General features: G+C 58.2%; 56 protein-coding genes, 1 tRNA gene and 1 pseudogene (1 of these 58 only partly in view). 20 read left to right on the top strand and 38 right to left on the bottom strand.

Annotated features, from left to right (window positions below):
* Positions 1 to 88 precede the first annotated feature (88 nt).
* The gene (locus tag V6L79_RS04220) at positions 89 to 253 is read right to left on the bottom strand and encodes a DUF1328 domain-containing protein (protein ID WP_261740511.1); all 165 of its coding nucleotides are present in this window, start codon (positions 251 to 253) and stop codon (positions 89 to 91) included.
* An 86-nt stretch (positions 254 to 339) separates the two neighbouring features.
* Complete coding sequence (locus V6L79_RS04215; RefSeq protein WP_261740510.1) at positions 340 to 624, bottom strand: hypothetical protein; 285 nt, start codon at positions 622 to 624, stop codon at positions 340 to 342.
* A 443-nt stretch (positions 625 to 1,067) separates the two neighbouring features.
* Between V6L79_RS04215 and algB the strand changes: the two genes are divergently transcribed.
* Both algB and V6L79_RS04205 read left to right on the top strand, forming a co-directional pair.
* On the top strand, positions 1,068 to 2,414 hold the full coding sequence (gene algB, locus V6L79_RS04210; protein ID WP_261740509.1) for a sigma-54-dependent response regulator transcription factor AlgB: 1,347 nt from the start codon (positions 1,068 to 1,070) through the stop codon (positions 2,412 to 2,414).
* Between the two features lie 7 nt (positions 2,415 to 2,421).
* Positions 2,422 to 4,212, top strand: a complete 1,791-nt coding sequence (locus V6L79_RS04205; protein ID WP_338579861.1) for an ATP-binding protein — start codon at positions 2,422 to 2,424, stop codon at positions 4,210 to 4,212.
* Positions 4,213 to 4,220: 8 nt separating this feature from the next.
* Here V6L79_RS04205 and V6L79_RS04200 read toward each other — a convergent pair whose 3' ends face one another.
* From V6L79_RS04200 to V6L79_RS04175, 6 genes and pseudogenes are all read right to left on the bottom strand, one after another.
* Complete coding sequence (locus V6L79_RS04200; protein WP_261740507.1) at positions 4,221 to 5,000, bottom strand: N-acetylmuramoyl-L-alanine amidase; 780 nt, start codon at positions 4,998 to 5,000, stop codon at positions 4,221 to 4,223.
* A 208-nt stretch (positions 5,001 to 5,208) separates the two neighbouring features.
* On the bottom strand, positions 5,209 to 7,122 hold the full coding sequence (locus tag V6L79_RS04195) for a diguanylate cyclase (protein WP_338579860.1): 1,914 nt from the start codon (positions 7,120 to 7,122) through the stop codon (positions 5,209 to 5,211).
* Complete coding sequence (locus V6L79_RS04190) at positions 7,119 to 7,997, bottom strand: endonuclease/exonuclease/phosphatase family protein (RefSeq protein ID WP_261740505.1); 879 nt, start codon at positions 7,995 to 7,997, stop codon at positions 7,119 to 7,121. The genes V6L79_RS04195 and V6L79_RS04190 overlap by 4 nt, the downstream gene beginning before the upstream one ends.
* Positions 7,998 to 8,012: 15 nt before the next feature.
* Positions 8,013 to 8,651 (bottom strand): thiol:disulfide interchange protein DsbA/DsbL, encoded by a 639-nt coding sequence (locus V6L79_RS04185; RefSeq protein WP_261740504.1) that lies wholly within the window; start codon positions 8,649 to 8,651, stop codon positions 8,013 to 8,015.
* Between the two features lie 199 nt (positions 8,652 to 8,850).
* On the bottom strand, positions 8,851 to 9,471 hold the full coding sequence (locus tag V6L79_RS04180) for a cytochrome c (RefSeq protein ID WP_261740503.1): 621 nt from the start codon (positions 9,469 to 9,471) through the stop codon (positions 8,851 to 8,853).
* Positions 9,472 to 9,517: 46 nt separating this feature from the next.
* Positions 9,518 to 9,772 (bottom strand): annotated as a pseudogene (locus tag V6L79_RS04175) (c-type cytochrome).
* 190 nt (positions 9,773 to 9,962) lie between these two features.
* On the opposite strand from V6L79_RS04175, the gene yihA reads away from it, so the two are divergent.
* Positions 9,963 to 10,613, top strand: a complete 651-nt coding sequence (gene yihA, locus V6L79_RS04170; RefSeq protein WP_261740502.1) for a ribosome biogenesis GTP-binding protein YihA/YsxC — start codon at positions 9,963 to 9,965, stop codon at positions 10,611 to 10,613.
* 327 nt (positions 10,614 to 10,940) lie between these two features.
* Here yihA and polA read toward each other — a convergent pair whose 3' ends face one another.
* Entirely contained in the window at positions 10,941 to 13,709 is a 2,769-nt protein-coding gene (gene polA, locus V6L79_RS04165) for a DNA polymerase I (RefSeq protein WP_338579859.1), read from the bottom strand.
* A 74-nt stretch (positions 13,710 to 13,783) separates the two neighbouring features.
* Between polA and V6L79_RS04160 the strand changes: the two genes are divergently transcribed.
* Together V6L79_RS04160 and V6L79_RS04155 are read left to right on the top strand one after the other, a co-directional pair.
* Entirely contained in the window at positions 13,784 to 14,074 is a 291-nt protein-coding gene (locus tag V6L79_RS04160) for a DUF2782 domain-containing protein (protein ID WP_019828138.1), read from the top strand.
* A 56-nt stretch (positions 14,075 to 14,130) separates the two neighbouring features.
* A complete protein-coding gene (locus tag V6L79_RS04155; RefSeq protein WP_261740500.1) occupies positions 14,131 to 15,081 on the top strand; it encodes a homoserine kinase in 951 nt (316 codons plus the stop codon).
* Between the two features lie 174 nt (positions 15,082 to 15,255).
* Here V6L79_RS04155 and znuA read toward each other — a convergent pair whose 3' ends face one another.
* Complete coding sequence (znuA, locus tag V6L79_RS04150; RefSeq protein WP_321835325.1) at positions 15,256 to 16,176, bottom strand: zinc ABC transporter substrate-binding protein ZnuA; 921 nt, start codon at positions 16,174 to 16,176, stop codon at positions 15,256 to 15,258.
* 66 nt (positions 16,177 to 16,242) lie between these two features.
* Between znuA and V6L79_RS04145 the strand changes: the two genes are divergently transcribed.
* The 7 genes from V6L79_RS04145 to V6L79_RS04115 all read left to right on the top strand — a co-directional run bounded on the left by V6L79_RS04145 (position 16,243) and on the right by V6L79_RS04115 (position 21,795).
* Complete coding sequence (locus tag V6L79_RS04145) at positions 16,243 to 16,725, top strand: Fur family transcriptional regulator (protein ID WP_261740498.1); 483 nt, start codon at positions 16,243 to 16,245, stop codon at positions 16,723 to 16,725.
* Complete coding sequence (gene znuC, locus V6L79_RS04140) at positions 16,725 to 17,513, top strand: zinc ABC transporter ATP-binding protein ZnuC (protein ID WP_338579858.1); 789 nt, start codon at positions 16,725 to 16,727, stop codon at positions 17,511 to 17,513. The genes V6L79_RS04145 and znuC overlap by 1 nt, the downstream gene beginning before the upstream one ends.
* Positions 17,506 to 18,294, top strand: a complete 789-nt coding sequence (gene znuB, locus V6L79_RS04135) for a zinc ABC transporter permease subunit ZnuB (protein ID WP_261740496.1) — start codon at positions 17,506 to 17,508, stop codon at positions 18,292 to 18,294. The genes znuC and znuB overlap by 8 nt, the downstream gene beginning before the upstream one ends.
* A 37-nt stretch (positions 18,295 to 18,331) precedes the next feature.
* The gene (locus V6L79_RS04130; protein WP_261740495.1) at positions 18,332 to 19,048 is read left to right on the top strand and encodes a PA5502 family lipoprotein; all 717 of its coding nucleotides are present in this window, start codon (positions 18,332 to 18,334) and stop codon (positions 19,046 to 19,048) included.
* Positions 19,049 to 19,261: 213 nt separating this feature from the next.
* Positions 19,262 to 20,269, top strand: coding sequence for a methionine ABC transporter ATP-binding protein (locus V6L79_RS04125; protein WP_261742532.1), 1,008 nt, complete (start codon positions 19,262 to 19,264; stop codon positions 20,267 to 20,269).
* A complete protein-coding gene (locus V6L79_RS04120) occupies positions 20,269 to 20,943 on the top strand; it encodes a methionine ABC transporter permease (protein ID WP_261740494.1) in 675 nt (224 codons plus the stop codon). Before V6L79_RS04125 ends, V6L79_RS04120 begins: the two co-directional genes overlap by 1 nt.
* A gap of 81 nt (positions 20,944 to 21,024) precedes the next feature.
* Entirely contained in the window at positions 21,025 to 21,795 is a 771-nt protein-coding gene (locus tag V6L79_RS04115) for a MetQ/NlpA family ABC transporter substrate-binding protein (RefSeq protein WP_261740493.1), read from the top strand.
* A gap of 169 nt (positions 21,796 to 21,964) precedes the next feature.
* Here V6L79_RS04115 and V6L79_RS04110 read toward each other — a convergent pair whose 3' ends face one another.
* From V6L79_RS04110 to coxB, 9 genes are all read right to left on the bottom strand, one after another.
* On the bottom strand, positions 21,965 to 22,600 hold the full coding sequence (locus V6L79_RS04110; RefSeq protein ID WP_261740492.1) for an SCO family protein: 636 nt from the start codon (positions 22,598 to 22,600) through the stop codon (positions 21,965 to 21,967).
* On the bottom strand, positions 22,597 to 23,496 hold the full coding sequence (gene cyoE / locus V6L79_RS04105) for a heme o synthase (protein WP_261740491.1): 900 nt from the start codon (positions 23,494 to 23,496) through the stop codon (positions 22,597 to 22,599). The genes V6L79_RS04110 and cyoE overlap by 4 nt, the downstream gene beginning before the upstream one ends.
* A complete protein-coding gene (locus V6L79_RS04100) occupies positions 23,484 to 24,533 on the bottom strand; it encodes a COX15/CtaA family protein (protein ID WP_338579855.1) in 1,050 nt (349 codons plus the stop codon). Before V6L79_RS04100 ends, cyoE begins: the two co-directional genes overlap by 13 nt.
* Before the next feature lie 11 nt (positions 24,534 to 24,544).
* The gene (locus V6L79_RS04095; protein WP_261740489.1) at positions 24,545 to 25,138 is read right to left on the bottom strand and encodes a hypothetical protein; all 594 of its coding nucleotides are present in this window, start codon (positions 25,136 to 25,138) and stop codon (positions 24,545 to 24,547) included.
* The gene (locus tag V6L79_RS04090; RefSeq protein ID WP_338579854.1) at positions 25,113 to 25,850 is read right to left on the bottom strand and encodes an SURF1 family protein; all 738 of its coding nucleotides are present in this window, start codon (positions 25,848 to 25,850) and stop codon (positions 25,113 to 25,115) included. Before V6L79_RS04090 ends, V6L79_RS04095 begins: the two co-directional genes overlap by 26 nt.
* Complete coding sequence (locus V6L79_RS04085; RefSeq protein WP_261740487.1) at positions 25,847 to 26,734, bottom strand: cytochrome c oxidase subunit 3; 888 nt, start codon at positions 26,732 to 26,734, stop codon at positions 25,847 to 25,849. The genes V6L79_RS04090 and V6L79_RS04085 overlap by 4 nt, the downstream gene beginning before the upstream one ends.
* A gap of 12 nt (positions 26,735 to 26,746) precedes the next feature.
* Positions 26,747 to 27,319 carry a cytochrome c oxidase assembly protein gene (locus tag V6L79_RS04080; protein ID WP_261740486.1) on the bottom strand — a complete coding sequence of 191 codons (573 nt, stop codon included), beginning with the start codon at positions 27,317 to 27,319 and terminating at the stop codon, positions 26,747 to 26,749.
* A gap of 79 nt (positions 27,320 to 27,398) precedes the next feature.
* Positions 27,399 to 28,988, bottom strand: coding sequence for a cytochrome c oxidase subunit I (ctaD, locus tag V6L79_RS04075; RefSeq protein ID WP_261740485.1), 1,590 nt, complete (start codon positions 28,986 to 28,988; stop codon positions 27,399 to 27,401).
* 82 nt (positions 28,989 to 29,070) lie between these two features.
* Positions 29,071 to 30,195: a cytochrome c oxidase subunit II gene (gene coxB / locus V6L79_RS04070; protein ID WP_321835318.1), complete on the bottom strand. Its 1,125-nt coding sequence runs from the start codon at positions 30,193 to 30,195 to the stop codon at positions 29,071 to 29,073.
* A gap of 347 nt (positions 30,196 to 30,542) precedes the next feature.
* Between coxB and V6L79_RS04065 the strand changes: the two genes are divergently transcribed.
* On the top strand, positions 30,543 to 31,178 hold the full coding sequence (locus tag V6L79_RS04065) for a hypothetical protein (protein WP_261740483.1): 636 nt from the start codon (positions 30,543 to 30,545) through the stop codon (positions 31,176 to 31,178).
* 88 nt (positions 31,179 to 31,266) lie between these two features.
* On the opposite strand, the gene V6L79_RS04060 is transcribed toward V6L79_RS04065, so the two are convergent.
* The 3 genes from V6L79_RS04060 to V6L79_RS04050 all read right to left on the bottom strand — a co-directional run bounded on the left by V6L79_RS04060 (position 31,267) and on the right by V6L79_RS04050 (position 33,233).
* The gene (locus V6L79_RS04060) at positions 31,267 to 31,980 is read right to left on the bottom strand and encodes a carbonic anhydrase (protein ID WP_321838351.1); all 714 of its coding nucleotides are present in this window, start codon (positions 31,978 to 31,980) and stop codon (positions 31,267 to 31,269) included.
* Between the two features lie 117 nt (positions 31,981 to 32,097).
* Positions 32,098 to 32,601 carry a DUF523 domain-containing protein gene (locus V6L79_RS04055; protein WP_261740481.1) on the bottom strand — a complete coding sequence of 168 codons (504 nt, stop codon included), beginning with the start codon at positions 32,599 to 32,601 and terminating at the stop codon, positions 32,098 to 32,100.
* The gene (locus V6L79_RS04050; RefSeq protein WP_261740480.1) at positions 32,598 to 33,233 is read right to left on the bottom strand and encodes a 2OG-Fe(II) oxygenase; all 636 of its coding nucleotides are present in this window, start codon (positions 33,231 to 33,233) and stop codon (positions 32,598 to 32,600) included. Before V6L79_RS04050 ends, V6L79_RS04055 begins: the two co-directional genes overlap by 4 nt.
* A 152-nt stretch (positions 33,234 to 33,385) precedes the next feature.
* On the opposite strand from V6L79_RS04050, the gene V6L79_RS04045 reads away from it, so the two are divergent.
* Positions 33,386 to 34,123, top strand: a complete 738-nt coding sequence (locus V6L79_RS04045) for a DUF2059 domain-containing protein (protein ID WP_261740479.1) — start codon at positions 33,386 to 33,388, stop codon at positions 34,121 to 34,123.
* A 173-nt stretch (positions 34,124 to 34,296) separates the two neighbouring features.
* On the opposite strand, the gene V6L79_RS04040 is transcribed toward V6L79_RS04045, so the two are convergent.
* Positions 34,297 to 35,238: an alpha/beta hydrolase gene (locus V6L79_RS04040; RefSeq protein WP_338579853.1), complete on the bottom strand. Its 942-nt coding sequence runs from the start codon at positions 35,236 to 35,238 to the stop codon at positions 34,297 to 34,299.
* A gap of 108 nt (positions 35,239 to 35,346) precedes the next feature.
* On the opposite strand from V6L79_RS04040, the gene V6L79_RS04035 reads away from it, so the two are divergent.
* Positions 35,347 to 35,922 (top strand): DUF6436 domain-containing protein, encoded by a 576-nt coding sequence (locus V6L79_RS04035; RefSeq protein WP_338579852.1) that lies wholly within the window; start codon positions 35,347 to 35,349, stop codon positions 35,920 to 35,922.
* Between the two features lie 18 nt (positions 35,923 to 35,940).
* On the opposite strand, the gene V6L79_RS04030 is transcribed toward V6L79_RS04035, so the two are convergent.
* The 9 genes from V6L79_RS04030 to V6L79_RS03990 all read right to left on the bottom strand — a co-directional run bounded on the left by V6L79_RS04030 (position 35,941) and on the right by V6L79_RS03990 (position 44,107).
* A tRNA-Ile gene (locus V6L79_RS04030) sits at positions 35,941 to 36,016 on the bottom strand.
* Positions 36,007 to 37,371 carry an MFS transporter gene (locus V6L79_RS04025; protein ID WP_338579851.1) on the bottom strand — a complete coding sequence of 455 codons (1,365 nt, stop codon included), beginning with the start codon at positions 37,369 to 37,371 and terminating at the stop codon, positions 36,007 to 36,009. Before V6L79_RS04025 ends, V6L79_RS04030 begins: the two co-directional genes overlap by 10 nt.
* A gap of 12 nt (positions 37,372 to 37,383) precedes the next feature.
* Positions 37,384 to 38,277: a 2OG-Fe(II) oxygenase family protein gene (locus V6L79_RS04020; protein WP_338579850.1), complete on the bottom strand. Its 894-nt coding sequence runs from the start codon at positions 38,275 to 38,277 to the stop codon at positions 37,384 to 37,386.
* A complete protein-coding gene (locus tag V6L79_RS04015) occupies positions 38,255 to 39,130 on the bottom strand; it encodes a 2OG-Fe(II) oxygenase family protein (protein WP_338579849.1) in 876 nt (291 codons plus the stop codon). The genes V6L79_RS04020 and V6L79_RS04015 overlap by 23 nt, the downstream gene beginning before the upstream one ends.
* Before the next feature lie 43 nt (positions 39,131 to 39,173).
* Positions 39,174 to 40,091: a 2OG-Fe(II) oxygenase family protein gene (locus V6L79_RS04010; protein WP_338579848.1), complete on the bottom strand. Its 918-nt coding sequence runs from the start codon at positions 40,089 to 40,091 to the stop codon at positions 39,174 to 39,176.
* Positions 40,075 to 41,523, bottom strand: a complete 1,449-nt coding sequence (locus V6L79_RS04005; RefSeq protein WP_338579847.1) for a cytochrome P450 — start codon at positions 41,521 to 41,523, stop codon at positions 40,075 to 40,077. Before V6L79_RS04005 ends, V6L79_RS04010 begins: the two co-directional genes overlap by 17 nt.
* Positions 41,516 to 42,409: a 2OG-Fe(II) oxygenase family protein gene (locus V6L79_RS04000; protein WP_261740471.1), complete on the bottom strand. Its 894-nt coding sequence runs from the start codon at positions 42,407 to 42,409 to the stop codon at positions 41,516 to 41,518. The genes V6L79_RS04005 and V6L79_RS04000 overlap by 8 nt, the downstream gene beginning before the upstream one ends.
* On the bottom strand, positions 42,396 to 43,229 hold the full coding sequence (locus V6L79_RS03995; protein WP_338579846.1) for a 2OG-Fe(II) oxygenase family protein: 834 nt from the start codon (positions 43,227 to 43,229) through the stop codon (positions 42,396 to 42,398). Before V6L79_RS03995 ends, V6L79_RS04000 begins: the two co-directional genes overlap by 14 nt.
* A 128-nt stretch (positions 43,230 to 43,357) precedes the next feature.
* Positions 43,358 to 44,107: a tRNA-dependent cyclodipeptide synthase gene (locus tag V6L79_RS03990; RefSeq protein WP_261740469.1), complete on the bottom strand. Its 750-nt coding sequence runs from the start codon at positions 44,105 to 44,107 to the stop codon at positions 43,358 to 43,360.
* 261 nt (positions 44,108 to 44,368) lie between these two features.
* Here V6L79_RS03990 and V6L79_RS03985 point away from each other — a divergent pair, with 261 nt between their 5' ends.
* Complete coding sequence (locus tag V6L79_RS03985; RefSeq protein ID WP_338579845.1) at positions 44,369 to 46,750, top strand: penicillin acylase family protein; 2,382 nt, start codon at positions 44,369 to 44,371, stop codon at positions 46,748 to 46,750.
* A 14-nt stretch (positions 46,751 to 46,764) separates the two neighbouring features.
* Here the strand turns inward: V6L79_RS03985 and ubiA are convergent, their stop codons facing one another.
* Both ubiA and V6L79_RS03975 read right to left on the bottom strand, forming a co-directional pair.
* Positions 46,765 to 47,655 carry a 4-hydroxybenzoate octaprenyltransferase gene (gene ubiA / locus V6L79_RS03980; RefSeq protein ID WP_338579844.1) on the bottom strand — a complete coding sequence of 297 codons (891 nt, stop codon included), beginning with the start codon at positions 47,653 to 47,655 and terminating at the stop codon, positions 46,765 to 46,767.
* Complete coding sequence (locus V6L79_RS03975) at positions 47,655 to 48,218, bottom strand: chorismate--pyruvate lyase family protein (RefSeq protein ID WP_395246951.1); 564 nt, start codon at positions 48,216 to 48,218, stop codon at positions 47,655 to 47,657. Before V6L79_RS03975 ends, ubiA begins: the two co-directional genes overlap by 1 nt.
* 202 nt (positions 48,219 to 48,420) lie before the next feature.
* On the opposite strand from V6L79_RS03975, the gene V6L79_RS03970 reads away from it, so the two are divergent.
* From V6L79_RS03970 to V6L79_RS03955, 4 genes are all read left to right on the top strand, one after another.
* Entirely contained in the window at positions 48,421 to 48,588 is a 168-nt protein-coding gene (locus V6L79_RS03970; RefSeq protein WP_003437744.1) for a rubredoxin, read from the top strand.
* Between the two features lie 41 nt (positions 48,589 to 48,629).
* Entirely contained in the window at positions 48,630 to 49,778 is a 1,149-nt protein-coding gene (locus V6L79_RS03965; RefSeq protein ID WP_338579843.1) for an FAD-dependent oxidoreductase, read from the top strand.
* 188 nt (positions 49,779 to 49,966) lie between these two features.
* Positions 49,967 to 50,242, top strand: a complete 276-nt coding sequence (locus tag V6L79_RS03960) for an HU family DNA-binding protein (protein WP_016782719.1) — start codon at positions 49,967 to 49,969, stop codon at positions 50,240 to 50,242.
* 191 nt (positions 50,243 to 50,433) lie between these two features.
* Positions 50,434 to 50,814: a helicase gene (locus V6L79_RS03955; protein ID WP_261740466.1), complete on the top strand. Its 381-nt coding sequence runs from the start codon at positions 50,434 to 50,436 to the stop codon at positions 50,812 to 50,814.
* A 168-nt stretch (positions 50,815 to 50,982) separates the two neighbouring features.
* On the opposite strand, the gene V6L79_RS03950 is transcribed toward V6L79_RS03955, so the two are convergent.
* The 4 genes from V6L79_RS03950 to V6L79_RS03935 form a co-directional block, all read right to left on the bottom strand.
* On the bottom strand, positions 50,983 to 52,383 hold the full coding sequence (locus V6L79_RS03950) for an HDOD domain-containing protein (RefSeq protein ID WP_338579842.1): 1,401 nt from the start codon (positions 52,381 to 52,383) through the stop codon (positions 50,983 to 50,985).
* Between the two features lie 78 nt (positions 52,384 to 52,461).
* Positions 52,462 to 54,537 carry an ATP-dependent DNA helicase RecG gene (gene recG, locus V6L79_RS03945; protein ID WP_338580296.1) on the bottom strand — a complete coding sequence of 692 codons (2,076 nt, stop codon included), beginning with the start codon at positions 54,535 to 54,537 and terminating at the stop codon, positions 52,462 to 52,464.
* 8 nt (positions 54,538 to 54,545) lie between these two features.
* Positions 54,546 to 55,466: a LysR substrate-binding domain-containing protein gene (locus V6L79_RS03940; protein WP_321835293.1), complete on the bottom strand. Its 921-nt coding sequence runs from the start codon at positions 55,464 to 55,466 to the stop codon at positions 54,546 to 54,548.
* A gap of 162 nt (positions 55,467 to 55,628) precedes the next feature.
* Positions 55,629 to 55,803 carry the final stretch of an energy transducer TonB gene (locus V6L79_RS03935; RefSeq protein WP_261740463.1) on the bottom strand. The gene runs 572 nt beyond the window's last position, so only the last 175 of its 747 coding nucleotides appear in the window; the start codon falls outside the window, past its right edge; it ends in the stop codon at positions 55,629 to 55,631.

The raw sequence follows: 55,803 nt of genomic DNA, 5'->3' as shown, positions 1-55,803 counted from the left end.
GTCAAAGCATGTAACCGGTTTCATGATCCGCTGCCGCCGCCCTTTAACAGGGCAGCGACCATTGCTTTAAATGAAGGGGCGAACATCTCTAGCCTCGACCGCGACGACCAAAGATAAAGGACACCACAAACATCACCAGGAACACCACAAACAGGATCTTGGCGATACCGGTAGCGGTACCCGCAATACCACCGAAGCCCAGAACAGCAGCGATGATGGCGATAATCAGGAAGGTAACTGCCCAACTCAACATGGTGATTCTCCTTATTACTGTGCAAAACAGAATGATGCCAAAGGTGTGTCTCAACGCCCCAACCAGGGCCTCAAGGTTGTGAACGCTTAAAACACCCAACGTTCCGGTGCAGGTTGCGAATGGGCTGTTTGTGTTTCATCGGAGGCCGCCAGTTCATAGTGGCCAATGGATTGAGCCGCAGGACCCAATGCCTTGAAATGCTGCTGGATTGGGACCGAGTGCTGAACTATCGCAACAGGTTGCGGCTCTGACTGCCAACGGCCCCATTGCTGACCACCAATTAATGTCACCGACAACGCGAGGCTGGCGAACAGGCCTTGTTGCAGATGCAATGACGAAATGCGCATGCTGGCGAAATCTTGATGATTCATGCTCCAACTCCTGCCACCCCGTGGTCTTTGTAGTGACGTCGCCAGCTTTGGCGACTTTTATACACAGGAGATTGCAGGTCGCGTGCCAGCTCTTAAACTAAGATAAAATGCTTATAAATCAGCTACTTACTATAATTTCAAAAAGCACTCTGCGCGCATCTTGCACGATATACGCGACTCAGGTCGTGCGTTTTGCACGACCTGGCAGGCACGAAGGCCTATACATACTCTGCTCAAGGTCAAGCCACCTGTAGGAGCGAGCCTGCGGCTCCAAAGGGGAATTTTTTCTTCCTGGAGTTCAACCTAAATAGCTTTGAAATCAGCCAGTTGCTCCATGCAGCACCCAGCCTTCAGTGCTAGCCTCTGCATCAATCCTGAAAAATCATGCAACTTGCCCGATTATTCCGACACTAACCAAGATCACTCATAGAGGAACGTAGGAAATGGAATCAGCCAACGAGCAACAGGGCCGCATTCTGCTGGTCGACGACGAGTCCGCCATCCTGCGTACATTCCGTTATTGCCTCGAAGATGAGGGTTACACCGTGGCCACCGCCAACAGCGCGGCGCAGGCCGAGTCGCTGCTGCAACGCCAGGTGTTCGACCTGTGTTTTCTGGATCTGCGCTTGGGCGAGGACAACGGCCTGGATGTGCTGGCCCAGATGCGCATTCAAGCACCGTGGATGCGTGTGGTGATTGTCACCGCCCACTCGGCCGTCGATACCGCCGTTGATGCGATTCAGGCCGGTGCTGCAGACTATCTGGTCAAACCGTGCAGCCCAGACCAATTACGCCTGGCAACAGCCAAGCAATTGGAAATGCGCCAGTTGTCTGCCCGCCTTGAAGCCCTGGAAGGCGAGGTGCGCAAACCCAAGGACGGTCTGGACTCCCACAGCCCGGCCATGATGGCGGTGCTGGAAACCGCCCGCCAGGTTGCCGGGACGGATGCCAATATTCTGATCCTCGGGGAATCCGGCACCGGTAAAGGCGAGCTGGCCCGGGCGATTCATGGCTGGAGTAAACGGGCCAAGAAGTCCTGCGTCACTATTAACTGTCCGTCATTGACGGCAGAGCTTATGGAAAGCGAACTGTTCGGCCACACCCGCGGAGCATTTACCGGGGCCAGCGAAAGCACGCTAGGCCGGGTTAATCAGGCTGATGGCGGGACATTGTTCCTGGATGAAATCGGCGACTTCCCACTGGCACTTCAGCCAAAACTGCTGCGTTTTATTCAGGACAAGGAATACGAGCGTGTCGGCGACCCCGTGACTCGCCGTGCCGATGTGCGGATTCTGGCCGCCACCAACCTCAACCTTGAAGACATGGTGCGCGATGGCCGTTTTCGTGAGGACTTGCTCTACCGCCTGAACGTAATCACCCTGCACCTGCCACCGCTGCGCGAACGCAGTGAAGACATCCTGACCCTGGCGGATCGTTTTCTCGCCCGCTTCGTCAAGGAATACGCCCGCCCTGCCCGAGGCTTTAGCGAAGAAGCCCGACTGGCGCTGGCCAATTACCGTTGGCCAGGCAATATTCGCGAGCTGCGCAACGTGGTCGAGCGTGCGAGTATTATTTGCCCTCAGGAAGTGGTCGAAGTCAGCCACTTGGGCATGGCCGAGCAAACCACGCCCAATGCCCCGCGTATTGGAGCGGCACTGAGCCTGGATCAGTTGGAAAAAGCCCATATCGGCGCCGTTCTGGCCACCAGCGAAACCCTGGATCAGGCGGCAAAGACCCTGGGCATTGACGCCTCGACGCTGTACCGCAAACGTAAACAGTACAACCTGTGAGCATCCAATGAGACTTGCGATCAAGCTGCGTACACGTCTGTTCCTGAGCATTTCGGCGCTGATTACAGTGGCGCTGCTAGGACTGCTGCTCGGTGTCGTCAGCGTGATGCAAATGGCCAAAAGCCAGGAAGCATTGATCCGCAATAACTTCATCACCCTGGATCTGGGCCTCAAGCTGCGTCAGTCCCTGGGTGACCAACTGGTCCTGATGTTGCACAACCAGCCAGACCAGAAAGCGTTGCAGGCATCGACCCAGGAGTATCTGAAACTGCTCGATGAAGGCATTGAGCACGAGCGCAAAAACCATTTGCAAAGCGGTTTTGCCAAGGCCCGAGTGGACTACGAAAGCTTTTTGCTGGCGCTCAACCAGGCTGACGACGCCCAGCTCAATCTGAGCAGTGACCAGGAGCTTTCGAGCCGATTCAATCAATTGCGCAACGGCCTGATTGCCGAGCATCGCCGTGCACTCGACGATATCTACGCGGCACAGGCTTCGGCCCGTGATCGAGCCGTGATCATTGCCTCTTTGCTGGGCATGGTCGGCATTGCCGTGTTGATCATCGGCTTTATTACCGCCCACGGTATTGCCAGGCGTTTTGGTGCACCTATCGAGGCGCTGGCCAAAGCCGCCGATAACATTGGCAAAGGCAACTTCGAGGTGGTGCTGCCGCTCTCTTCCGCCACCGAAATGAACCTGCTGACACGGCGCTTTGGCATCATGGCCGAAGCTTTACGCCAGCATCAGGCAACCAATGTCGACGAACTGCTGGCGGGTCAACAACGCCTTCAGGCGGTGCTCGACAGCATTGATGACGGGCTGTTGATGATCGATCAGCAGGGTCGGCTTGAGCATTTGAACCCGGTGGCACAACGACAACTGGGCTGGGATGAAAGCCGTCTGGGCCAGCCACTGGGAGAAGCGCTGAAACGCCAGGAGCTCGACCAGCAACTGCAGACCGTGCTGCGCGGTGGCAGCCTCGAGCGGTTGCCAGAAGACTTGAGTGTCGACATCGAGGGCGAAAATCGCCTGCTGACCTACAGCCTGACCCCAGTCAGCCAGCCTAAAGGACCGATTCTCGGTGCTGTAATGGTGCTGCATGACGTGACCGAGCAACGCGCCTTTGAGCGCGTGCGCAGCGAGTTCGTACTGCGCGCCTCCCACGAGTTGCGTACCCCAGTGACCGGCATGCATATGGCGTTCGGCCTGTTTTTGGAGCGCGCGCGGTTCGATCCACAGTCCCGTGAAACCGACTTGCTCAATACCGTCAACGAAGAAATGCAGCGCCTGATGCAGTTGATCAACGACCTGCTGAACTTCTCCCGTTATCAAAACGGCATGCAAAAACTCAAACTCGCTCCCTGTAATATTCAGGAGATGCTCGAACACGCCCGCGCCCGATTGGCAGCGCCTGCAGCCGCCAGAAATATCGAGTTGATCATCGACCTGCAACAGCCTCTGCCTGCCCTCAATGCCGATGAGGCCCAACTGGAACGAGTGCTGGACAACCTGCTGGATAACGCCTTGCGCCATACCGCCAACGGCGGCCAAATCCGGCTGCAGGCCCGCCGTCATGGCGAGCGGGTAATCATGAGCGTCGAAGACAATGGCGAAGGCATCGCCTATAGCCAGCAAGGACGTATTTTCGAGCCCTTTGTGCAAGTGGGGCGTAAAAAGGGCGGTGCTGGCCTTGGGCTGGCGTTGTGCAAAGAGATCGTGCAACTGCACGGTGGACGCATCGGGGTGTACTCGCGCCCCGGCCAGGGCACGCAGTTTTACATGGCGCTCCCGCTGCTATAACAGGAGCGTTATTGTTTTTGCGTGTTCAGGACTTTCAAGATAGCCGCACTTTCAGCATCGGGCGTGCCATCGAAGCGTGAGGGCCTGAAGTGCATCTGGAATGCCGCCAGCACGTGGCGCGTTGCAACATCCAGCTCCCCGGTTTGCGGGGTCTCATAGCCCAACTGCGCCAGTTGCTGCTGGAACCAGGTAATGCTCGGCAACGCGTAGGCGAACAACGCCTGCTCCTGAGCGACTGCCTGAGCGTTAGGCCACATGCCAAAGCCTGCATCGGCCAGACGCTTCCAGGGAAACAGCGGGCCCGGATCGAGCTTGCGCAGTGGCGCTATATCGCTGTGGCCAACGATGTTGTGCGGGGCGATCTTGTAGCGGGTGGTGATGTCTTTAAGTAACGCGATGACAGACTGGATCTGACCTTCGGTGTAGGGATACCAGACGCGTCCTTGTGGCGTATCGCGAAAGCCCTTGTTGACGATTTCAATACCGATGGAGGTGGAGTTGAGCCATGTGCGACCTTTCCACTGGCTTTCGCCCGCGTGCCAGGCGCGCTGGTTTTCATCGACCAGCCGGTAAATCGTCGGTGGTGTATCGCCCACCAGGTAGTGACTGCTGACAGGCCCACTGGTTAGCAACTCCAGCGAGCGCTCCAGGGAGGTTGAGGTGTAATGAAGCACCACGAACTGCACGCGGCTGTCGTGATTGACCGAAGGATGACTGGTATCCATGCGCAAGCCGTTGCTGCAACCAGCCAGCAGGGCAAGGGACAAGAGCAGAGCTGAAAATTTCATGGGCGATGACAACACAACTAAACAATTAATCGACAAGCATACCTCACCGGCCTTGTCCCGCAGCTGTATGGGGCTAAAGGAGAGGTTCCTCACCTCTTTAATGTAGCCGCTGTCGAGCTCCGCGAGGCTGCGATTACCTGGCTATTGATCGCAGCCTCGCGGAGCTCGACAGCGGCTACAGAAATTCGGAATTTCGATGGCTCGGGATTTACAGGAACTCGGTGGCTACGCAATTGCGGCCACGATTCTTGGCCCGATATAACGCTTCATCTGCCCGTTTGAGCACATGATCGCTGCGATCACCCACCCTGAACGCCGATACACCGATAGAGGTGGTAACGGTCACGGGCTCGCCCTTGAAGTGGAACGGACACGCCTCGATCGCCGCGCGCAGTTTTTCAAGCTGCTGCAAGCCCGCCTCAGGCGTTGTACCAGGGATCAACAAGACAAATTCCTCGCCACCAAAACGCGCAACAAAATCAGCTGGACGCAGGTGCTTGCGCAACTGGGCGGCAATGATCTTGAGTACCTTGTCGCCTGCCAGATGACCGTAGCCATCATTGATGCGCTTGAAGTGATCGAGGTCGAGCATGGCAATCAGCAGTGGGTTGCCGTGGGTTTGCCACTGTTCGACTTCATATTGCAGACGTTCTCCCCAGGCCGCCCGGTTAGGCAAGCCGGTGAGGGGGTCGATCAATGCTTTCTGGCGCTGCTCTTCAAGGTGTTCACGATAGCCTTGGGCCTGCTGCTCCATATGCGCGATACGCTCGGCCAACCCTTGCAGATGGGCTGAAACTTCCTGTTCGCGAATAGCGCGCTGCTGCTGGTGATGGTCCATCGTGCCCAGCAACCCTTCGAGGCGGTTTTCCAGGAGGTGCTTGAGACTGTTGAGGTCCACGGCGTCCTGCACACTGTTTTGCAAACCATCGACGTGTTCGCGCAGTTGGGTATGCAAGTCGTCGGCGGCAGAGCGTCCTTCGGCATGCCCCTCACTGGCGGCCTGAAGGTTGTTCTGAAACGACTCAAGACGCCCGTTGAGCTGTTTGAGATACGTCTCGAACTCATGTTGACCACTATCAGTAATCGCCAGCATCAAGACCGCAAGATCGTCGAGGATCGGCAGTAATTCGTACCAGTTAAGCCCTTTTTCAAGACGCTTACTCATCGCCTCGGCTTGGGGGCGGTGGTGCTCGGGCAGCGACAGGCCGCTCAACAGTCCGAGTAATGTCGATTCAATATGCAGCGCGACGCTGCTGTAGGAGGGTTCCGGGCTTTCAGGCAGTGCATGGACGGCATCGACCTCAACCGACTCAGTCTGCGGGCTGTCAGCCGTTTCATCCGGCGGCTGCTCGACCAGCGCCACTAATGATTCAAGCGCGCCGCTGGATGCCTGTTCATCCGGCACCTCAGGAACCAGCTCCTCTGGCTCGTGAAGTACTGAAGCCTGATCCTCGCTTGCAGCCGTTGGCGTCAACAGCGGTTCAGGCTGCGCAATGGGCGCTGCCAGCGGTTTGACGGCAACCGGCGTGGCAGGAGCTTTCGCCGCATGGGGCTCGGCAACCGACACCGTAATTGGCTCGCTCGCCGCCTTGTCGGTTTCTTGCGCCCCGAACAGGCGCTGCAGCAAGCCCGGCTTGGGTGCTTCTGCGCCATTGAGCTGCGGCGCCAGTGCCTGCCCCTGCAAACGGCTGAGTTCGTCCAGTAGCAGCGGTAGCTCACGGGCGTGGGTTACCCGGTGATCGAGCTGTTTGGCAAAGGCCTTGAGCGGCTTGCTGACTTCGCGAGGCAGCGCTAACGCTTGCAGTTGCGTCACCAGGGTATTGAGCGCAACGCTGACCTGCTCAACCCGGGTTTCGCGCCGCTGCTCGGAGTCGAGCACGGCTTTTTCAAGACGTGGCAGCAAAGCGGCCAAGGCAGCGTCCATTTCATTGGTGCGCACCGCTTCACGCATTTCTTTCATGCACTGGTCGACGGTGCGATCGGTGCCTTCAGCCGCCAAGGTGCTGCGCACCAAACCACGGCGCAGCAAGTCGAGACGAGCATTCCAGCGCCGCTCCAGCTTGTCTTGCTGCTCGACGCTTTTCAGGTATTTCTCTTTCCAGCGCGAAGCCTCATCACTCATGCCTGGGGCTCACTGTCAGTCGGGCGCAACGCGAGCTGTGAATCGACCCCGACAGAGCCAGGCAAACGGATATCAACCGCCACGGGCAGATGGTCCGAGATAGGTTGATTCAGCACTTGCACACGCTCAAGGGTCAGGCTGGGACTGAGCAAAATATGATCAAGACAACGTTGCGGACGCCAACTGGGGAAGGTGGCCTCCATTTGCGGCGCCAGCAACCCGAGGTCGCGCAAAGGTGAGGTTTGCAACAGGTCGTTGGCATGGGTGTTCATATCGCCCATCAGCACCTGATGCTGATAGCCACCAATCAGCTCGCGAATGTAAGCCAGCTGTCGGGTACGGGTTTTGGTTCCGAGCGCCAGATGCATTATCACGACCACCAGCGCATCAGGGCCATCACCAAAACGCACCAGAATCGCGCCACGACCCGCAGGGCCGGGCAAGGGGTGATCTTCAATCATGGTTGGACGCAGTCGGCTCAGCAGGCCATTGCTGTGCTGGGCCAGACGACCGAGGTTGCGATTGAGCTGTTGATACCAGTAGGGGAATTCGCCCTGTTGGGCCAGGTACTTGACCTGATTGATGTAGCCGGAGCGGTGGCTGCCACCGTCGGCCTCTTGCAGGGCAACCAGATCGAAGTCGCCCAACAAGTCGCCAATGCGCTCCAGATTCCCGGCCCGCCCTTTGTGTGGCAGTACATGCTGCCAACTGCGGGTCAGGTAATGTCGGTAGCCTTGAGTACTGTTACCGACCTGGATATTGAAACTGAGCAGTCGCAAACGCCGATCATCCGGCATCCCGCAGGCTGCCAGATGATCCTCGTTGACCTGCGGCTCATGCAGACCAACGATTCGTTCGCCTTTCCAGCGGCGCATGGGAGAGGGCGCCGCTTAGTTTTTAGCGTTCGCGGCACGCTCTTTGGCGATCAACTGATCGGCAACATTCAATGCGCCTTCAGGACCACCGGCAGTGCCCAGGTCGAAGCGGTACTTGCCATTGACCACCATGGTCGGTACGCCGGAGATCTGATAGGCCTGAGCCTTCTTCTTGGCGTCTTCAACCTTGCCTTTGACGGCGAACGAGTTGTAGGTGCTCAGGAATTTATCTTTATCGACGCCAACGCCGGCCAGGAACTCACCCATTTCTTCTGGGGTAGCCAGTTTCTTGCCGTCATGAATGGCCTGGAACACAGCTTTGTGGACCTTGTTTTCAACGCCCATGGCTTCAAGGGTGATGAACAGCTGGCCGTGAACATTCCAGATCCCGCCAAACATGGCAGGGATACGCACGAAATTCACATCTGCCGGGAGTTTTTCAGCCCAAGGATTGATGGTCGGTTCGAATGCAAAGCAATGCGGGCAGCCATACCAGAACAGTTCGACAACTTCGATCTTGCCAGGCACGGCAACCGGGACGGCGCTGCTCAGCTCTACATATTGTTTACCCGCTTCAAGCGGTTCGGCAGCTTGAGCGGTCATGCCAAACAGGCTGGCACTGACGAGAGCGGCGCTGAGAATCAGATTACGCATGCTTTACTCCTGGGCAGATAAGGTCGCATCAACGTGACCTGTATTCAGACAGGTCCGCTATGGCTTGAGTTCGATAGTGTAACGGTAGATGCCATGAAAAAGGGCAGCCGAAGCTGCCCTTTGAGGTTCCCATTCAAGGATTAAACGATCGTTAACGTGGCCAGACGTATCAACACCTGGCCCCGCGACCGTTACAGCCTTAGTGCAGACCTTGAATGTAGCTGGCCAGCGCCTTGATGTCCTTGTTGCTCATCTTGGCAGCGATGCCGCGCATGATCATCGAATCACCATCGTTGGTGCGATCGCCTTCGCGGAAATCAGTCAGCTGCTTCTCGATATAGCTTGCATGCTGACCGCCCAAATGCGGGAAGCCGGCTGCTGCGTTGCCTTGACCGTCCGGCGAGTGGCAACCGGTGCAGGCTGGCATGCCTTTCTCAAGGTTACCGCCACGGAACAAGGCTTCACCCTGGGCAACCAGTGCCGGGTCAGCTGCGCCAACCGAGTTTTTTTGGCTTGAGTAGTAAGCAGCGATGTCGGCAAGGTCCTGATCGTTCAGGTTCGCCAGCAGGCCGGTCATTTCCAGCACCTGGCGCTTGCCGTCCTTGATTTCATGCAACTGCTTGAGCAGGTAGCGATCACCCTGCCCGGCAAGTTTTGGAAAGTTTGGGGCCATGCTATTGCCGTCTGGACCGTGACAAGCGCCACATACAGCGGTTTTTGCCTGACCTGCAGCAGCATCGCCTACAAGAGCGGTGCCTGCAGCCTGGGCAATACCGGTGACGCCCAAGGTCAACAGCAGACTCACTAGTAATTTGTTCATCAGCTAATCCAACTACGGCTAAGGGTTAAAGAGTTATGGGCCGGGCTTACTCGTTCATCCACTGTAGGACGGATCGGTAATTCTCGACACTGCAGTCCATGCACAAACCACGCGGCGGCATCGCCTTGAAACCCTGGGTCACGTGTTGCACCAGCGCTTCCATACCGTGCTCAAACCTTGGCCTTAAGCTGACCAGCATGGCAAACAATACAAACGCGGTTGTACACGGCTTCCGGATCCTGTGTAGCCTGAATGCTGTAACGTGGCATCAAGACACCGGCACTAGCAGCCATTTCGTCATAAAACGACCTTTTCAGGGTTGGGAGCCTGCTGCGTTCTAATGCGCAACCTAGGTTTTTCGCTCCCGTGTTCTTCATCCTACGCTGGGACAAAGCGCACACAAAATCTGCGGCATTATATACTGGCGTCACTGAAACGGAAACGACACGCTCGCCGCGTCCATTCCTGACGCCGCTCACATCGGAAATCCCATGCAACTCAAGAACCCCATTCTCGGTCTGTGCCAACAGGCTACCTTCATGCTCAGCGCTGCCAAAGTCGATCAATGCCCCGACGACGAAGGCTACGAAGTCGCGTTTGCCGGGCGCTCCAACGCCGGCAAGTCCAGTGCACTCAACACTTTGACCCACGCCAGCCTGGCGCGTACGTCGAAAACGCCTGGGCGTACGCAACTGCTGAACTTCTTCCAGCTGGACGAAGAACGTCGCCTGGTCGACCTGCCGGGTTACGGCTACGCCAAGGTGCCAATCCCGCTGAAGCTGCACTGGCAGCGTCACCTAGAAGCCTATTTCGGCAGCCGTGAAAGCCTGCGAGGCGTGATTTTGATGATGGATATCCGTCATCCAATGACCGATTTCGACCTGTTGATGCTCGACTGGACCGTGTCGAGCGGCATGCCGATGCACATTTTGCTGACCAAAGCAGACAAACTGACGTACGGCGCTGCAAAAAATACGCTGCTCAAAATCCAGTCGGACATTCGCAAGCAATGGGGTGATGCCGTCACCATCCAATTGTTCTCCACCCCTAAGCGCATGGGCCTGGAAGAAGCGTACACCGTGCTGGCACGCTGGATGGAGCTGCCGAACAAAGGCGAAGAACTGGTTGAGGCCGGCGAGTAAGAAATCGCAGGCAAAAAAAACCCCGGACTTCGCATGGGGGAAGGAAGTTCGGGGTTCAAGTACTGGACCGCTAGGGCGGGGTCCAGATATCTGCCAACACTTAACACAACATTAGGAGCATTGAAGGGCTTCAGCAGCCATTCAATAAATCTGATGGTGATTGGCAGATTTAGTTCCGAAGGCTTAAAAACTCTTTGAATTAAGCCCTCAAATCTTATGTGGGAGCGGGCTTGCTCGCGATGCAAGCGCCGCGGTGTATCTGATAAACCGCGGCGATACCATCGCGAGCAAGCCCGCGCCCACAGAAAGAAACTGCGTGCAGCCCCTTTAGTGCGCCTCATCCCAGTTGTTGCCCACACCCACTTCGACCACCAGCGGCACATCGAGCTTGGCTGCATCACTCATGTGTACACGTACTTCATCGCGCACCTGATCCACCAGGTCTTCGCGTACTTCGAGCACCAATTCATCGTGTACCTGCAGGATGACGCGGGCATCCAGGCCAGACGCACTCAGCCAGTTATCCACAGCCACCATGGCTTTCTTGATGATATCGGCCGCAGTGCCCTGCATCGGGGCGTTGATTGCCGTGCGCTCGGCACCTTTGCGCAGTGCCGGGTTTTTCGCGTTGATTTCCGGCAGGTACAGGCGTCGACCGAAAATGGTCTCGACATAGCCTTGCTCGGCGGCCTGGGTGCGAGTCCGCTCCATGTAGTCCAGCACCCCCGGGTAGCGCGCAAAATAGCGGTCGATATAGGCCTGAGACTGTTTGCGGTCGACACCGATCTGCTTGGCCAGGCCAAAGGCACTCATGCCGTAGATCAGACCGAAGTTGATCGCCTTGGCGCTGCGACGCTGGTCGGTGGTCACATCAGCCAACTCAACCCCGAATACCTCGGCGGCCGTGGCGCTGTGCACGTCCAGATTGTTGCGGAAGGCGTGCAGCAGGCCTTCGTCCTTGGCCAGGTGCGCCATGATCCGCAATTCGATTTGCGAGTAGTCCGCCGCCAGCAGTTTGTAGCCTTTAGGGGCTACAAACGCCTGACGAATCCGCCGACCTTCTGCGGTACGAATCGGAATGTTCTGCAGGTTTGGATCACTAGAGGACAAACGACCGGTGGCCGTGACCGCCTGGTGGTAGGACGTATGAATTCGCCCCGTACGCGGATTGATTTGCTCAGGTAGGCGATCGGTGTAAGTGCTTTTCAGCTTGCTCATCGAGCGGTACTGCATCAGTACCTTGGGCAGCGGAAAGTCCTGCTCGGCCAGTTCGGCCAACACTGCTTCGGCGGTCGAAGGCTGGCCTTTGGCAGTTTTGCTGATAATCGGCAGACCGAGTTTTTCATACAGAATAACACCCAATTGCTTAGGCGAACTCAGATTGAATTCCTCACCCGCGATAGCGAAAGCCTCACGCTCAAGCGCAACCAGTTTGTCACCCAGCTCAACGCTCTGAATGCCCAGCAGATTGGCATCCACCAGTGCACCCTGACGCTCAATACGCGCCAGTACCGGCACCAGCGGCATTTCAATATCAATCAACACGGTGTTCAGGCTTGGAATTGCAGCCAGCTTTTCGTGCAGTACATGGTGCAAATGCAGGGTCACGTCGGCGTCTTCAGCTGCGTACGGCCCGGCCTGTTCCAGCGAAATCTGGTCAAAGGTCAGTTGCTTGGCGCCTTTGCCTGCGATGTCCTGGAAGCTGGTGGTGGTGTGCCCCAGGTACTTGAGGGCCAGGCTGTCCATGTCGTGACGGCTGCCCGTGGAGTCGAGTACATAGGACTCAAGCATGGTGTCAAAGGCAACGCCCTGCACCATGATCCCGCACGCCTGATCGCCACCGATGGCGCAGTTGGCCAGAATATTCATGTCGTACTTGGCGTGTTGTCCGACCTTGGCTTTGCTCGGGTCTTCCAGCAACGGCTTGAGAGCACGCAAAACAGTGTCGCGATCCAGCTGCTCGGGCACGCCCATATAGGAGTGGGTCAACGGAATGTAGGCCGCTTCGCCGGGTTTGACCGCGAACGACAGCCCCACCAGTTGCGCCTTCTGCGCATCAAGGCCAGTGGTTTCGGTATCAAAGGCAATCAACTTGGCGTCGTTGAGCTTTTTCAGCCACACATCGAAACGAACCTGATCAAGGATGGTTTCGTACTGCTGTTGCGCTTCGGCCAGGGCTTCAGGCGCTTCATGAACAATAACCTGGCCGGCACGCTTGGCCTCGCGCTCAACCTCGGCAATCCAGCTTTTGAATTCCAGTTCGGTGTATAGCTCAATCAGTTTTTCGCAGTCGGGGGCCTTGAGGTGCAAGTCTTCCAGGCCGACGTCCAGCGGCACATCGATCTTGATCGTGGCCAACTGGTACGACAAAAATGCCATTTCCCGGTGTTCTTCAAGTTTGGCGGGCAGATTTTTCGCGCCACGGATGGGCAGGGTCGGCACGATATCGAGTTTTTCGTACAGGTCGACCAGCCCCCCGCCTACGCCTACCAGCAAACCAGAAGCGGTTTTTGGACCAATACCCGGCACCCCAGGAATGTTGTCGGACGAATCGCCCATCAGCGCGAGATAGTCGATGATCTGCTCGGGCGAGACGCCAAACTTCTCTTTAACGCCCTCAATGTCCATCACGCTGCCGGTCATGGTGTTGACCAGGGTGATGTGCCCATCGACCAGTTGCGCCATGTCCTTGTCGCCGGTCGAGATGACCACCGGTCGGTCTGCCGCGGCGCTGCTGCGGGCCAGAGTACCGATTACATCGTCCGCCTCAACGCCTTCAACGCACAGTAAAGGGAAACCCAGCGCGATCACGCTGGCGTGCAATGGCTCGATTTGCACCCGCATGTCATCGGGCATGCTCGGGCGATTGGCCTTGTATTCGGCGTACATGTCATCGCGAAATGTCCCGCCCTTGGCATCAAAAACCACCGCAAACGGACTGTCCGGATACTGCTTGCGCAGGCTTTTGAGCATGTTCAACACGCCCTTTACGGCGCCGGTGGGCAGGCCCTTGGACGTAGTCAGCGGCGGCAGCGCGTGAAAAGCGCGGTACAGATATGAAGAACCGTCCACCAGGACGAGGGGAGCTTGGCTCATGAGCAGGATCAACCTTTTCGGCGAGTCCGGCGCTAGAATGTCCGGACCAATGACGACAAAGGGACAAGGTTATCATGCGCACACTCAATCGCCTGTTGCTGACCGGTTTGTTTGCATTCACTCCGCTGGTAACCTTCGCAGCAGATGAAGCAGTCACCGCCGATCCAGATGTAACCATTCGCACGGAAGGCGATAAAACCATTCAGGAATACCGTCAAAACGGTTTTCTGTACGCCATCAAGGTCACCCCAAAAGGGGGCAAACCGTACTTTTTGGTACGCGCTGATGGTACTGATGCCAATTACATCCGTTCCGACCAGCCGGATATGCTGATTCCTTCGTGGAAAATCTTCGAATGGAAGTAGCGTCTTAACTTTAATTGGCGCCGCCTCGCACGGCGCCCGTACTGGCAATTTAAATCATGTCTGTATTCACCCCACTGACTCGCAGCGAGTTGGAAACCTTCCTTGCGCCTTACGAACTCGGCCGCCTGCTCGATTTCCAGGGGATTGCCGCGGGTAGCGAAAATACCAACTACTTCATCAGCCTGGAGCAGGGTGAGTTTGTCCTGACCCTGGTTGAGCGCGGTCCGGTCAAAGAGATGCCGTTCTTTATCGAGTTGCTGGATGTGCTGCATGAGGCCGATTTGCCGGTGCCTTTCGCCCTGCGCACCGTTGACGGGCAAGCCCTGCGTGAACTCAAGGGCAAGCCGGCGCTGCTGCAGCCGCGCCTCGCGGGCAAGCACATTCGTGAAGCCAACGCCCAGCACTGCGCTCAAGTCGGGGAGTTGCTCGGCCACTTGCATACCGCCACCCGCAACAATGTGCTGGAGCGCAAGACTGACCGCGGTCTGGACTGGATGCTGGCTGAAGGGCCAGCGTTGATGGCCGACCTGACGCCTGACTCGGCTGAACTGCTGCAAAAGGCGCTCCAGGAAATCACTGAGCACAAGGCACAGATTCTGGCGCTTCCCCGGGCCAATCTGCACGGCGATTTGTTTCGCGATAACGCGATGTTCGAAGGCACGCATCTGACGGGGCTGATCGACTTTTACAACGCCTGCTCTGGGCCGATGCTGTACGACGTGGCGATTGCCCTGAATGACTGGTGCGCTGACGAAGAAGGTCAAATTGATGGCCCGCGCGCGCGCGCACTGCTTGGCGCCTATGCTGCTCTGCGCCCGTTCACTGCCAGTGAGGCCGAGCTGTGGCCAACCATGCTGCGTATTGCCTGCGTGCGGTTCTGGTTGTCACGCCTGATCGCCGCCCAGACTTTTGCCGGTCAGGACGTGCTGATTCACGATCCGGGCGAATTTGAAACGCGCCTGGCATTGCGTCAGAAAGTAACCCTCCATCTGCCGTTCGCGTTGTAAGTATTTTCGTAGCAGCTGCCGAAGGAACGAGGCTGCGTCCGGCGGCGTAGCCGTCGTAAAATCAGCACAAGCGATCATTCAATTGAAACGCGCATCCTGATTTTACGATTGCTTCGCAATCGAACGCAGCCTCGTTCCTACGGCAGCTGCTACGCGTTTAGCGTCAACTCAGCCTTACAAACTCTCCAGGCACCCCGCCAGGTCATTGCCCAGCTTTTCCAGCAACTGCTCATAACCCTGCGCTGTCGCCGGGGTGTAGCCACCCAACGCATCCAGTTCCGCCAACTTGACCGGCAAGCCCGCAGTCAGAGTATCCGCCAGGCGCGGACGCAGCGGCGGGTCACTGAACACACAGGTCTTGCCCACTTCCTGCAAGCGCTTGCGCATGGCCGCTACGTGCTGAGCACCCGGCTGCACTTCCGAAGCCACACTGAACGTACCCGCGTGTTTAAGGCCGTAGGCGCTTTCAAAGTAGTCGTAGCCTTCATGGAAGACGAAGAACGGTTTGTCGGCAATGCCCGCCAAGCGCGCTTTAAGGCGCGCATTCAATGCATCCAGACGCTCATTGAAAGCCTTGAGGTTGCTCTGATATTTCGCCGCATTGGCCGGATCTTTTTCGCTCAGGTCCGCCGCCATTTTGGCAGCGATCACCCGCGCGTTGTCCGGGGCCAGCCACAGGTGAGCATCCAGCGTACCGGGACGATGATCGTGATCGTGTTCAGCCGCATCTTCTTCGTGCGAGTGGCTATCTTCGGTGAAATGACGCAACTTCAATCCCGGCAGGGCTTGTACCGTTACCGATGGCAGGGTGCGGGTCTTGATCACCCGGGGCAAAAAGCCTTCCATGTCCGGGCCGATCCAGTACAAAAGATCAGCCGACTGCACACGCCGTACGTCGGATGGGCGCAACGCATAGTTATGCGGCGAGGCGTTAGGCGGCAAAAGCACCTCCGGGTGCCCGACGCCGTCCTGTACGGCAGCAGCAATCAGCTGTAGCGGTTTGATGCTGGTCAGCACATTGACCTCGGCCTGAGCCGGGTTAATCACAAGCAAACTGGCACTTAGAGCAAGAAATAAGGAAAAAAGACGGGGCACGATGAGCACTCATGGTGGCTGAAACAGGTAACATAATAACGTCTCTCTCAAAAATCGTCGCCGCCCATGCCTATAACACCGCTTGCCAGTCGTCCACATGACCATTCTCATTGTGTCCACAGTGCGCTTACTGAGGCAGATGTCCTGTGCGCACAAAAGGGCCTGCGCCTGACCGCATTGCGTCGACGAGTGCTGGAGCTGGTGTGGCAGAGCCACAAGCCGCTGGGCGCCTACGACATCCTGGCGGTACTCAGCGAGCAGGATGGGCGCCGCGCTGCGCCGCCGACCGTTTATCGGGCATTGGACTTCCTGTTAGATAACGGCCTTGTACACCGCATTTCGTCGCTTAATGCCTTTGTCGGCTGCAGCCACCCCGAACATCCGCATCAAGGCCAATTCCTGATTTGCCGCAGCTGCCATGCGGCCATTGAACTTGAACAAAAAACCATCAGTGACGCGATTATCCAGAGCGCGCGCGATGTCGGCTTTACTGTCGAAGGCCAGACCGTCGAAGTGGTTGGTTTGTGTTCGGGTTGCCGGGAGGCCTGATGAGCGCTGCACTGATTCGCCTGCAACACGTGACCGTGACCTATGCCGGGCAAAACGTACTCGACAACATTGAGCTGAGCGTTGAGCCGGGCCAGATCGTGACCCTGATCGGCCCCAACGGCGCGGGTAAAACCACGCTGGTCAAGGCCGTGCTCGGCCTGCTCAAACCCACCAGCGGCAGTGTTTGGCGCAAACCAAAGCTGCGCGTCGGGTATATGCCGCAAAAACTGCACGTCGATCCTACATTGCCACTGTCCGTACTGCGTTTTTTGCGCCTGGTGCCGGGGGTGGATCGCGCTCAGGCACTGGCCGCACTCAAAGAGGTTGGGGCCGAAAAGGTCATCGACAGTCCGGTACAGAGCGTTTCAGGCGGTGAAATTCAACGCGTGCTGCTGGCCCGTGCCCTGTTGCGCAAGCCCGAACTGCTGGTGCTCGACGAACCGGTACAAGGCGTGGACGTAGCGGGCCAATCAGAGTTGTACGCCCTGATCACCCGCCTGCGCGACCGTCACGGCTGCGGCGTGCTGATGGTCTCGCACGATCTGCATCTGGTCATGAGTACCACCGATCAGGTGGTGTGCCTCAACCGCCACGTCTGCTGCTCGGGTCATCCGGAGCAGGTAAGCGGCGACCCGGCCTTTGTTGAGCTGTTTGGCAAAAACGCGCAAAGCCTGGCGATTTATCACCACCATCACGACCACGCCCATGATTTACATGGCTCGGTGGTCAGCGAAGGCACCCCGGCGGCATCCGCCCACGTTCATGGAGAAGGCTGCAAGCATGGCTGATTTTCTGCTTTACGCCCTGCTGGCAGGCCTGGCTTTGGCACTTGTTGCAGGCCCTCTGGGTTCATTCGTGGTGTGGCGGCGCATGGCTTATTTCGGCGACACGCTGTCGCACGCGGCCCTGCTGGGCGTGGCAATGGGTTTCTTGCTGGATATCAGCCCGACCATTGCCGTGACCGTGGGATGCCTATTGCTAGCGGTGCTGCTAGTCACGCTTCAACAGCGCCAATCGCTTGCTTCCGACACACTGCTCGGAATTCTCGCACCCAGCACCTTGTCCCTCGGGCTGGTCGTACTAAGCTTCATGCATGAAGTTAGGATCGATCTGATGGCATATCTGTTTGGTGACCTACTGGCCATCAGCCCAACCGATCTGATGTGGATTCTGGGCGGCAGCGCTGCCGTGCTGACCTTGCTGGTTGCGCTGTGGCGCCCGTTACTGGCAATCACTGTGCATGAAGAATTGGCGATGGTTGAAGGCTTGCCCGTCGCAGCATTACGCTTGACCCTGATGCTGCTTATTGCAGTGGTGATTGCCGTGGCGATGAAAATCGTCGGCGTACTGCTGATCACTTCCTTGCTGATTATTCCGGCAGCAGCAGCTCAACGTCATGCCCGTTCTCCGGAGCAAATGGCACTGGGTGCCAGCGCTCTTGGAGTACTGGCGGTATGTGGTGGCCTTGCACTGTCATGGTTCAAGGACACGCCAGCGGGACCATCGATTGTGGTGTGTGCCGCCGCACTGTTTTTGCTGAGTTTTGTTCTGCCCCGTCGAGGGGTGTAGACTTGCTTGTTTTTTGCGCACTTAGAGAGCCGCAGGAATGAAGCTGTTCAACTCCCGTTACTTGCTCCTGGCCGCATTTTCCTTGCTGCTGGGCGCCTGCCAAAGCACGCCGTCGGCCGACACTACTGCCGCCGACGCACGCGCTGTGGCCATCGCACAGCTGGAGAAAAACCTGGCCAGCAGCGAACTTGCGACTGCTGAGGACCAACTGAGCGCCTTGCAGGCCCAAACGCCGGACGATCCACAACTGGTGCAGTACCAGCGCCAGCTGGCCGAAGCCTACTTGCAGCGCAGCCAGATCGTTCTGCAAAAAGGTGATGTCAACGCCGCAGCCACTGCCCTGAGCCGTGCTCGAGCCCTGATGCCCAAGGCACCTGCACTGACTGGCGGCGTCAACAGCGCCATCACCCAGGCCCGTAAAGCCGAACTGGACAAGGCCGAAGCCGCGCTCAAGGCTGCAGAAGCCCGACCTGCGGCCAAGGTCATCGACCCGGCAGCCGAAAGTACTACCGTAGCGCTGAACATCGACGATATTGAAAAACTTCGCCATCAACTGGATTTGATCGCGCAAGATATCGTCAATTACCAGTGTGCCGTCAGCTTGCAGGTTCCGCGTACGGCTGATTACCCCTGGCTGGCAACGCTGATCAGCAAGCGGGTTAAAAAGCTCGACCCCGGGTTTGACCTGAGCCTTGAGCGTCAGATCATTCGCCATGTGCCTGCGCAATTGGTGCTGACACCGCGCAAGCCTTGAAACAAAAAATCGCCGCCTGTGCCAACCCAGAGTTTTGTGCCCTTGCACAACACTGGCACACGCGGCGATTGGCATTTTCTGACCTCTGATTTCTTATTCCAAAATCAGAGGTTTGGCCATTAATAAATGCTAAGTCAAGCATATGCCGACACGATAAGATGCGTGCCCGGCTTACCGCTGAACTTCTATTTACGCGCCCACAAGGTTCGCTACGTGATTGAGTTTCATAACGTTCATAAAACTTACCGGGTTGCCGGTAAGGACATCCCCGCGTTGCACTCCACCAGCTTGCGTATCGAGAGCGGCCAGGTGTTCGGCCTGATCGGCCACTCCGGCGCGGGTAAAAGTACATTGCTGCGCCTGATCAACCGCCTCGAAACCCCGAGCGGCGGCCAGATCATCGTCGACAACGAAGACGTGACCGCGATGGATTCCAACGGCCTGCGCCGTTTCCGTCAGCAAGTCGGCATGATTTTCCAGCATTTCAACCTGCTGGCCTCCAAAACCGTGGCCGATAACGTAGCGATGCCGCTGACACTGGCCGGTGAATTGTCCCGCAGTGCCATCGACCAGCGCGTTGCCGAACTGCTTGAACGCGTAGGTTTGTCCGATCACGCCAAGAAATACCCGGCGCAACTCTCGGGCGGCCAAAAACAACGTGTGGGCATTGCCCGTGCCCTGGCCACCAAACCCAAGGTGTTGCTGTGCGACGAGGCCACCAGTGCCCTCGACCCACAAACCACCGCCTCGGTTTTGCAGTTGCTGGCAGAGATCAACCGCGAACTGAAACTGACCATTGTGCTGATCACCCACGAGATGGATGTGATCCGTCGCGTGTGTGACGTAGTGGCGGTGATGGATGCTGGCGTTATCGTCGAGCAAGGCCCGGTGGCCGAGGTGTTCCTGCACCCCAAGCACCCGACCACCCGGCGTTTTGTGCAAGAAGACGAGCAAATCGACGAGAGCGAGCAGCGCGACGATTTCGCCCACGTCCCTGGCCGCATCGTACGCCTGACCTTCCAGGGCGAAGCTACCTACGCACCCTTGCTGGGCACAATTGCCCGCGAAACGGGTGTGGACTACAGCATCCTGGCCGGTCGCATTGACCGCATCAAAGACACCCCTTATGGGCAACTGACCCTCGCCATCACCGGTGGCGACATGGAAGCGGCGTTTGCCCGCTTCATTGCCGCTGACGTTCATATGGAGGTGCTGCGCTAATGGAAACTTTCTTGGGCTTTTTCGCCAATATCGACTGGTACGAAATCTGGCTGGCCACCGGCGACACCATGGTCATGCTCAGCGGTTCGCTGCTGTTCACCGTGTTGCTTGGCCTGCCGCTGGGCATCCTGCTGTTTCTGTGCAGCCCACGCCAGTTGCTTGAACAAAAAAATCTGTATGCCGCGCTGTCGTTTGTGGTGAACATTCTGCGTTCGCTGCCGTTCATCATCCTGTTGGTCGTCATGATCCCCTTCACCGTGATGATTACCGGCACATCATTGGGTGTTGCAGGGGCTATCCCGCCACTGGTGGTGGGCGCCACGCCATTCTTTGCACGCCTTGTTGAAACCGCCTTTCGTGAAGTGGATCGCGGCATCATCGAAGCCACCCAGGCAATGGGCGCCAATACGCGTCAAATTATTACCAACGCCTTGTTGCCAGAAGCGCGCCCCGGCATATTTGCAGCGATTACGGTGACCGCGATTACGCTGGTGGGCTACACCGCAATGGCGGGCGTGGTCGGCGCTGGCGGCCTGGGCGATTTGGCCATCCGGTTCGGCTACCAGCGTTTCCAACCGGACGTGATGATCGTCACAGTGGTGCTGTTGCTGATTCTGGTGCAAATTCTGCAGACCGTTGGCGACAGGCTGGTGGTGCACTTTTCCCGCAAGTAAGTGCGACCCGAGTTTATAAACGTAACCGCCAGCCCGCGGCTGGCAGATACCTGACCTCAGGTATTCACAAGGAGTTGCTGAATGAAGAAGTTATTTGCTGCTGTCGCAGCTGTTGCTGCGTTCTCGGCCCACGCTGGCGATCTGTCGGTAGCCGCATCCCCGGTGCCGCATGCCGAAATCCTGGAGTTCGTGAAACCTGCACTGGCCAAAGAGGGCGTCAACCTCAAGGTCAAGGTCTTCACCGACTACATCCAGCCCAACGTACAAGTCGCCGAAAAGCGTCTGGACGCCAACTTCTTCCAGCACCAGCCGTACCTGGATGAGTTCAACAAGGCCAAGGGCACCCACCTGGTCAGCGTTGCCGCTGTTCACCTGGAGCCGCTGGGCGCTTATTCGAGCAAGTACAAAAAGCTTGATGAGATCAAGGACGGCAGCACCGTCGTGATCCCCAATGACGCCACCAACGGCGGCCGCGCGTTGCTGCTGCTGGACAAGGCAGGCCTGATCAAGCTCAAGGACTCGAGCAACATCCTGTCCACGATCAAGGACATCACTGCCAACCCGAAAAACCTGAAGTTCCGCGAGCTGGAAGCAGCCACTATTCCGCGCGTGCTGACCCAGGTTGATCTGGCGCTGATCAACACCAACTATGCGCTGGAAGCCAAGCTGAACCCGGAAAAAGACGCACTGGTCATCGAAGGCAGCGACTCGCCTTACGTGAACATTCTGGTAGCTCGCCCGGACGATAAAGATTCGGCTGACATGCAAAAGCTGGTTGCAGCGCTGCACACCCCGGAAGTAAAAGCGTTCATTCTTGAGAAGTACAAAGGCGCCATCGTTCCGGCGTTCTAAGCCTGTTCTGTAGCAGCTGCCGAAGGAACGAGGCTGCGTTCGATTGCGAAGCGATCGTAAAATCAGAGTGCGTGGTTCAATTGAATGATCGCGTGTACTGATTTTACGACGGCTGCGCCGCCGGACGCAGCCTCGTTCCTTCGGCAACTGCTACAAAATCCAGCCCCCCTTACTTCCTCTCAACCAACCCCGGCAACTGGGCAACCATCTTCGGTGTGCTAAACGGTGCGCGAATAAAACCTCGCTGAGTACCGTCCGGCCCGATCAACGCCAGGTTGCCGCTGTGATCCACCGTGTAATTCGGTTTACTGGTATCCGCCGGGATAAACGGGATGCTCACCGCGTTCGCCAACGTTTGCAGCTCATCGATAGAACCCGGCGTCAGACCCACAAACTGCGGATCGAAGTAGCCCAGGTATTGCTTGAGCTGTTGCGGGGTGTCGCGATTGGGGTCGACGCTGACCAGTACGATTTGCAGTTTGTCCTGCACCTCTTTAGGCAGCTCGCTTTTGATCTGGCGCAGTTGCGCCAGGGTGGTCGGGCAGATGTCCGGGCAGAAGGTGTAGCCAAAAAACAGCATGCTCCATTTGTCTTTCAGCTCGTTCATCACCACCGGCTGACCGTCCTGATTGGTCATCTTCAGGTCCGGCAACTGACGGCTTTGCGGCAGCAAAATAATTCCTGCATCAATCAGCGACGTGTTATCGCCCTGGCCTTTGCCCGACATCATTTTGTTAAACGTCAGGCCCATGACCAAAGCCACCAGCGCAACGAGGATATAGACGGTTTTTTGAGTTCTAGTCATAGGTTCAACATTAGATAGTGGTCGACAAGCAGCGCGATAAACAGCAAGAACAAGTAATAGATAGAGTACTTGAACGTGTTGATCGCCGCGTGCGGCTGGGTGCCACGGTACAGCACCCACGCCCAATGCAGAAAGCGTGCGCCCAACCCTAGCGCACAGGCCAGATAGAGCAAGCCGCTCATGTGAATCACAAACGGCAGCAGGCTGACCGCCAGCAATACCAAGGTGTACAGCAGGATATGCACCTTGGTGTAGTGCTCACCATGGGTTACCGGCAACATTGGAATATCCGCCTTGGCGTATTCCTCCTTGCGATGTATGGCCAGCGCCCAAAAATGCGGCGGGGTCCAGGCGAAGATAATCAACACCAGCAGCAAAGGCTCGGCAGTCACCTGCCCCGTCACCGCCACCCAGCCCAACAATGGCGGCGCCGCCCCGGCCAACCCGCCGATAACGATGTTTTGCGGCGTGGCCCGCTTCAGGAAACCGGTGTAAATCACCGCATAGCCGAGCAGCGATGCCAGTGTCAGCCAGGCCGTCAGCGGGTTGGTAAACGCCAGTAACAAGCCCATGCCCGCCAATGCCAGCAACAAGGCAAATGCCAGCGCCGCAAGCGGCGACACTCGCCCCTGCGCCAGCGGCCGCTTCTGGGTGCGCGCCATGACCGCGTCAATACGCCGGTCCACCACATGGTTGACCGCCGCCGCGCCCCCCGCACACAGGCCGATGCCCAGATTGCCGAAGATCAGCACGGTCCAGGGCACTCCGGCGCGTGTTGCCAAAAACATGCCCACCAGTGAGGTAATCAGCATCAGTACCAGCACTTTGGGTTTGGTCAGCTCCAGATAATCGCGCCACAACGCCTGCTGCGGGCGTTCGCCAATCACGGTCGCCACGGCTGCTCTCCTTTAAGGCTGTAGGTCCAGCGGGCAAAGCGCGGGGCCCTGACCCTGACCAGCGCCGTTCGTGCGTGGTAATTGACCAGCACCAGCGTCAGCAACAGCGCAGCGCCCCCGGCGTTGTGTGCCACCGCCACCTCCAGCGGCAAGCCAAACAGTACGTTGCTAAGCCCTAGGCTGATTTGGGCCGCCAAGGCCACCAGCAGCAACCCGGCCAAGCGGGTCATGCCGACCTTGCGCAGCTGCCAGGCCAGGCCCAGCAATACCAGGGTCAGCAGCATCGCGCCGAGGCGGTGGGTGAGGTGAATTGCGGTGCGGGCCTCACTGTCCAGTTGCCCGCCCAGGTAGTTGGGACCAATGTGCTGAGTCAGATGAAAGCCATTGGCAAAATCAGCCTCGGGCCACCATTGCCCGTGACAGGTCGGCACATCGACACACGCCACCGCGGCATAGTTGGAGCTGACCCAGCCACCTAGCGCAATTTGCATGATCGCCAGCACCAGCCCAGCCGTAGCCCAACGCTGCAAGCGCCGCGGCACGGCCAGCGCAGGCAATACGCCGGACAGGCGCAGGGTCAGCAAAAACAGCAGGCTCAAGGTCGCAAAACCGCCGAGCAAATGCCCGGTAACCACTTGCGGCCACAGTTTGAGCGTCACCGTCCACATGCCAAAAGCCGCCTGGGCCAGCACCACCAGCAAGATAAACAGCGGCAGCTTGAGCGGCTGATCCGGCAGATGCCGTTGCGACCAGGCCCGTGCCGCCAGCAACACAATCAACAGGCCCAGGGTGCCGGCGAAATAGCGATGGGTCATTTCACTCCAACCCTTGTCGGCCTCTACCGGAGTATCCGGAAAGTGCAGTTCGGCATGGGCCAGTTGCGCCTCGGTCTGCGGCACGCTGATAAAACCATAGCAGCCAGGCCAATCCGGGCAGCCTAGCCCCGCGTGGGTCAGGCGGGTGTAGGCGCCGAGCAGCACCACCACCAACGCCAGCAAAGTGGCAAGCAACGCGAGGCGAAATCCAGCTTTGGCCATGACCGTGCCCTCTATCCGATATTGGACAGCTTCAGCAGATGGCGCAGGTCGTTGAGCACGTCCTTGCCAATAACCCCTGGGCCGTAGCGCAGCACCAGATTGCCGTGGGGGTCGACGATCCACAGTTGCGCCGCACCGTTGCCTTCTGCGCCCTGTGTATAAGTCGGCAAGTCCAGGCTGTAGCGCTGTAACTGCGGGTATTCGAGTTGCAGTTTGGCTCCATAGGCCGCGTCCACCGGCTGCGCGACCGCCAACCCGTGGGTCGCACGTGAGGCATCGCGGCCCAGGCCGATTTGCAGTTGGCGCGCCAGATACACCAACTGCTGGCAATCCGCAGCGCAACCTTGGGGCGCCGTCACCAGCAGTTGCCAGCGCTGCTCGTCGGACGCCACCCCAAGGGCGGCTAGGCTTTGCCCATTGCCTATGAGTTCGCCGTGATAGCTGCGACTCTCGGGCACCCAGAACTTGAGTTTGTACATGCCCGTGGCCAGCACCATCGGGCCGACAGTGAGTAGCAAGATAAGGATCAACTGCAACCGCCCGCGCCGTCGTGTAGCCGGGGACGGGGTGCGCGCGGTATCAGGCGGATTGATGGCCGTTCCCATGGCGTTTCTCCTGAGCAGTGTGCCAACCGAGGTACAGATAAAGACCGAGCAACGCCAGCGCCATGGCGAACCATTGCACGGCATAGGCGGTGTGTTTTTCCGGGCCCATGCCCGTGGAAATCAGCGGCCAGTCGGCCTGATAGGCAGCGGGACCGGGAGCAATACGTACCTCATCGGCAAAGCCTTCGCGGCCCAGCTCGACCCACAACTTTGCAGGCATGACTGCCGTCACCAGCCGTGGCCAAGGCGCATCCAATGGATCAGCGCTCAGTTGAAAGGGCGCGCCCGGCGACTCGTAGACCCAGGCCTGAACATCCAGAATCTGTTCGGGGGTGCTGAACTGCGGCGGCGTGCGGCGGCTCGGCCACGGCAGCCAGCCGCGATTGAGCAACAGCCACTGGCCGCTGGCCTGATCCTGAAACGGCTGCAGCAATTCGACGCCGACCTGGCCGTCACGTACCCGGTTATCCAGCAGCAGGCTGTGCTGCCCATCGAAATGCCCGCGCAGTTGCACCCGGCGAAAGGCCAGTTCGTCAAGGTTGAGGAGTTGGCCAACTGTCACCGGCGCTGCCACCTGCCGTTCGGCGTAGCTCTGGAGCAGTACACGTTTTTGCTCGCCGCGGCCAAGCTGCCAGAAACCCAAAAACACTAATAACGGCAGCAACGCCAACACCACCAGGGTAGGCGCCATGCCGGGGCGAAAGCGCGTCATAGCACGTAAACAAACAAAAACAGGCCGAGCCACACCACGTCTACAAAGTGCCAATACCAGGTCGCGGCCTGAAACCCGAACTGGTGCTCAGCCGTAAAATGCCCGCGCACGATACGAATCAGCATGATCAGCAAAATCAGCGCGCCAATGGTCACGTGGGCACCGTGAAAACCGGTGAGCATAAAGAACGTAGCGCCGTAGATCCCGGAGCCCAGAGTCAGCCCCAGCTCCGTGTACGCATGGATATATTCCTCGGCCTGAAACCCTAAAAAGCCTGCACCCAGCAACACCGTCAGCCCCAACCAGAACTTCAGGGCCCCGCGATGGCCTTTGTTCAGTGCGTGGTGGGCGATGGTGAGGGTGACGCTGGAACTGACCAGTAACACCGTATTGAGCAACGGCAAACCCCACGGGCTGATGGTGCCCTTGGGCGGTGGATACAGGGCGGGGTCGGGGGTGTGCAGCAAGGGCCAGGCAAACTGAAAGTCGGGCCACAGCATGTGCGCCACCGCCTTGCTGCCTTCGCCGCCCAGCCACGGGCCAGCAAAGTGGCGGACATAAAACAACGCACCAAAAAACGCGAGAAAGAACATCACCTCGGAAAAAATAAACCAGGTCATGCCCCAGCGAAACGAGCGATCCAGTTGCGTGCTGTAGAGCCCGGCACGGCTCTCCTTGATCACCGCGCCAAACCAGCCAAACATCATGTACGCCACGATCAGGGCGCCGATAAAAAAGATCAGCGGACCATGGGATTCAGGCCGCGCGGCCTTCAGATCGTTGAACCATGTCCCCAGGCCATACACCGTGACCAGCAGGCCCACCGAGGCAATGATCGGCCACTTGCTTTGCGCCGGGACGTAGTACTGATCATGAGTTGCCATGGGGCTTTCTCCTTATCGGGAAGGCTGGTCAGCGTCCTTGCCGGTAATAGCGGCAACGGGAGGATGGCGAGCAGTGATATCAAACAACGTGTAAGCCAGGGTCAGGTGTTTCACATCCTTGGGCATGGCCCGGTCGACGATAAAGCGCATCGGCATTTCGATCCGCTCACCCGGTTGCAGCACCTGTTGGGTAAAGCAAAAGCATTCGGTCTTGTGGAAATACTGCGCCGCCTCAGCGGGTGAAATGCTCGGCACCGCTTGCGCCGACATCGGGTGATCGGTGGGGTTGTAGGCCACAAAGATCATCTCGTTGACCGAGCCTGGATTGACCACCAATTGATCGCCCTTGGGGTAAAACTCCCAAACCATGTCTATGGCATTGGTGGACAAGAACTGCACCCGAACCTGACGACTCGGGTCGACCACCTGTTCTCCTTCGTACTGCCCGGCGGTCTTGCCGTTGATGCCAAAGGCTCTGCACATCACGTCGTAAATCGGCACCAGGGCAAAGCCAAAGGCAAACATCACCACCACCATCAGCAACAGGCGCAGGACCAGGCGTTTGATGGGTGTTGAGCTGCTCATAAGCGCCCTCCATACCTGTAGCCGCTGCCGCAGGCTGCGATCGACCGCGAAGCGGGCACAGACGCTTTGTGTGAGCTGTTCACTTGATTTCCGGCGGTGTGGTGAAGGTGTGATACGGCGCGGGCGAGGGCACGCTCCATTCCAGACCTTCGGCACCGTCCCACGGTTTTGCCGGTGCTTTCGGACCGCCGCGAATGCATTTGATAACGATAAACAGGAACAAAAACTGCGTAGCGCCAAACATGAATCCACCAATCGACGACACCATGTTGAAGTCGGCAAATTGCAGGTTGTAGTCCGGAATCCGCCGCGGCATGCCCGCAAGACCCACAAAGTGCATCGGGAAAAAAGTCAGGTTCATGCCCACAAACGACAGCCAGAAATGCAGCTTGCCCAAGGTTTCGTCGTACATGTGGCCGGTCCATTTCGGCAGCCAGTAGTAGGTAGACGCGAAGATCCCGAAAATCGCCCCCGGCACCAGTACATAATGGAAATGCGCCACCACAAAATAGGTGTCGTGGTACTGGAAGTCCGCCGGGGCAATGGCCAGCATCAACCCGGAGAACCCGCCAATGGTGAACAGAATCACAAAGGCCACGGCGAACAGCATCGGCGTCTCAAAGGTCAGCGAGCCTTGCCACATGGTGCTGGCCCAGTTGAACACCTTGACCCCGGTCGGCACTGCAATCAGCAGCGTGGCGTACATAAAGAACAACTCGCCGACCAAGGGAATCCCGACCACAAACATATGGTGCGCCCACACGATAAACGACAGGAACGCGATACTGGCCGTGGCGTAGACCATCGAGGTGTAACCGAACAATGGCTTGCGCGAGAAGGTCGGAATGATCGCGCTGACGGCACCGAAGGCCGGCAGGATCATGATGTACACCTCGGGGTGGCCGAAGAACCAGAACACATGCTGGAACAGCACCGGGTCACCGCCCCCCGCCGCACTGAAAAAACTGGTGCCGAAGTGAATATCCATCAACATCATGGTCACCACCCCGGCCAGCACCGGCATCACCGCGATCAGCAGAAACGCCGTGATCAGCCAGGTCCAGACAAACAGCGGCATTTTCATCAGGGTCATGCCGGGGGCACGCAAATTGAGAATGGTAGCGATCACGTTGATCGCCCCCATGATCGAACTGATACCCATCAAATGAATGGCAAAAATAAAGTAAGTCACGCTTTCGGGTGCATATGTCGTAGAAAGCGGCGCGTAGAAAGTCCAGCCGAAGTTCGGTCCGCCACCTGCGGTGAACAAGGTCGACACCAGCAGCAAGAATGCTCCGGGTAGCAGCCAAAAACTGAAGTTGTTCATCCTCGGCAAGGCCATGTCCGGCGCGCCGATCATCAGCGGGATCATCCAGTTGGCCAGGCCGACAAACGCCGGCATCACCGCGCCGAAGACCATGATCAGTCCATGCATGGTGGTCATCTGGTTGAAAAACGCCGGGGCCACGATCTGCAAGCCGGGCTGGAACAGTTCGGCGCGAATCACCATGGCGAACGAACCGCCGAGCAGGAACATGCAGAAGCTGAACCACAGGTACAAGGTGCCGATGTCTTTGTGGTTGGTGGTCAATACCCAGCGCATCAGGCCTTTGGCCGGGCCATGTGCCTGACCGTCTGCATGCCCGTGGTCATCGATAACAGCACTCATGTCCTGACTCCTGCAAACAGCTGGACCAAGAAGCCAGCGGCACGTTGCCCCCGACCGTTGTGCGCGCACATTCCTGAGCGGCTCATTTGCCTTGCGCCTGTTTGAGCGCCAGTACGTCTTTTGGCGTCACCATGTCGCCCTTGTTATTGCCCCAGGCATTGCGCTCGTAAGTGACAACGGCGGCGATATCGACTTCCGACAATTGCTTGCCGAAAGCAGCCATGGCAGTCCCCGGTTTACCGAAGAACACACGGTGCAGGTGATCAGCGACAGGGCCGGTGGCAATCGGCGACCCCTTGAGGGCCGGGAACATCGGCGGCAGGCCCTGGCCTTCGGCCTGGTGACAGGCCACGCAGGCTGTGTGGTAGACCTTATCGCCACGGGCCACCAGTTCGTCGAGGGTCCAGTCCTTGCTGGTCAATTCCTTGAGCTGCGCGGCCTGGGCCTTGCGCTCGGTCAGCCAGGCGTCGTAATCGGCGCGGGTTTTGACATCGACCACAATCGGCATAAACCCGTGGTCCTTGCCGCACAGCTCAGCGCACTGGCCACGATAAATGCCGGGCTTCTCGACGCGGGTCCAGGCCTCGTTGATAAAGCCCGGAATGGCGTCACGCTTTACTGCAAAGGCCGGCACCCACCAGGAGTGGATAACATCGGCCGAGGTCACCAAAAACCGCACTTTGGCGCCAATCGGCAATACCAGCGGCTCATCGACTTCAAGCAGGTAATGCTCGCCCTTGGGGGCCTGGTTATGAATTTGCTCGGCGGGAGTGGCCAGGTTGCTGAAGAACTCGACGTCCTGGCCCAGGTATTTGTAATGCCATTTCCACTGATAGCCGGTGACCTGGATATCCACATCCGATTCACTGCTGTCGTAGATATTGATCAGGGTTCTGGTCGCAGGCACGGCCATCGCGATCAGGATAATCAGGGGGATAACGGTCCAGAGAATTTCGACCGTGGTGCTCTCGTGGAACTTGGCCGCTTGCTGACCGGTTGAGCGCCGATGAACGATCATCGACCAGAACATGGCACCGAAGACGATGATGCCGATTACCACACAGATCCAGAAGATGGTCATGTGCAGATCGAATACCGCATGGCTGACTTCAGTCGCACCCGGCGTCATGTTCACGGTCCAGGCCGCTTGTGCCTGGCTGAACACTGACCACAACAGCAGGCCCATCCATAGGTGTGGATGTCGCATCGCGGTGTTCCCCTTTATTTTTCTTGTTATTGCGCCGGTCTGCATCTGTGTAACGGGCAGCGCTACAAGGGGGCGGTTTTAAAACCTGCGAACTCTTACCGCCGAGCCTCGTCTGCTCAAGCAGTCGGGCGTCATCAAAAAACGGTTACAAAAACGAGTATAGACACCGAGCCCAACCCCGCAATGCGAGGGGGTGAAAACAATGAAATAAGGCCCATCGACAAATGGCACTCACTGCCCGGTCACAAAATGAATAACAATACTCACCCTGAAAAAAACCTCTCCTTGACTTGAGGAGGGCTACTTTTAAAGTACTTTCCTTAGCATCCCCCTCCCCTGGAGTTCCAATGAACACCGCCGCCATCCGCGTGCAGATCTCGCGTGCCCAAGAACATGAGGCCGAAACGGGCCTGCTCGCCAAGCACCTGGCTGCTCAACTGCCACACCTTCACACCGCCATTCAGTTACCTGAAGTCGACCGTAATGTAGTGATGACACGTTTCGTCAGCGCCTATATCGACCAGGTGCCCGATTTGCTCGATGCAGCCCATGAGGTCGCCCTCGAAGCCGGAATCGAGTCGCAAATCAAGCCGATACTGAAAATCGCCGAGCAGTTCTTTGCTCAGCCACTGCCGCTGCTCGCAGGCCACGAAGGGCTGGAAGGGTTGCTGGACGAGGCTTACCTGGCGCACAGGCTGGTTGAAGAGGTTAACGATCTCTACATCAAACACTTCCAGCAGCCGCTGATCCCGCTGGACATGACCGTGGCCAACCTGATTGCCCACCAGTTGATCGGCGAAGCGTTTGCCAACCAACTCGATGCGGCCGTGCATCACGCTGTTGACCAGATGCTCAACGACGAAAGCTTTGCCCTGGAGTCGGTCGAAGCCTATCGCGAGCGCCTGACCAGCCCGCAGACGGGCGCTGCCTGGAAGCGCTGGCCGTGCCTGTCCAAGCAATTGGGCGTGGGCCTGGCGCTGTAACAGTGGTTGCAGGAAGACTTCAGCTGTGGGAGCGAGCCTGCTCGCGAAGGCCATTCGCGAGCAGGCTCGCTCCCACAGTTCATGCTGTTTAAAACCGCGCCTTAGGCGTCGCGCTCGGGATCGGGCTGGTGCCGTCCAGCGGCAGGAAAGCCCCCTTGTCGGCGTCGTAAGCCTTGATCTCGCTGGTTTCGATGTCGTACACCCAGCCATGAATAAACAGATGCCCGTTGGCCATGCGTGACGCCACCGACGGGTGGGTGCGCAAGTGCTGCAATTGGGCAATCACGTTCTCTTCGGTCAGCACGTGCATGCTTTCGGCTTCATTGGCGCAATTGCAGTTGTCCTGCACCATGGTCTTGGCCACTTCTACATGGTGCAGCCAGGCTTTGACCGTCGGCATTTTTTTCAGGCTGGCGGGGTTAAGCACCGCACGCATCGCGCCACAATCGGAATGCCCGCAAATGATGATGTGTTGCACGCCAAGTGCCAGCACCGCGTACTCGATCGCCGTCGAAACGCCACCGTTCATCTGACCGTAAGGCGGTACAACATTGCCGACGTTACGCGTCACGAACAAATCACCCGGTGCACTCTGGGTGATCAACTCCGGCACGATGCGCGAATCGGCACAGGCGATAAACATCGCACGCGGGTTTTGCGCCGTGGCGAGTTTTTTGAAAAAGGCTTCTTGTTCAGGGAAGATTTCGTGATGAAAGTGCAAAAAACCATCAACGATATGGTGCAGTGCCGAGTCGGCACTTTCAGCAGCTACCGAAGGCTGTGGTTTGGGCTTGTCAGTCATCGTTGTATCCCTGGGCAAAGTGGAGACGAATGTTACCTGAACTCATTTCCGGGTGAAAATACACAGCCGTTGTAGCCGCTGCCGAAGGCTGCGAAAAGGGCCGAAGAACCTTCAAAGTTAAGGGTTCGTTGCGCAACTCAGCGCTGCCAGCGCTTTGGCCGCCTCTTCCAACTCCAGCTCACTGAACACCTGAACGCCGGCACGGGTCAGCAACGCCGCAGTCACGCCCTGGCCCTCGACCTTGACGCCGCTAAAGCTGCCGTCATAGGTCAGCCGATTACCACAAGACGGGCTGTTGGCTTTGAGAATAGCAATCCGGATACCGTGCTGCTGCACCAGCTCCAGCGCCTGATGGGCTCCTGACACAAACGCCTCGGTCACGTCCTCACCGGTTGCGGTGATCACTGACGCCATACCGCCGAGCACTTCAACGCCTTGGCCGCCGGGTATCTCCGCCGCTGCACGGGGCGTGGGCAAGCCGCCCGCAACCTCCGGGCACAAGGCTATCACTCGGCCTTCGGCCTGCCATTGCGCCAACTGCGCGTACGGACCGCTGGCGCCGCCGTCGTAGCGCACACGATGGCCCAGCAGGCAGCGGCTGATCAACAGTTTGTGGGTCATACAAAAATCTCGGTAGCGCGACGGCGAAACCAGCCGGTCAGCGACAGACGGTCACGGGTGGCGGGCATCACTTCGTGAGGGATTTCACCCGAAAGAAACACCACCAGACAACCACCGATCGGCAGCACGTCATAGTCGACATTTCCGTCCAGGTACATGCGCAAATGTCCGCCGTGCTCGGGCAACCAGCCCTGATTGAGGTACACCACGGCCGACACCATGCGCCGGTCATCGTCGCGAAAACGGTCCAGGTGCCGCAGGTAAAAAGCCCCGGGCGGGTACAGTGCAAAGTGACTTTCAAAGTCCTCCAGGCCCAAAAAAAGCCTGCGATTCATGGCGATTCGCAGGCTTTCCATTAGCTCCAGATAACTGTCGCAGGCCAGAGCTTCTCCCGGCTCCAGCCATTGGATATGGTCCCCGCGGATACCCTCGCGGACCTCCTGCGTTAGACCGCGCCCAACCGCTGCAGGGGTCAATTCACCCTCAGCAGAACGTTTATGGCACTCAGCCGCCAGTTCGAGGGTCAAAGCCTCGGGCAGAAAAATATTTTGCTGTGACCATCCCTGCGCGTACAGGTCGTCGACGATGCGTAGCAACAGCGGGTGATCAGAGGGTATTTGCATGGCGCGCATAGTATCGAGCCGCCTCAGAATCTGACAGCTCCGTCTGGCTGGCAACGTCGAAATAATTGACCTGCGCATTTTAAGCCGATTAGAGAGATACGAATTCTCGACAAGTCCTACGCCACACCCGGACAATAGCGCCCTGCAGACAGGAGTCCCTCATGCGCCGTTTGTTTTTACTGTTGATGATGTTTTGTACGTTACCCGCATTGGCAGACAACCTTGATGATCTGTTTACGGTCGCTGGCTGGCCGCAACAACGCGCGCATTTCAATGACGCCCTCAGCGCCGCCCAACAACGCTATAGCAGCAATTTGCCGCCTGCCGTGTATCAGGCCCTGGTCAACAACAGCAACCAGCGTTTTGCGCCTGCTGCAATGGATCAGCGAGCCAAAGACCAGATGCGCAAACACCTGCCGGATCCTGATCCTGCGCTGAGTTTTTTTCAGTCGCCATTGGGCCGCAAAATTGTGGCCGCTGAACTGCTCGCCACCCGTCGCGATCAACTGGCCAAGCACGCCCAAGGCTTGCCACGTATGGAGGCCAGCGCCACCCGCCAGTTGCTGATTAATCATTTATCCCGCGCGCTACCCGCCCGTGAAGCAGGTGCGGAAGTCAGCCTGGCGATTGCCGGGGTGGCCGCTGACAGTTTGAGTTCGATGATCCCGGGACTGTTGGGCGGCGGCCAGGCGCAAGGCATGTTGAATGGCCAGCGCCAGCGGTTGATGGACCAGATCGCGGGCGAGCTGGATAACACTTTGCTCTACGTGTATCGCGATTTGTCTGACCCGGAGCTGGAAGAATTCGTCACCTTCGCCCAGTCACCTGAAGGCAAAACCTATTATCAGGCAGCCCTGGCCGCGATCCGCGCCGGGTTGGCGGTAGGCCAAAGCCTGTAGATACTCTGTTCCAGGTCAAGCCCCAGTGGGAGCGAGCCTGCTCGCGAATGATTTTCGCGAGCAGGCTCGCTCCCACGCTTGAAGTATCTCTGTAGCCGCTGCCGCAGGCTGCGACAAGGGCCCAACAGCAGGATCGCTGCCTGCTGCAGCGGCTACACATGCTTGTATCAACCTCAAAAATACTTATCCAAAAACGCGAAGTACTGCCCGCGAATCTCGGCTGTTTCATTGGCCAGATGATGCCGCGCCTCGGGCAATAACAGCACCTGTGGCTGATTGAACCTGGCGTTCAACACTTCAAGGTTATGGTGCCAATCCACCGTTTTGTCGGCCTGCCCCTGAATCACCAACGGCTGACGCGCACTCGGTGACGCACCTTCAATACGCGGAATCCAGCGTGCCAGCGCGCCCACCCACGCCGTCGGCAGACGTACCGGCTGCAGTGGATCTGACTGCAGGAACGGCAAAAAATCCGGGTCGTTAGAGTTCTCGCTAAAGCGGCGGGCGATCCCTTTGACGAAAGGGCGTAGCAGGTAATAGCTGAGTTTGGACCAGCGCCAGCCTAGTGGCCGAACCAGTGGCGAGAGCAAAATCGCCTGGCCCTGAGCCGGGCTTTGCTGCCCGTAGTGCAACAGGTGATCGAGCACAATCGCGCCACCCGTGCTTTGCCCGCACAGATGCCAAGGCTGCGGCAATTGCAGCGATTGCGCCTCGATAAACAATCCTTGCAGCACTGCCTGGTACTGCGCGAAATCATCAATACTGGCCCGCTCCCCACTCGACAGCCCGTGCCCCGGCAGGTCGCAGGCAATCACCACAAACCCCCGGTTCAAGCCCCACTCGATCACGTGCCGATACAACCCCATATGATCGTAAAAACCGTGAATCACAAACAGCGTCGCCACCGGTGCAGACTCAGGCCACCACACCTGGCTGACCAGTTCATAACCGGCCGCACTAAAGCGCCCCAACCGGCGTTTCAGTGGAACCGGGCGGTGAGGAAAGTCCAGCCCATAAAAATGCTGATACGCCAGCCCCTCACTCGATAACGGCTGGCCCGCGACCAACGACTGCAGGCTGGCGCGCAAGGAATCGGGGGCAAACGGGGCAGGCATAAGGGCTTCCAGACAGGGCGCAGCTGCGCAAAACAGGCTTTATAGACCATCGATATTCATCTGTCAGGTCAAGCATGGCAAGCTACGCGGCCTTCAAGGAGCTTTTGCATGCCGGTGCCCACATTGAAAACCCTGCTGGCCTGCCTGCTGACGCTGATCTGCACGGTGGGGTTGTGGCTCGCTTATGACTGGTTTCAAAGCCGTTACATTCGTACCTTCAGCGATCAGACCGCGCTGTTTGCCGGGGACGTCCTGAGCCTGCCTGCCGAACTGTCCGGCCCGGGCGCCATCCGCGTGGTGCACTTCTGGGACCCGGCCTGCCCGTGCAACGTCGGCAACCAGCAACACCTCAGTGAATTGCTGGCTCATTACGTACCGCAAGGCGTCGAGTTCTATTCAGTGCAAAAGCCCGGCACCCACGGTCAGTTGCCTGCCACCCTGGGCGCGCTCAAACCCCTGGCCAGCGTGCCCGGCGCCGAGCACCTGAGCGCCAGCCCGGCGGTGGCCATCTGGGACCGCAGCGGCCAACTGGCCTACTTCGGTCCCTACAGTGAAGGCGCTACCTGCAACGCCAGCAACAGCTTTATCGAGCCGATCCTCCAAGCCCTGAGCGAAGGTCGCCCGGTCAAGGCCACCCACACCATGGCCGTAGGCTGCTACTGCCCGTGGCAACCGCAACCCTGAGCGAAAAACAGCTTTAAATGGTTGGCCGGGAAGGGCTCGAACCTTCCACCTCACCCTTATCAAGGGCGCGCTCTACCCACTGAGCTACCGGCCAGTCAACTTATCCACAGTCTGTTTTCCCGTCCAATAACGCTGCCCCATCAGCAGCGCGAAACAGGCCACAAGGCAGCAGCCTGCGAGGCTGATAAATACACCTTGGACATTTAATAGCGGCCCATTACTGCGCCCCGCGAGTATCACGCCAAATCCAGCTGCCAGGGTGATGATGGTTTTGGTCAGCCCGCTGGCCACCCCCGCGACCTGTTCATCGACAACCGCCTGCGTTGCAATCAAGGTCAGGGCATTGGCAACCCCCAACGAGGCGCCGCACAAGGTCACCAGCAGCAGATAAAGCAGCCAGCCATAGGCAAGGGCCGCACCCGCCAGCAGCATTGCGCTGAAACCCAGGCATATCGCCATTGCCGACACCGCCTCAGAGCTTGGGATACGCCCGGCAATCGGCCCGCCACACGCCAACAACGCCGCAGGCGCCAGAAAGGCCATACCCGCCTGCAAGGGGCTCAGGCTCCATACGTCTTGCAATGACAGTGGCACCACAAACAGATGCACCACCGTAGCGGTATTCACCACGGCACCGGCCAGCGTCAGCATCCAGTACGGCGGATTGCGCAACAGGCTGGTGTCGATCAAAGGCGCGGCAGCGTGCTTTTCACCCCATACAAACAGGCTGACACACAGCACAAACATCCCCAGCGCCAGCCCCGCCCGGGGCATTGCCCGTGCCGGGCTGCCCAGCTCATCCAGCAGCAAGCCCAAGGCCGCCAGCCCCAGACTCACCAACAACAGCGCGGGTCCGTTGACCGCCGCACGCGCGCCACAAACACGCGGCTCAGCGATTCGCCAGCAGCACGCAAGTGCGACCAGCACCACGGGCAGGTTGATCCAGAAGATAAGCCGCCAGCCAAACCACTGCGTCAGCGCCCCGCCAAGAAAAGGGCCGATCACCGTGGCAATTGCCCCCAGCCCCAACGCCAGGCCAATCGCCCGCCCGCGCTGCTCACTCGGATACAGATGGCTCAACAGCGCCAACCCCGAGGGCATGATGCACGCAGCGCCAATGCCTTGAAGCACCCTGGCAGCCACCAGCCAGAGCAGCGACGGGGCCACGGCGCACAACAACGACGCACTGCCAAATAACGCCAGCCCCAAGCGTAACAAGCGCCCGTGACCAAAACCGTCGCTCAGGCGCCCGGCGGCCAGCATAAAAATGCCCACCGACAGCAAATAGCCGCTGACCACCCACTTGAGCCGGCCAACCGGCACGGCATAATCCTGCGCGATCGACAGCAATGCCAGATTCAAGGCAAACGCATCCAACTGAATACAAAAGATCCCGGCAGAAAATGCCAGCAACGCCAACCGGTGAGATCGATCAGAGAAAAAAGTCATAGGCTTCCCCACTCAATACAGCCCTGCCGAATGAGGTTCGTATGTGTGCTCAAGGATACTTTTCAAAAATTGCTCAAAGTCGGCCTCAAGCCTAAGCCCAATCTGCGGCCGGCAGCTGTAGAGGCCCTCGCAGAAACGCTTGTCGAGGCTGCTGTCGAGAAATAGCGCGTACGAAAAGCGATCCGCCTTGCCAGGCTCGTGAGGCTGTTGCACCACGCGGTGGGCGACCGCAGCCACCGGTGTGGCCGTGTGCCGGGTCAATATCTCCATCGCACAGCCGAAGTTGACGATAAAACTGCCGGGGCGGGGATCAATCGGGTACCAAAAACCATCGCGCAGCACCTCAAGCCCTGGTTCCAGCGACCGCAGCACAGTGACCCAACCCGAGTCCTTGTGAATATTCAAACCACGGGCATTCACCTGCGGGCGAAAGTGGTTGAAGGTCAAGGTATGCGTGCCCTGGCTGGCCATGCAATGCCCGGTGGCCTTGCGCCAAAGTGCCGGGGGAATATCCAGAGATGCCAGCACCGCCAGCAGCACCTCGATGGCCAGGGTTTTCATGCGTTGCGCCTGAATGCGCACTGCTTCGGGGAATAACCTGTGCCAGTCGCTACTGCGCAGAAAGAACTGCTCGGTCTGGTCCGCGTCCCGGCAAAAATAGCCCTGATGTTTGCCCAGTTCCGTTTCGGTTTGCGTGCAAAAACCTCGGTAAGTGCCGTGACCCGACAAATAAAACTGGCGGGCAAAGCGATCACCCGGTGCCAGGTCGAATGCCTGTGCGGGCTCCACAAAGAAAAATCCGTCGCGCAGCGCCTGTTGCAGCCCCTCAGCCTGGTCAAAATGCAGTCGACGCGCAGACAGCACGGCCCGCTGCCACTGGTACTTACACTCGGTCATGGAAGCCATAACCCATTCCTTGCGCCTTAAGCACCGAAAATGCCCGAAACGACTGATACACCTCAAGCGCGCCCGAGCCGCTGTACTGATAAAGACTCATGTCAAAATTGGGGCCCATATACACCGTAAATGACGAGCGATCCGGTGTGTCACGGACTGGCACGGTTTCGATGACGCGATGCAGCACGGCATGCCCCGGCAGACGCAGGTGTGCCGTCAATATCTGATAGGCATCGCCCAGGTTGACGATAAAGCAACCCGGTTCAAGGGGAACCGCTTGCCACATACCTTGGTGATAGATTTCAAAGCCCGGCTGGTCAGCCGCAATCACCGTAATAAAACCACTGTCGGTATGCTCGACAATCCCCAGGGTGCCCCTGACCCCGGAGCGATAGTGATTGAGGGTGGTGTAACACAGGCTGGTTTCATCCAACGTGCCTCCGGTAATGGTTGCCCAGTGGTCCTGATGCACACCGCTGGCTTCAAACAGATGACGCAAGGCCTGCAAGGTCACAATCTTGATGGCCCCAAGCAACCGGGTAATCGGCAGCGGGAAATACTCGCACCACAAGTGACTCTCGATTTGCAGCTGCTCGACCTGATTGGGTCGGTCTTCATAGCCCAGCTTTGAGCGCTCGTGGGGGGCATCGCGATGACCGCGCAGCACATCCTGCGCATCACGCCTGGGTCGGTAAAAATTGCGGCAGATCTCAAACCCCGGGTTTACATCCAGTGAAGGCGGGATTTGCAGCAAAAACGCACCCAATGCCAGCGCCTGTCCAAGGCTGCTGTCACTGAACTCAAGCCCGTGCCCGGTGAGCTGCGCACGGGGCAAAGACAACGAAACCGATTGATTGCTCATGCCATCTGCACCTCAATCTTCCTGTGGATAACTTTGCCCGGTACTACAACCTGGCGGTTTGATCGTAAGTACGTGCCACTTCCTGCTCGGCAAACTGCGCAACGCTCTGCACAACCACAGCGCGACCGTTGCGGTACTGATAGAGATTGCCGTCGAGGGCCGAGTCCAGAAACAGTGTGTAGGACGTTCGCTCACTCTCCACAGGTCGAGGCTCCAGTTGTGCCACCCCGTGGATATTGGCCCTGACCGGGGTTGCCAGGCACTCGGTCAGCACCTCGAACGAGCTGCCGAAATTGATAATGAAATAGCCGGGCAGAGGGTTGATGGCGCGTACCTGCCCATCAATCCAGGCGTACAGGCCGGGCTCGGTGGAGCGCAGCACCGTGACCCAGCCCGAGTCGCGGTGAAACTTGCAGCCACGGGCATTTTTTGCGCAGCGGAAATGGTTGAACGCGAGCATCTGGTGGCCACAGTTATCGGTCAGGCCTGACGATATACGGGGCCAATCGAACGCAGGTAGCTCCAGATAAGCAAAGGTGTTACGCAGCACATTCAAGCCAAGCGAGGCCAGTTGCGTGCCCAGCATCGCCACCGCTCGCGGCAGCAAGTGCCAGTTGTCGCGCTCAATATAAAAGTTCTCCCACTGATCGTGGGGGCGATCGAAGTAGCCCTGATAAAGCCCCGGCACCTCCATCTCGCGATAACCGTCATCGGGCAGGTAAAACTGCCGGGCAAATTGGTCAGCTGCAGCGCAGACCATGCCCTGAGGAATTTTCAGCAGAAAAAAACCCTGCTCAATGCCCCGGGCAAAGCCATCGGCTGAATCGAATACCAGCCGACTGCCCGAAAACCGCGCACGCTCCAGCGTCAGTGGCGGGTACATGGCTTGCGCGTGGGCCTGATGCAGCGGCGAAGGCAGGGTCAGGCTGTCACGGTAGGTGGAGCTACGGGTGCTGGTCATCGGCATAACCTCCTTCTTTCAGGCGCAGGGTCATTACTCCGGACCGGGCAGGCTTGGGCATGGCGCAATAACGCCTCAGGCTCAGGTCGATACCCGTGCTGCTCACTTCGTAATGCCCATAGAGCTCACGCAACAACAAGCCCTGCATTTGTACCGAGAACAGGCGGCCCGGACATTTGCGTGGGTTGCGCCGGGTATTGAGCATGCTGAACGAGTTGATGTCGTAACGATTGCGCGCCAGCAGCGACGTACAGAAGGCGTGGGGCTGATCGCCACTTTTTTGCAGAACCAAAATATTGCCTGGGTCGAAAACCTCAGGGCGAGGGAACACCTGCGTGTCTCGATTGGCCTGCCAGCGGTCGAGCCACAGCAGGGTGTCTGCAGGAATCACCAGGCGCTGCCCTCCATGTTCGATCTCGCATGCCTTGATGGTGCGCCGCCACAGCGCCGTGGGATTGGAGCCGCCAAGACGCAGCGCTTCCATCACCGCCAGATCAATCACATGCGGGGCGTGATCGCTATCGTTTGTGGCCGCCAAAATGATCTCGCGCTTTACCCGCGGCGAGGTTTCGATATAGGCCATCGACCACAGCAGGCTCAGCGCGGTGGTGTCGTAGGTCGCGATGATGATGGTGCCGATTTCCAGCGCCTGATCCTGGCTTAATTGCGCGATAGCCTGGCGGGTGAAGGCCAGCCCCCACAGCGCGAAGTGGCCAAGGATCAGGTTGGATGAAGGCGCCACGCCAATGGACTCAAAATTGCTGAGAAGCAGGTCTTTGACAAACGGCATCAGCGCCGGTTGCTGCTCTAACCCTTGGGCATCGTCATGGCTGATCACCTTGGAGGCCTGCTCGAAAAACCCGCTGACAACGCCCTTGAACCGATCATCTTCAAGGTACTGGGCCAGGGTTTTTACCCTGCAATCCAGTACCCCCGGCAAGTGGCTGTCTACATGGCTGACCCACTGCATGGCCAATTGCTCCATGCACAACGGCAGATTCTGAAGTGGCCGCAGATAGGCGCCAGCCAATCGAAAAATCTCGGGGTTCAACCCGTCGATAAAACGTTGACTGCCCAACGCCTGCTCTACCACTCGGCGCTTGTGGGCTCGCCGCGGATCACTGATATGCAGCGAGCCCAAAAAGCCGCCAAACAGTTCATGGTTGGCCTCGGTTGAGGCCGCGAGGTACTCGTCATCGAGCAGCGGCCTATTGTTGATCTGGTACAGAGCCAAGCGCCCACCCATCCAGAAACTGCAGAGGCCGCCCGCCTGTTTGGCGCAGCTGCGAATGCCGCTAAATCGAAAGTACTCGGTGGCCGGCAACCCCAGTTCCACCGTGGCGTGATGGAACGCATCGCCATGCCCCTGCACAGGGCACGGCCCCGGGTGATGGGCAATCACACCGACAAAGGGAGCCTTGGGGTTACTCATGGGCCGCGTCCGGAGCCGGAACCGACTCGATGCCGAATGTGGTGTGCCGGTCTTGCCAGGTGAACTGGTTGAACCGGCGAAGAAAGGCTTCAACGCTCATTAACCTCAGCAGTTCTCCCTGGGGCTGCAACTCATACAGATCGCCACAGGCAGGCGGGTTGATAAAAGTTGCAAAGGAAAAACGGTCTTCGCCCTTGGGCACCGCCGGGCACTCGCGCACGCGGTGCTCAATCGCCCGGGCAGGCAACGGCAAACGACCACTGAGCGCTTCAAGGCATGCCCCAAAGTTGACGATAAAACACCCTGGTACAGGTGCGATGGACTGCCACTGACCACCGATAAAGGCTTCGAAGCCCGGTTGGCGGGTATAGAGCAGCGTCACAAAGCCGGTGTCCCTATGTTCGGCACAGCCTGGCAAACGACGCTCGGGGCGATAATGGCTGGCGGCAAACCAATGAGTGCCCTCACCCGTCACGGCGCCACCACTGATCCGATGCCACAGATGCTCCGCTACCCCAAGTTCCCATAGCGCTGCCTGAAAAATTACCTGTCCTACTGCATCCATTACCTGGGCCATCTGCACTACAGCACAGGGCAAACGCCCGGCCCATCGAGACTTGTCGACCAACAGATGCTCGGTTTGAAAGTGCTCACGGTCAAAGTAGATATCCGTTTGCTGGCGGAACCCTCCATAGTTCGTGTGATCTGTAGCGGGCAGATAAAACTCGCGACACAGCTTGATACCCGGTTCAAGATCCAAATACTCAGGCACTTTCAATAAAAACAAACCCTGTGCAATCGCGTCGCGCAAACTTCCATCTTTATCAAATACAAGTTTGTCTTTAATAAGCGAGGCGCAATGCAGGTGAGCGTCAGGATAAATCATCAGGCATATCCCCCGAATAAAAAGTGCCTTGATAGATCTCCCGATCATTGTTATCGATTAGTTCCCGCGCATCACATACGCGCTGCAAACCCCGAATCGGACAATAATTAAAAATGCCCCTGTCACGAGGTAGAAAGTTACTGGAGCTGAAATGGCCGAAGCTGGAGCGATCTTCGGTTTGCCGTGCAACACGGTGCAGAATGGCCGCCACTGGGGAGTTGCAGCGGGCGGTTAACCATTCCATTGACAGGCCAAAGTTAATGACAAATTTATCAGGCGCACAGGGAACCCTTTCCCAACTATCAAACCGGTTAACCTCAAGCCCAGGTTGGGTCGTACGCAAAATCGTCAAAAAACCATCATCTTTATGGGAGCTCAAACCCACTTTGGCCAATTGCGCACGATAATGGTTAAAGGTCAGGTGATAAGCGCCACCACCATGGGAGCAGTTCCCCGTGGCCTGGGTCCAGACCCGTGCAGGTATACCTGCGTAATCGAGTGCTGCGCAAAGAATCTGCCGGGACAATGCGGTCATTTTCTCTCCAGTATCAGCAACCTCGGCCGGGTAATGGCTGGCCCAAAACCTGCGCTCTAGCAAAAACTGTTCAATCTGGTCGACCCGCTCATGAAAACCCAACAAACCGTCGCCAAACTGGCAGGCGGTAATGGACTTGAAATGCCCATATTCACTGGCATCGCCCCGGTAGAACTGATTAGCAAACTGGTCAGCCGCACCAACATCAAGTTCAGTAGGGATCTTGAGCAGAAACACACCGTCGGCAAAGGCTTGGTGTCGGTCCTGGTCGCTGGCAAAACTCAATCGGCGGCCCGTCATCCAGGCACACACCAAATCAGCGGTACAGCTTACGGGCCGGGTATCCACGCGCTTGTGGTAAACCGTGCTGTAGAGCTGATTCGCAGGGGCTGGCGCCCTAAAGCTGCGCATATTCAACGCCCTTTCACACACAGAGAAACGATGGTCAGCGCCTTGAGTTCTTCAGGCGCCAGAGGATGCAAACCTTGGGCGATCTCCGACAGGGTGCTGAACGACCCTGGGTAGATCATGACCGAGTGCCCCTGTTGTTGCAGGCAGGCAAAAATCGCAAACTCTTCAAGAAAATAATCCGCCGAAAACGCGACCTGCCGCGCCCATTCTGATGGCTCCAACAGATCGAATTTTTTGCGCAAATAGTGCTCGGCAAAGCGTTTTACCGATTGATTGAACCGAGCATCCGTACGATAGAGCTGCAGGAGCTGGCGATGAAAATACTGATAGCCAACTTGCGCCTGAACCCCGTGACAGGTGAGAAAGCGAAACCGTGTGGCCGTACTGAAACGGTCAAATACCGGCTGGTTTTCCCGCATAAAACGCTCACCCAACGCCAGTGCTGCAACCATCGCCACTGGCGGCTGCAAGTTATGCACTGATTGCAGGGTCAACCGATGAATACTGTCCCCGACCAGCACCGTACACTGCGCAAATCGCCGAGAAATCCACTCCAGAATTCCAGCCAGCTTCTGTGGGTAGAAGTGGCTATTTTCAAGGCTTATTCCAAGAAAACAACTACCTGACAGTTCAAAATCATTGCGCTTTGCAAGCGGTGATACCGAGGCTATCTTGGCTTTATATTTAAATGATCGAGCCTCAATAACACAGGCGGTCTGCAAAACCGAATTATTACTTATATCAAATGACATACTTACTCCTTGTCAATAAACTGACTAAAGGCAGGGTGTCCATGCAATTGATTAAATATCCAAGCGGGCAGGCAGGCGATAAACTTCTTATAAATAACGTTACTTAATTTATAGACAGGCATCCTAATCTGCACAACGTCTTACCATGTAAGACCAAGCCCTGAATTTTGTACGAAATAACCTGCTCGCATTGAATGACTGACTTTCTCAATCAAGTCTCAGCCCCTACACTCGCTGTAGTTATTACCCTAAGGACGCTCCATGAAACGCAGCCTTACCGTCATCGCCCTTGTCGTCGCCGCCATCGCAGGCGGCGGGTTCTGGTACGTGCAGAGCAAACTGCCCACTCGTCAGGGGCAAGTTGCGCTTGATGCGCTGCAAGGGCCGGTCACGGTGCGGTATGACGAGCGCGGGGTGCCGCATATACGGGCGGGCAATCAGGCAGACATGTACCGCGCTCTCGGCTATGTACAGGCGCAGGACCGACTGTTTCAGATGGAAATCATGCGCCGCCTGGCGCGGGGTGAGCTGGCCGAGGTGCTCGGCCCCAAGCTGGTCGATACCGACAAGCTGTTTCGCAGCCTGCGCATTCGCGAACGGGCCGCCAGCTACCTGACTGAACTGGATCAGCAATCCCCGGCATTCATGGCCTTGCAGGCGTATCTGGACGGGATCAATCAATACCAGGCCAGCCACGCCAAACCTGTGGAGTTCGACCTGCTGGGCATCACGCCACGGCCCTTTACCGCCGAAGACACCATCAGCGTCGCCGGTTACATGGCCTACAGCTTTGCCGCGGCCTTTCGTACCGAGCCAGTGCTGACTTATATACGCGATCAGCTGGGCAGCGATTATCTGAAAATATTTGATCTGGATTGGCAACCTCAAGGTGTATTGGCCCCGGTGCTGGCAGCCAATGACTGGAAAGCCTTGGGGGCGTTGGCCCAGCTCAGCGATCAGGCCTTGAGCCAGGTGGGCTTGCCGCAGTTTGAAGGCAGTAATGCCTGGGTGGTGTCGGGCAAGCGCACGCAAAGTGGTAAACCACTGCTGGCGGGTGACCCGCATATTCGCTTTTCGGCGCCCTCGGTGTGGTACGAGGCCCAACTTTCGGCGCCCGACTTCGATCTGTATGGCTACCATCAGGCGCTGGTGCCGTTCGCCTTCCTGGGCAACAACCGCGACTTTGGCTGGAGCCTGACCATGTTCCAGAACGATGATCTGGACCTGATCGCCGAGAAGACCAACCCCGACAACCCGAATCAGGTGTGGTACCACGGACAGTGGGTCGACATGACCAGCAGCGAACAACAAATTGCGGTCAAGGGCGAGGCGCCGGTGACACTGACCCTGCGCCAGTCGCCCCACGGGCCAATTATCAATGACGTGCTGGGCACGACCGCGGGCAACACGCCAATTGCCATGTGGTGGGGTTTTCTGCAGACGAAGAACCCGATTCTCGAAGGTTTCTACCAGCTCAACCGCGCCGACAGCCTGAGCAAGGCCAGGACCGCGGCCACCTACATTCAGGCACCGGGGCTCAATCTGGTATGGGCCAACGCCAAGGGTGACATCGGTTGGTGGGCAGCGGCGCAATTGCCCAAGCGTCCAGCCGGTGTCAATCCGGCGTTTATCCTCGATGGCAGCACGGGCCAGGCCGATAAAGACGGCTTTTACCCGTTCAGCGCCAACCCGCAGGAAGAAAACCCGGCACGCGGCTATATCGTATCGGCCAACTTTCAACCGGTGTCACCTGCTGGCATCGAGATTCCCGGCTACTACAACCTGACGGATCGCGGCCAACAACTGAATCGCCAGCTCAGCAATACCAGCGTGAAGTGGAACCTGAAGAACAGCCAAGCGCTGCAACTGGGTACCGCTACCGACTACGGCCAACGCGTGCTCAAACCGTTGTTGCCGGTGCTGCGCGAAGTGGTCAGCGACCCCGCCGAACGCAAGTTGGTGGAACAATTGGCGCAGTGGAAGGGCGATTACCCGCTGGACTCAACCGCCGCCACATTGTTCAACCAGTTCTTGTTCAGCCTGACCGAGGCAACCATGCGCGACAAATTGGGCGATGCCTTTTTTGACGCCATGCTGAGCACCCGCGTGATCGATGCGGCTTTGCCGCGCCTGGCCGCCAGCCCGGATTCGCCGTGGTGGGATAACCGCAATACAACGCAAAAAGAGACCCGCACCGACACGGTCAAGATCGCCTGGCAAGCCAGCATGGCCCAACTTAAGACCGCCTTGGGTGACGACCCTGCCCAATGGCGCTGGGGCCGCGCCCACACCCTGACCCACGACCACCCGCTGGGGAGGCAAAAACCGCTGGACTGGCTGTTCAACGTCGGCCCCTTCGCCGCCCCCGGTAGCCACGAAGTACCGAACAACCTCAGCGCCAAACTCGGCAACGCACCTTGGCCGGTGACCTACGGCCCATCTACCCGGCGCCTGATCGACTTTGCCAACCCGTCCCACGGGCTGACCATCAACCCGGTAGGCCAAAGCGGCGTGCCCTTCGACAAGCACTACCGCGACCAGGCCGAATCCTACATCGAAGGCGATTACGACAAACCGCACATGGACGAAGCCGAAATCCAGCTCAATACGCGCAGTACGTTGCGGCTGGTGCCGGTGAGGTAAAGGTTTTCAGGGTGCTAGCGCAGGGCGTAATCCAATACGATCCCCACAAAAATCGCCAAACCTGCCCAGTGGTTGTGCAAAAAGGCTCTGAAGCAGCGCTGCGGATCGCGGTTACGGGTGTACCAGAATTCCCACGCAAAGCACGCTGCAGCGCCCAGTAGGCCAAGGCGGAACCAGCTACCCAGTTCAAAATGCGCTCCCGCCAGCAACAGACAGCCCAAGGCCAGGCCTTGCAGGCTCAGGATGATTACACGGTCGGCATCGCCAAACAGGATGGCGGTGGATTTGACACCGATCTTGAGGTCGTCGTCGCGGTCGGTCATGGCGTAGTAGGTGTCGTAGGCCACTGTCCACAGCAGGTTGGCGATATACAGCAACCACGCAGCAGCCGGCAGGCTGCCGGTTTCAGCGGTGAAGGCCATCGGTATGCCCCACGAGAACGCAGCGCCCAGTACCACTTGCGGGTAGTAGGTGAAGCGCTTCATGAACGGGTAAGTCGCAGCCAGTGCCAGCCCGCCGAATGAAAGCCAGATGGTTGGCGCATTGGTGAACAGTACCAGCAGGAAACTGACTCCCATCAGCAGCGCAAAAAACACCAACGCCTCTTTACTGCTGATTTTCCCACTGGCCATAGGCCGCTGCTCTGTTCGTTTGACGTGGCCATCCACTTTGCGATCGGCAAAATCGTTGATCACGCAGCCCCCCGCTCGGGTCAGGATCACGCCGAAGACAAAAATCAGCAGGTTGCTCAACGAGGGCACGCCCTTGGCCGCAACCCACAGCGCCCACAAGGTCGGCCACAGCAGCAGATAAATGCCGATGGGTTTGTCCATGCGGGTCAGTTGAATGAAATCCCAGGCGCGAGGGTTCAGGCGATTGAGTGATTTGAGCAAACGCGTGTACATCAGTTGTTCTCCGACCGGGCACTGAGGGCGGCCCACAGTTTGGGTAAAAACACTTCGGCCACCAGCACGCTCAGTGCCCCGCGCACAAAGCGCGAACGGCGGCCCCACAGCAGGTCGGCCTGATCGACTGGCGGCAACCAGTGGCGCGGGTAGTGGCACACTTGCAGCGCGCCACGCTCAAATGCCTGATCGCTAAACAGCAGTTCGCCCAGTGAACGGGTGCCGAGTTCGTCCATGTTCAGACCACCCTCCTCCAGTGAGCTTTGGGCCGCCACGCTACGAGCGAACACCCACGGCTGCCCGTGACCACGTAAATACACTTCGCGCACCCAGCCCTGAACGCCCAGGGGCAGGTCAAGCGCTGCACACTCGTCCGGGCGCAATTGTTGCCAACCTTCAAAAAGCGGAAGCACACTGAAGGAATTATCTGAAACTGCAGTAAGGCGCCGAGTCAGAGAGCCCTCGTCAAATAACCAGTCGAGGGTCTGTGCATCAGGCAGCGCAGCAAGATGGCCTTGTTCAAGCCAGACAGGGGAGATCAGCGGAGAAGTTATGTGCGGCACGGTGGGTCATAATTGGCAGCCATTGAGGTCGGCGAGCTTATCACGCTGGTCCTTGAATGAGCGGTCGAGGGCCTTTTGGCAGCATTGGTGCTTGCATCTGCCTGTGGTCATCAGTACAAAACGCCCTGAATTTAACGAGCAACACGGCAGTCTCGAAAAGTCCGTGAGCTCGTTCAAGCCTGAACCTTTAGGAAGTACCCCGATGAAAAAGTGGCAATGCATTGTTTGTGGACTGATTTATAACGAAGCCGACGGCTGGCCGGATGATGGCATCGCCCCCGGCACACTGTGGCAAGACGTGCCTGAAGACTGGCTGTGCCCGGATTGCGGCGTCGGCAAAATGGATTTCGAGATGATTGAAATCAACTGATCGACCCTTTTAAAACCCTGACTCACTCTCTGGAGATTGGAATGAACGCACCTGTCGTGATCGTTGGCACTGGGCTGGCTGGCTATAACCTGGCCCGTGAGTTTCGCAAGCTGGACAGCGAAACCCCGCTGCTGCTGATCACTGCCGATGACGGGCGCTCCTACTCCAAGCCAATGCTGTCCACCGGTTTTGGCAAGAACAAAGAGGCCGACGGCCTGAGCATGGCAACGCCTGAGGCGATGGCCGATCAACTCAAGGCCCAGGTGCGTCCTCACACCCGTGTCAGCGGGATCGACCCGGGCCACAAGCAGTTGTGGATCGGTGAAGAAGCCGTGCCGTACCGCGACCTGATCCTGGCGTGGGGCGCGCAAACGGTGCAGGTACCCGTGGAGGGTGACGCACAGGACGCGATCTTCCCGATCAATGATCTTGAAGATTACGCCCGATTTCGGGCAGCAGCGGCAGGCAAGCGCCGCGTTCTGATTCTGGGTGCCGGGTTGATCGGCTGCGAATTTGCCAATGACTTGATTGCGGGCGGTTATGAGGTGGATATGGTCGCGCCCTGCGAGCAGGTGATGCCAACCCTGTTGCATCCTGCTGCCGCGGCGGCGGTCCAGGCCGGGCTTGAAAGCCTGGGCGCCCGCTTGCACCTGGGCCCGGTGTTGACCCGTCTGCAGCGTACTGACGCCGGGCTCGATGCGCATTTGTCCGATGGCAGTGTGATCCCGTGCGATGTGGTGGTGTCTGCCATCGGTTTGCGCCCGCGTATTGATATGGCGGCCGCTGCCGGGATTCAGGTCAATCGCGGGATCGAAGTAAACCGTCAGCTCCAGACCTCCCACGACAACATCTACGCGCTGGGCGATTGCGCAGAGGTCGATGGTTTGAGCCTGCTGTACGTAATGCCGCTGATGAGTTGTGCCCGCGCACTGGCGCAAACTCTGGCGGGCAACCCGACGACCGTCAGCTACGGGGCAATGCCGATTACGGTCAAGACTCCGGTTTGCCCACTGGTGGTGTCACCCGTGCCGCGTGGCCATGAGGGTGTATGGACCGTGGAGGGTCAGGGCGCTGATATCAAGGCGCTGTGCCGCGACGCCAACGGACGACTGCTCGGTTATGCCCTGACCGGCGAAGCCGTTCGTGAAAAACTCGCACTGAACAAAGAGCTGCCTGCTCTTTTGGCGTAAACACTGCGCACTCTGTCGCATATGGCATTGCCTGGACTCAACAAAGCCGGTGCAGAGGCTGGCGTCGGGCTTGGCCGCGTGCCATTCTCACACCGGTCTGCCGCAGTTTAGAGCCTGCGGCGCCTTGGAGCTGCTCCGAAGAGAGCAGCACGGACATAACAACAAAAAACCGTCAATGAGGCTTCATCATGCGTAAACCAGATCTCGCCGCCGCTATTGCTGAAAAGGCCGACCTAACCAAAGAACAAGCCAACCGCGTACTCAATGCCGTGCTTGAAGAAATCACCCAGGCCCTGCATCGCAAGGACAGCGTCACGCTGGTCGGCTTCGGCACCTTTATTCAGCGTCATCGCGGTGCCCGCACCGGGCAAAACCCGCAAACCGGTCAGCCAGTCACCATCAAGGCCAGCAACACGGTAGCGTTCAAGCCGGGCAAGTTCCTCAAGGACAGCGTTAATCCTTAAGGCACCGACCCGATGAAGAATGGGCAAGCTGGCCCTTCCAGCAGCCCATTCTTGATAACGAGCGAGTCGATTGTGCGGCCATAAGTGGCAAAAACCATCCCATCTACGCCTATCTCTGCAGATTTATGGCGTTCTTCGCTCAAGTCGTTACACTGCGCCGGCCATTTATCTATTCCCCCGAGGCCGCGTACATGAAATTTCGTTTTTTGCTCTGGATGCTGGGCTTTCTGATGGGCAAAGCCAGCCGTAAGAATCCTGCATTTCAGCAACAATTGGCTGAAAAGGATCTGGTGTTCCAGTTGCAAACCCTGGACGGCAAAGTGGCCCGTCATTTCAAGGTTAAAAACCAGCGCATCACCAGTCACAGCGGCATGTACCCCGAGCCTGCGTTTGCTATCGCCTTCAAAGATGCCGCCTACGGCTTCGCCACGCTGCAAGCGAAAAACAAGCAGTTGGCGTTTATGACCGGGATTCAGGACAAATCGATTCAGATCAAGGGCAACCCGGCGCTGGTAATCTGGTTCCAGGGCCTGACCAAGTACCTCAAGCCGCGTAAAAAACCGAAGGTTTAAGCGTTACGGGTATTTGTAGCAGCTGCCGAAGGAACGAGGCTTCGTTCGATTGCGAAGCGATCGTAAATCCTGAACATACGGTTTTTCTATAAAAACCCATGACCTGGTTTTACGACGGCTGTGCCGCCGGACGCAGCCTCGTTCCTTCGGCAGCTGCTACGTGAAGCATCAGTTCTGGCTGAACTTCGCCGCCATTTCACGCAGCAACACCTCGGCCTCAAGCACTTTGCCGACCACCGCTTCAGCCTTGTCGCGAGGCACGCCCAAGCGCTCAAACAATGCATCCGGCAATGGCGTACAAGCCCCCTGCCCAATGCCGCGACTACGCAGCAACCCCAGCGCTACGCACACCAGATTCGGAAATTGCGCGTCTGTGCCGACGTAGTCCGGATCGTGCTGAAAACGCACCGCTATCGCCAATTCGTCCGGCATTTCCCAAAAACCCATCAACCAAGCGCCCATCTGCTCACGGCTGATGCCCAGCAAGTGCTGTTCGATCACGCTATGACTGACGTGGGGATTAACTTCAAGATGACGGCAAATCAGCGAAAAATGCGGCGGAAACACATAGGCCAGCAGCAAATAACCAAAGTTGTGCAGCAGCCCCGCCAGGTAAGTCAGGCCGACTTCAGGGCGATGCTCACGAGGCATGGCACGGGTCAGCCCTTCAATCACCGCAGCGGTGTAGATCGACTGCTGCCAGTACGGAGTACTCGACTGCGGGTGATCCTTGGGCAAGCTCAGGGTTTTACCCAACGACAGGCTAAGCGCCAGGTTGATCACTAGATCAACCCCTAGCACCCGCACAATGGCGTCTTCAACCGAACGGATCTTGCTCTGTGACGCGTAGTACGAGGATGACGCCCAGCTCAAGACTTGTGCCGCCAGAGCCGGGTCAGTTTCGACAACGCTGGTCACTTCGTCGATGGTGACTTCAGGGTCGGAGCGCAACCGCATGATTTTGCGCACGCTCTCTGACAGCGGCGGCAGCTCGATGGTAGCTTCAAGTCGTTGCTGAATACGCCGTGCGGTAAATGCCTGGACCGCCTGGGTGATTGCCTCACCGTCGTCACCGGCATGATCCCGGTTGAGTTCGATCGTGCTCAAGGGCACACCAAAACGACCGGCGCTGGCGTTGCTGAGCAGGCGTTTGAAGTCCTCCCGGGAAATTTCCAGCATTATCCCCGACTCGCCGGCGCTGATGAGCAGCGAAGGCTGCAACAGCAATTGCTCTTCGTACAGGCAGGGTGAGTTGGTCAGCGCTGGCAAACCGGGCAGCAGGCTCAGGCCATGTTTGTCGAGCAGAAGTTGCAGGCGATCCGGCGCAACGGCGGTCATGCGGCGTCCGATCAAATCGGCCAGACGGTTCAGATCAAGCAAATGGCTCTGCGTATACAGCACCATCAGGGCGCCCACCGAATCATCGAGCAGTACGGCCTGCACCTTGCGCGCCGGGTCAAGCCCAGGGTGATCGGTAACTTCGCGGTAAGCGATGGCCAAGTCACCGAGCAAGCGCCCGATAACAGATGGCGTGCTCGCAACGGCAGGGGCGCTGGCAACTTCAGTCATGGTCTGCATCCGTTCTCTACAACTCAAATTTGATAAGCCGTTACTTGATCGGCCGCAGAGCCATTTCCTGAATGATATTTACACCTGACCGTATTGCTGACCGTGCCGCAGCCAGCGATCCAGCAAGGGGCTGACGTGGCTCGGCCAGCGCTCAATCAACGCCTGGGCAGCCTCGCGCACGGCGGGCAGCAGGTCGGCATCGCGCATCAGGTCGGCGACCTTGAACTGCAGAAGGCCGGTCTGGCGGGTGCCGAGCATCTCGCCGGGGCCGCGCAGTTCAAGGTCTTTTTCAGCAATCACGAAACCGTCGTTGGTCTCGCGCATGATACCCAGGCGCTGACGGCCAATTTGTGACAGCGGCGGGTGATACAGCAACACGCAGTGGCTCGCGGCGCTGCCCCGGCCGACACGCCCACGCAATTGGTGAAGCTGGGACAGCCCCAGACGCTCGGGGTTTTCGATGATCATCAGGCTGGAATTGGGCACGTCGACGCCTACTTCAATCACCGTGGTCGCCACCAGCAATTGCAGTGCACCGGCCTTGAACTCGGCCATGACCGCGGCCTTTTCCGCAGCTTTCATACGCCCGTGGATCAAGCCGACGCGCAATTCGCCCAAGGCGCTGGAAAGGTCTTCGTAGGTGGTTTCAGCGGCCTGGCAGGTCATCTCTTCCGATTCCTCGATCAGGGTGCAGACCCAATAAGCCTGACGCCCTTCCGCGCACGCCGCACGCACTCGCTCGATCACTTCGAGGCGCCGCGTGTCGACTACCAGCACGGTGTTGACCGGGGTTCGGCCAGGCGGCAGTTCGTCGAGGATCGAGGTATCGAGGTCGGCGTAGGCACTCATGGCCAGGGTGCGCGGGATCGGGGTCGCGGTCATGATCAACTGGTGCGGACACATGACGCCGCCCACGCCCTTGTTGCGCAGGGCCAGACGTTGCTGCACGCCGAAGCGATGTTGTTCGTCGATGATCACCAGCGCGAGGTTCTTGAACTGCACATGGTCCTGAAACAGGGCGTGGGTGCCGACAACCATAGGTACGCCGCTGGCGATTTGCTCCGTCGCCGCCACACGGGCCTTGCCCTTGAGCTTGCCGGCCAGCCAGGCAACTTCAAGCCCCAAAGGCTCCAGCCAGCGCTTGAAGTTGATGAAGTGCTGCTCGGCGAGAATTTCCGTGGGGGCCATCAGTGCCACCTGATAGCCCGCTTCAAGCGCCTGCAAGGCCGCCATCGCCGCGACGACCGTCTTGCCGGAGCCTACGTCGCCCTGAATCAGGCGCAGCATGGGCTCGGGCTGGCTGAGGTCGTAGGCAATTTCGTTGCCGACCCGGCTCTGTGCGCCAGTCGGCGGAAAACCCAGATTGGCGAGAAACTGCACCGGCAGCTTTTTCGCCTTGGGCAAGGCGGGCGCCTGCTGGGAACGCAAGCTCTCACGCAGACGCTGCTGGGACAGTTGGTGAGTCAGCAGTTCTTCAAAGGCCAAGCGGTGCTGCGCCCAGTGATGGCCCAGGGCGAGCTCTTCGACGTCTGCATCGGCGGGCGGCTGATGCAAGTAGCGAATGGCTTGGTCCAGCGGGGCCAATTGGTAGTCCTTGGCCAGTTCTGGTGGCAACCAGTCGGGCAGGCTACGCGGACCGAGCATGGCCAGGCTTTGCTGGCTGAGCTGGCGCAGACGTTGCTGGGTCAGGCCTTCGGTTGTGGGATAAATCGGTGTCAGCGTGGTATCGACGGGGGGCGGCTCATCGCCCGTGATGGCGCGGTATTCGGGATGATAAATCTCCAACCCCGAAGCACCGGGGCGAGCCTCGCCATAGCAACGCACTTCGGTGCCGCGCTTGAGGCTGTCTTTTTGCGCATTGCTGAAGTGATAGAAGCGCAGACTCAGGCCGCCGGTGCCATCGTTGATCCGCACCAGCAAGCTGCGGCGCTTGCCCATGACCACATCAGCACCGATGACCCGGCCTTCAACCACCGCATCCTGTCCGGGGCGCAGGGCGCCAATCGGCACCACGCGGGTACGGTCCTGATAGCGCAACGGCAAATGGAACAGCACGTCCTGGACGTTTTCCAGCCCGACCTTGGCCAATTTCTCGGCCATAGCCTCGCCCACGCCCTTGAGCGCGGTGACCGACACTTTCGACAACTCGGTCATCGGCAGGCTTACTTCGCGGCAGGCGGCTTGGCCACCGAACACAGGCGGATCGAGTCAGCGAGAATTTCAATCGCCTTGGGCCGCGGAAAACTCGCGCGCCAGGCAATGGCCACCGTGCGGAACGGTACCGGCGGGGTCAACGGACGCACGGCCAGAATGCCGGGAGCGTAGTGGTGACTGTCGACGGCCGACAACGGCAGGATCGAAATACCCAGGCCTGAAGCCACCATATGACGGATGGTTTCCAACGAACTGGATTCAACCGTGGTGTGCATGGCGCCATCATTGCCTTTGGCCACGGTCGGGCACGCTTCAAGCACCTGATCGCGGAAGCAGTGACCTTCGCCCAGCAACAGCAGGCTCTTGTCGTTGAGCAGGCTGGCGTCGATGGTGTCTTTCTTGGTCCAGGGGTGTTCGCTGGGCATCAGCACGTAAAACGGCTCGTCGTACAGCGGCAAGGTCAACACGTCTGCTTCATGGAACGGCAGGGCGATGATGATCGCGTCCAACTCACCGTTGCGCAGTTTGTCGCGCAGGACGTGAGTGAAGTTTTCTTCGATATACAACGGCATCTGCGGAGCGACCCGGTGCAGTTGTGGAATCAGGTGCGGGAACAGGTACGGGCCCACGGTGTAGATCGCGCCCACTTTGAGCGGGGCGGTCAGTTGGTTCTTGCCAGCTTGGGCCAGCTCGCGAATGCCCTGGGCCTGCTCCAGCACCTTCTGTGCCTGGGCCACAATGGTTTCACCCACCGGGGTCACGCGCACGGCGCTTTTGCTGCGCTCGAAAATCAGCACACCGAGTTCGTCTTCCAGTTTTTTCACACCTACCGACAGGGTCGGCTGGCTGACGTGGCAACGCTCAGCCGCATGGCCGAAGTGTTGCTCTTGGGCGAGGGTAACGATGTAGCGTAATTCTGTAAGCGTCATAGCGGGCGTCCCTGTGGTTGCGGGCCAAGCATAGCGGCTGCAATCGATAGACGCACGTTATCAGACATTACCCTCAGAGCTACAGTAGCCAATCATTGAATGACTGGTTTTTTATCCATACTGCAGATGCATAAAGGGCACCCTGAGGTGCCCTTTATGATGTTATCGCCGACGTTTATCGATGGAATAAACGAACGGTGCCACGATCTCGATGCTGCCATTGGTCAGCATCTCGGGCGGCGGCTTGGGCAATGGTTGTGCCCGGCGAATCATTTCCAGGGTGGCCCGGTCCAGATCAGCATTGCCGGAGCGCCCTACCAACTCGTAGGACAGCACC

This window comes from Pseudomonas sp. ML2-2023-6 (assembly GCF_037055265.1).
Taxonomy (GTDB): Bacteria; Pseudomonadota; Gammaproteobacteria; order Pseudomonadales; family Pseudomonadaceae; genus Aquipseudomonas; species Aquipseudomonas kulmbachensis.
This window is presented reverse-complemented; position numbering and strand designations above follow the sequence as displayed.

Bases quoted from the DNA above. Each gene is read 5' to 3' on its own strand.
- V6L79_RS04220 (WP_261740511.1), bottom strand. From the start codon at position 253: ATGTTGAGTTGGGCAGTTACCTTCCTGATTATCGCCATCATCGCTGCT.
- V6L79_RS04215 (WP_261740510.1), bottom strand. From the start codon at position 624: ATGAATCATCAAGATTTCGCCAGCATGCGCATTTCGTCATTGCATCTG.
- algB (WP_261740509.1), top strand. From the start codon at position 1,068: ATGGAATCAGCCAACGAGCAACAGGGCCGCATTCTGCTGGTCGACGAC.
- V6L79_RS04205 (WP_338579861.1), top strand. From the start codon at position 2,422: ATGAGACTTGCGATCAAGCTGCGTACACGTCTGTTCCTGAGCATTTCG.
- V6L79_RS04200 (WP_261740507.1), bottom strand. From the start codon at position 5,000: ATGAAATTTTCAGCTCTGCTCTTGTCCCTTGCCCTGCTGGCTGGTTGC.
- V6L79_RS04195 (WP_338579860.1), bottom strand. From the start codon at position 7,122: ATGAGTGATGAGGCTTCGCGCTGGAAAGAGAAATACCTGAAAAGCGTC.
- V6L79_RS04190 (WP_261740505.1), bottom strand. From the start codon at position 7,997: ATGCGCCGCTGGAAAGGCGAACGAATCGTTGGTCTGCATGAGCCGCAG.
- V6L79_RS04185 (WP_261740504.1), bottom strand. From the start codon at position 8,651: ATGCGTAATCTGATTCTCAGCGCCGCTCTCGTCAGTGCCAGCCTGTTT.
- V6L79_RS04180 (WP_261740503.1), bottom strand. From the start codon at position 9,471: ATGAACAAATTACTAGTGAGTCTGCTGTTGACCTTGGGCGTCACCGGT.
- yihA (WP_261740502.1), top strand. From the start codon at position 9,963: ATGCAACTCAAGAACCCCATTCTCGGTCTGTGCCAACAGGCTACCTTC.
- polA (WP_338579859.1), bottom strand. From the start codon at position 13,709: ATGAGCCAAGCTCCCCTCGTCCTGGTGGACGGTTCTTCATATCTGTAC.
- V6L79_RS04160 (WP_019828138.1), top strand. From the start codon at position 13,784: ATGCGCACACTCAATCGCCTGTTGCTGACCGGTTTGTTTGCATTCACT.
- V6L79_RS04155 (WP_261740500.1), top strand. From the start codon at position 14,131: ATGTCTGTATTCACCCCACTGACTCGCAGCGAGTTGGAAACCTTCCTT.
- V6L79_RS04145 (WP_261740498.1), top strand. From the start codon at position 16,243: ATGCCTATAACACCGCTTGCCAGTCGTCCACATGACCATTCTCATTGT.
- znuC (WP_338579858.1), top strand. From the start codon at position 16,725: ATGAGCGCTGCACTGATTCGCCTGCAACACGTGACCGTGACCTATGCC.
- znuB (WP_261740496.1), top strand. From the start codon at position 17,506: ATGGCTGATTTTCTGCTTTACGCCCTGCTGGCAGGCCTGGCTTTGGCA.
- V6L79_RS04130 (WP_261740495.1), top strand. From the start codon at position 18,332: ATGAAGCTGTTCAACTCCCGTTACTTGCTCCTGGCCGCATTTTCCTTG.
- V6L79_RS04120 (WP_261740494.1), top strand. From the start codon at position 20,269: ATGGAAACTTTCTTGGGCTTTTTCGCCAATATCGACTGGTACGAAATC.
- V6L79_RS04115 (WP_261740493.1), top strand. From the start codon at position 21,025: ATGAAGAAGTTATTTGCTGCTGTCGCAGCTGTTGCTGCGTTCTCGGCC.
- V6L79_RS04110 (WP_261740492.1), bottom strand. From the start codon at position 22,600: ATGACTAGAACTCAAAAAACCGTCTATATCCTCGTTGCGCTGGTGGCT.
- V6L79_RS04100 (WP_338579855.1), bottom strand. From the start codon at position 24,533: ATGGCCAAAGCTGGATTTCGCCTCGCGTTGCTTGCCACTTTGCTGGCG.
- V6L79_RS04095 (WP_261740489.1), bottom strand. From the start codon at position 25,138: ATGGGAACGGCCATCAATCCGCCTGATACCGCGCGCACCCCGTCCCCG.
- V6L79_RS04090 (WP_338579854.1), bottom strand. From the start codon at position 25,850: ATGACGCGCTTTCGCCCCGGCATGGCGCCTACCCTGGTGGTGTTGGCG.
- V6L79_RS04085 (WP_261740487.1), bottom strand. From the start codon at position 26,734: ATGGCAACTCATGATCAGTACTACGTCCCGGCGCAAAGCAAGTGGCCG.
- V6L79_RS04080 (WP_261740486.1), bottom strand. From the start codon at position 27,319: ATGAGCAGCTCAACACCCATCAAACGCCTGGTCCTGCGCCTGTTGCTG.
- ctaD (WP_261740485.1), bottom strand. From the start codon at position 28,988: ATGAGTGCTGTTATCGATGACCACGGGCATGCAGACGGTCAGGCACAT.
- coxB (WP_321835318.1), bottom strand. From the start codon at position 30,195: ATGCGACATCCACACCTATGGATGGGCCTGCTGTTGTGGTCAGTGTTC.
- V6L79_RS04065 (WP_261740483.1), top strand. From the start codon at position 30,543: ATGAACACCGCCGCCATCCGCGTGCAGATCTCGCGTGCCCAAGAACAT.
- V6L79_RS04060 (WP_321838351.1), bottom strand. From the start codon at position 31,980: ATGACTGACAAGCCCAAACCACAGCCTTCGGTAGCTGCTGAAAGTGCC.
- V6L79_RS04055 (WP_261740481.1), bottom strand. From the start codon at position 32,601: ATGACCCACAAACTGTTGATCAGCCGCTGCCTGCTGGGCCATCGTGTG.
- V6L79_RS04050 (WP_261740480.1), bottom strand. From the start codon at position 33,233: ATGCGCGCCATGCAAATACCCTCTGATCACCCGCTGTTGCTACGCATC.
- V6L79_RS04045 (WP_261740479.1), top strand. From the start codon at position 33,386: ATGCGCCGTTTGTTTTTACTGTTGATGATGTTTTGTACGTTACCCGCA.
- V6L79_RS04040 (WP_338579853.1), bottom strand. From the start codon at position 35,238: ATGCCTGCCCCGTTTGCCCCCGATTCCTTGCGCGCCAGCCTGCAGTCG.
- V6L79_RS04035 (WP_338579852.1), top strand. From the start codon at position 35,347: ATGCCGGTGCCCACATTGAAAACCCTGCTGGCCTGCCTGCTGACGCTG.
- V6L79_RS04025 (WP_338579851.1), bottom strand. From the start codon at position 37,371: ATGACTTTTTTCTCTGATCGATCTCACCGGTTGGCGTTGCTGGCATTT.
- V6L79_RS04020 (WP_338579850.1), bottom strand. From the start codon at position 38,277: ATGGCTTCCATGACCGAGTGTAAGTACCAGTGGCAGCGGGCCGTGCTG.
- V6L79_RS04015 (WP_338579849.1), bottom strand. From the start codon at position 39,130: ATGAGCAATCAATCGGTTTCGTTGTCTTTGCCCCGTGCGCAGCTCACC.
- V6L79_RS04010 (WP_338579848.1), bottom strand. From the start codon at position 40,091: ATGACCAGCACCCGTAGCTCCACCTACCGTGACAGCCTGACCCTGCCT.
- V6L79_RS04005 (WP_338579847.1), bottom strand. From the start codon at position 41,523: ATGAGTAACCCCAAGGCTCCCTTTGTCGGTGTGATTGCCCATCACCCG.
- V6L79_RS04000 (WP_261740471.1), bottom strand. From the start codon at position 42,409: ATGATTTATCCTGACGCTCACCTGCATTGCGCCTCGCTTATTAAAGAC.
- V6L79_RS03990 (WP_261740469.1), bottom strand. From the start codon at position 44,107: ATGTCATTTGATATAAGTAATAATTCGGTTTTGCAGACCGCCTGTGTT.
- V6L79_RS03985 (WP_338579845.1), top strand. From the start codon at position 44,369: ATGAAACGCAGCCTTACCGTCATCGCCCTTGTCGTCGCCGCCATCGCA.
- ubiA (WP_338579844.1), bottom strand. From the start codon at position 47,655: ATGTACACGCGTTTGCTCAAATCACTCAATCGCCTGAACCCTCGCGCC.
- V6L79_RS03970 (WP_003437744.1), top strand. From the start codon at position 48,421: ATGAAAAAGTGGCAATGCATTGTTTGTGGACTGATTTATAACGAAGCC.
- V6L79_RS03965 (WP_338579843.1), top strand. From the start codon at position 48,630: ATGAACGCACCTGTCGTGATCGTTGGCACTGGGCTGGCTGGCTATAAC.
- V6L79_RS03960 (WP_016782719.1), top strand. From the start codon at position 49,967: ATGCGTAAACCAGATCTCGCCGCCGCTATTGCTGAAAAGGCCGACCTA.
- V6L79_RS03955 (WP_261740466.1), top strand. From the start codon at position 50,434: ATGAAATTTCGTTTTTTGCTCTGGATGCTGGGCTTTCTGATGGGCAAA.
- V6L79_RS03950 (WP_338579842.1), bottom strand. From the start codon at position 52,383: ATGACTGAAGTTGCCAGCGCCCCTGCCGTTGCGAGCACGCCATCTGTT.
- recG (WP_338580296.1), bottom strand. From the start codon at position 54,537: ATGACCGAGTTGTCGAAAGTGTCGGTCACCGCGCTCAAGGGCGTGGGC.
- V6L79_RS03940 (WP_321835293.1), bottom strand. From the start codon at position 55,466: ATGACGCTTACAGAATTACGCTACATCGTTACCCTCGCCCAAGAGCAA.